The 56,284-nt window shown below is 60.3% G+C and carries 56 protein-coding genes and 2 tRNA genes (2 of these 58 running past the window's edge); 22 read left to right on the top strand and 36 right to left on the bottom strand.

Going from position 1 to position 56,284, the window contains the following annotated elements; all coding sequences use genetic code 11:
• Both ribB and LRK71_RS12515 read right to left on the bottom strand, forming a co-directional pair.
• Positions 1-653, bottom strand: partial view of a 3,4-dihydroxy-2-butanone-4-phosphate synthase gene (gene ribB / locus LRK71_RS12520; RefSeq protein ID WP_232404149.1) — the 5' portion only. 469 nt of this gene lie to the left of the window's left edge; only the first 653 of its 1,122 coding nucleotides appear in the window; it begins with the start codon at positions 651-653; its stop codon lies beyond the left edge, outside the window.
• Between the two features lie 279 nt (positions 654-932).
• On the bottom strand, positions 933-1,520 hold the full coding sequence (locus LRK71_RS12515; protein WP_232404147.1) for a riboflavin synthase: 588 nt from the start codon (positions 1,518-1,520) through the stop codon (positions 933-935).
• Positions 1,521-1,746: 226 nt separating this feature from the next.
• Between LRK71_RS12515 and LRK71_RS12510 the strand changes: the two genes are divergently transcribed.
• From LRK71_RS12510 to LRK71_RS12500, 3 genes are all read left to right on the top strand, one after another.
• On the top strand, positions 1,747-3,039 hold the full coding sequence (locus LRK71_RS12510) for a capsule polysaccharide biogenesis protein (protein ID WP_232404146.1): 1,293 nt from the start codon (positions 1,747-1,749) through the stop codon (positions 3,037-3,039).
• 94 nt (positions 3,040-3,133) lie between these two features.
• Positions 3,134-4,267: a polysaccharide biosynthesis/export family protein gene (locus LRK71_RS12505; protein WP_232404145.1), complete on the top strand. Its 1,134-nt coding sequence runs from the start codon at positions 3,134-3,136 to the stop codon at positions 4,265-4,267.
• A gap of 4 nt (positions 4,268-4,271) precedes the next feature.
• Complete coding sequence (locus tag LRK71_RS12500; RefSeq protein WP_232404144.1) at positions 4,272-6,317, top strand: capsule polysaccharide biogenesis protein; 2,046 nt, start codon at positions 4,272-4,274, stop codon at positions 6,315-6,317.
• 121 nt (positions 6,318-6,438) lie between these two features.
• Here LRK71_RS12500 and ribD read toward each other — a convergent pair whose 3' ends face one another.
• From ribD to LRK71_RS12420, 16 genes are all read right to left on the bottom strand, one after another.
• On the bottom strand, positions 6,439-7,536 hold the full coding sequence (ribD, locus tag LRK71_RS12495; protein WP_269751731.1) for a bifunctional diaminohydroxyphosphoribosylaminopyrimidine deaminase/5-amino-6-(5-phosphoribosylamino)uracil reductase RibD: 1,098 nt from the start codon (positions 7,534-7,536) through the stop codon (positions 6,439-6,441).
• A gap of 185 nt (positions 7,537-7,721) precedes the next feature.
• The gene (gene nrdR / locus LRK71_RS12490; protein WP_232404143.1) at positions 7,722-8,186 is read right to left on the bottom strand and encodes a transcriptional regulator NrdR; all 465 of its coding nucleotides are present in this window, start codon (positions 8,184-8,186) and stop codon (positions 7,722-7,724) included.
• A gap of 120 nt (positions 8,187-8,306) precedes the next feature.
• Positions 8,307-8,729 (bottom strand): secondary thiamine-phosphate synthase enzyme YjbQ, encoded by a 423-nt coding sequence (locus tag LRK71_RS12485; RefSeq protein ID WP_232404142.1) that lies wholly within the window; start codon positions 8,727-8,729, stop codon positions 8,307-8,309.
• A 26-nt stretch (positions 8,730-8,755) separates the two neighbouring features.
• Complete coding sequence (locus LRK71_RS12480; RefSeq protein ID WP_232404139.1) at positions 8,756-9,187, bottom strand: hypothetical protein; 432 nt, start codon at positions 9,185-9,187, stop codon at positions 8,756-8,758.
• Positions 9,188-9,299: 112 nt separating this feature from the next.
• Positions 9,300-9,749 carry a hypothetical protein gene (locus LRK71_RS12475; RefSeq protein ID WP_232404137.1) on the bottom strand — a complete coding sequence of 150 codons (450 nt, stop codon included), beginning with the start codon at positions 9,747-9,749 and terminating at the stop codon, positions 9,300-9,302.
• 98 nt (positions 9,750-9,847) lie between these two features.
• Positions 9,848-10,258, bottom strand: coding sequence for a hypothetical protein (locus LRK71_RS12470; protein WP_232404136.1), 411 nt, complete (start codon positions 10,256-10,258; stop codon positions 9,848-9,850).
• A 159-nt stretch (positions 10,259-10,417) separates the two neighbouring features.
• Positions 10,418-10,735: a hypothetical protein gene (locus LRK71_RS12465; protein ID WP_232404135.1), complete on the bottom strand. Its 318-nt coding sequence runs from the start codon at positions 10,733-10,735 to the stop codon at positions 10,418-10,420.
• Between the two features lie 94 nt (positions 10,736-10,829).
• On the bottom strand, positions 10,830-11,396 hold the full coding sequence (locus LRK71_RS12460) for a thiol-disulfide oxidoreductase DCC family protein (RefSeq protein WP_332460266.1): 567 nt from the start codon (positions 11,394-11,396) through the stop codon (positions 10,830-10,832).
• 92 nt (positions 11,397-11,488) lie between these two features.
• Positions 11,489-13,480 carry an RNA polymerase sigma factor RpoD gene (rpoD, locus tag LRK71_RS12455; RefSeq protein ID WP_232404134.1) on the bottom strand — a complete coding sequence of 664 codons (1,992 nt, stop codon included), beginning with the start codon at positions 13,478-13,480 and terminating at the stop codon, positions 11,489-11,491.
• 126 nt (positions 13,481-13,606) lie between these two features.
• Entirely contained in the window at positions 13,607-15,634 is a 2,028-nt protein-coding gene (gene dnaG / locus LRK71_RS12450) for a DNA primase (protein ID WP_232404132.1), read from the bottom strand.
• A gap of 145 nt (positions 15,635-15,779) precedes the next feature.
• Positions 15,780-16,118 carry a hypothetical protein gene (locus LRK71_RS12445; protein WP_232404131.1) on the bottom strand — a complete coding sequence of 113 codons (339 nt, stop codon included), beginning with the start codon at positions 16,116-16,118 and terminating at the stop codon, positions 15,780-15,782.
• A gap of 36 nt (positions 16,119-16,154) precedes the next feature.
• Positions 16,155-16,700: a sarcosine oxidase subunit gamma gene (locus LRK71_RS12440; RefSeq protein ID WP_232404130.1), complete on the bottom strand. Its 546-nt coding sequence runs from the start codon at positions 16,698-16,700 to the stop codon at positions 16,155-16,157.
• Positions 16,693-19,641, bottom strand: coding sequence for a sarcosine oxidase subunit alpha family protein (locus tag LRK71_RS12435; protein WP_232404129.1), 2,949 nt, complete (start codon positions 19,639-19,641; stop codon positions 16,693-16,695). The genes LRK71_RS12440 and LRK71_RS12435 overlap by 8 nt, the downstream gene beginning before the upstream one ends.
• Complete coding sequence (locus tag LRK71_RS12430) at positions 19,638-19,907, bottom strand: sarcosine oxidase subunit delta (protein ID WP_232404128.1); 270 nt, start codon at positions 19,905-19,907, stop codon at positions 19,638-19,640. Before LRK71_RS12430 ends, LRK71_RS12435 begins: the two co-directional genes overlap by 4 nt.
• A 69-nt stretch (positions 19,908-19,976) precedes the next feature.
• The gene (locus tag LRK71_RS12425) at positions 19,977-21,230 is read right to left on the bottom strand and encodes a sarcosine oxidase subunit beta family protein (RefSeq protein WP_232404126.1); all 1,254 of its coding nucleotides are present in this window, start codon (positions 21,228-21,230) and stop codon (positions 19,977-19,979) included.
• Positions 21,231-21,574: 344 nt separating this feature from the next.
• Positions 21,575-23,005 (bottom strand): Glu/Leu/Phe/Val family dehydrogenase, encoded by a 1,431-nt coding sequence (locus LRK71_RS12420; RefSeq protein WP_232404124.1) that lies wholly within the window; start codon positions 23,003-23,005, stop codon positions 21,575-21,577.
• A gap of 447 nt (positions 23,006-23,452) precedes the next feature.
• Between LRK71_RS12420 and LRK71_RS12415 the strand changes: the two genes are divergently transcribed.
• The 3 genes from LRK71_RS12415 to LRK71_RS12405 are packed head-to-tail and all read left to right on the top strand — an operon-like array spanning position 23,453 to position 26,142.
• Positions 23,453-25,000, top strand: a complete 1,548-nt coding sequence (locus LRK71_RS12415; protein WP_232404123.1) for a TadE/TadG family type IV pilus assembly protein — start codon at positions 23,453-23,455, stop codon at positions 24,998-25,000.
• A gap of 11 nt (positions 25,001-25,011) precedes the next feature.
• The gene (locus LRK71_RS12410) at positions 25,012-25,542 is read left to right on the top strand and encodes a TadE/TadG family type IV pilus assembly protein (protein ID WP_232404121.1); all 531 of its coding nucleotides are present in this window, start codon (positions 25,012-25,014) and stop codon (positions 25,540-25,542) included.
• 3 nt (positions 25,543-25,545) lie between these two features.
• Entirely contained in the window at positions 25,546-26,142 is a 597-nt protein-coding gene (locus tag LRK71_RS12405) for a TadE/TadG family type IV pilus assembly protein (RefSeq protein ID WP_232404120.1), read from the top strand.
• Positions 26,143-26,185: 43 nt separating this feature from the next.
• Here the strand turns inward: LRK71_RS12405 and LRK71_RS12400 are convergent, their stop codons facing one another.
• A complete protein-coding gene (locus tag LRK71_RS12400; protein WP_232404118.1) occupies positions 26,186-26,668 on the bottom strand; it encodes a hypothetical protein in 483 nt (160 codons plus the stop codon).
• Between the two features lie 236 nt (positions 26,669-26,904).
• Here LRK71_RS12400 and LRK71_RS12395 point away from each other — a divergent pair, with 236 nt between their 5' ends.
• Positions 26,905-27,831, top strand: coding sequence for a pirin family protein (locus tag LRK71_RS12395; RefSeq protein WP_232404117.1), 927 nt, complete (start codon positions 26,905-26,907; stop codon positions 27,829-27,831).
• 60 nt (positions 27,832-27,891) lie between these two features.
• On the opposite strand, the gene LRK71_RS12390 is transcribed toward LRK71_RS12395, so the two are convergent.
• Positions 27,892-28,479 (bottom strand): TetR/AcrR family transcriptional regulator, encoded by a 588-nt coding sequence (locus LRK71_RS12390; protein ID WP_232404116.1) that lies wholly within the window; start codon positions 28,477-28,479, stop codon positions 27,892-27,894.
• 216 nt (positions 28,480-28,695) lie between these two features.
• Here LRK71_RS12390 and LRK71_RS12385 point away from each other — a divergent pair, with 216 nt between their 5' ends.
• From LRK71_RS12385 to LRK71_RS12360, 6 genes are all read left to right on the top strand, one after another.
• Positions 28,696-28,959, top strand: a complete 264-nt coding sequence (locus tag LRK71_RS12385; RefSeq protein WP_232404115.1) for a hypothetical protein — start codon at positions 28,696-28,698, stop codon at positions 28,957-28,959.
• A gap of 183 nt (positions 28,960-29,142) precedes the next feature.
• Positions 29,143-30,429: a homoserine dehydrogenase gene (locus LRK71_RS12380; protein WP_232404114.1), complete on the top strand. Its 1,287-nt coding sequence runs from the start codon at positions 29,143-29,145 to the stop codon at positions 30,427-30,429.
• Positions 30,430-30,662: 233 nt separating this feature from the next.
• Positions 30,663-31,649, top strand: coding sequence for a class II fructose-bisphosphatase (glpX, locus tag LRK71_RS12375; protein WP_232404113.1), 987 nt, complete (start codon positions 30,663-30,665; stop codon positions 31,647-31,649).
• A 169-nt stretch (positions 31,650-31,818) separates the two neighbouring features.
• Complete coding sequence (gene recJ / locus LRK71_RS12370) at positions 31,819-33,564, top strand: single-stranded-DNA-specific exonuclease RecJ (RefSeq protein WP_232404111.1); 1,746 nt, start codon at positions 31,819-31,821, stop codon at positions 33,562-33,564.
• A gap of 120 nt (positions 33,565-33,684) precedes the next feature.
• Positions 33,685-33,759: transfer RNA gene (locus tag LRK71_RS12365), tRNA-Glu, on the top strand.
• A gap of 176 nt (positions 33,760-33,935) precedes the next feature.
• A tRNA-Glu gene (locus LRK71_RS12360) sits at positions 33,936-34,010 on the top strand.
• A 178-nt stretch (positions 34,011-34,188) separates the two neighbouring features.
• Here LRK71_RS12360 and LRK71_RS12355 read toward each other — a convergent pair.
• From LRK71_RS12355 to LRK71_RS12335, 5 genes are all read right to left on the bottom strand, one after another.
• The gene (locus LRK71_RS12355) at positions 34,189-35,211 is read right to left on the bottom strand and encodes a GGDEF domain-containing protein (protein WP_232404110.1); all 1,023 of its coding nucleotides are present in this window, start codon (positions 35,209-35,211) and stop codon (positions 34,189-34,191) included.
• A complete protein-coding gene (locus tag LRK71_RS12350) occupies positions 35,208-35,807 on the bottom strand; it encodes a heme NO-binding domain-containing protein (protein ID WP_232404108.1) in 600 nt (199 codons plus the stop codon). The genes LRK71_RS12355 and LRK71_RS12350 overlap by 4 nt, the downstream gene beginning before the upstream one ends.
• 384 nt (positions 35,808-36,191) lie before the next feature.
• Positions 36,192-37,829 carry a trimethylamine methyltransferase family protein gene (locus LRK71_RS12345; protein ID WP_232404107.1) on the bottom strand — a complete coding sequence of 546 codons (1,638 nt, stop codon included), beginning with the start codon at positions 37,827-37,829 and terminating at the stop codon, positions 36,192-36,194.
• A 251-nt stretch (positions 37,830-38,080) separates the two neighbouring features.
• Complete coding sequence (locus tag LRK71_RS12340) at positions 38,081-38,770, bottom strand: HAD family hydrolase (protein ID WP_232404105.1); 690 nt, start codon at positions 38,768-38,770, stop codon at positions 38,081-38,083.
• A 125-nt stretch (positions 38,771-38,895) separates the two neighbouring features.
• Positions 38,896-39,180 carry a DUF3572 domain-containing protein gene (locus LRK71_RS12335; RefSeq protein ID WP_232404103.1) on the bottom strand — a complete coding sequence of 95 codons (285 nt, stop codon included), beginning with the start codon at positions 39,178-39,180 and terminating at the stop codon, positions 38,896-38,898.
• Positions 39,181-39,295: 115 nt separating this feature from the next.
• Between LRK71_RS12335 and LRK71_RS12330 the strand changes: the two genes are divergently transcribed.
• Positions 39,296-40,717, top strand: coding sequence for a diguanylate cyclase (locus LRK71_RS12330; protein ID WP_232404102.1), 1,422 nt, complete (start codon positions 39,296-39,298; stop codon positions 40,715-40,717).
• 94 nt (positions 40,718-40,811) lie between these two features.
• On the opposite strand, the gene LRK71_RS12325 is transcribed toward LRK71_RS12330, so the two are convergent.
• The 4 genes from LRK71_RS12325 to LRK71_RS12310 form a co-directional block, all read right to left on the bottom strand.
• A complete protein-coding gene (locus tag LRK71_RS12325) occupies positions 40,812-41,276 on the bottom strand; it encodes a periplasmic heavy metal sensor (protein WP_232404099.1) in 465 nt (154 codons plus the stop codon).
• The gene (locus LRK71_RS12320; protein ID WP_232404098.1) at positions 41,273-41,683 is read right to left on the bottom strand and encodes a hypothetical protein; all 411 of its coding nucleotides are present in this window, start codon (positions 41,681-41,683) and stop codon (positions 41,273-41,275) included. Before LRK71_RS12320 ends, LRK71_RS12325 begins: the two co-directional genes overlap by 4 nt.
• Positions 41,676-42,287, bottom strand: a complete 612-nt coding sequence (locus tag LRK71_RS12315) for an RNA polymerase sigma factor (protein ID WP_232404174.1) — start codon at positions 42,285-42,287, stop codon at positions 41,676-41,678. Before LRK71_RS12315 ends, LRK71_RS12320 begins: the two co-directional genes overlap by 8 nt.
• Before the next feature lie 171 nt (positions 42,288-42,458).
• Positions 42,459-42,977 carry an EF-hand domain-containing protein gene (locus LRK71_RS12310; RefSeq protein WP_232404097.1) on the bottom strand — a complete coding sequence of 173 codons (519 nt, stop codon included), beginning with the start codon at positions 42,975-42,977 and terminating at the stop codon, positions 42,459-42,461.
• A gap of 220 nt (positions 42,978-43,197) precedes the next feature.
• Here LRK71_RS12310 and LRK71_RS12305 point away from each other — a divergent pair, with 220 nt between their 5' ends.
• Entirely contained in the window at positions 43,198-43,617 is a 420-nt protein-coding gene (locus tag LRK71_RS12305) for a DUF983 domain-containing protein (protein WP_232404096.1), read from the top strand.
• Positions 43,618-43,653: 36 nt separating this feature from the next.
• Positions 43,654-44,385, top strand: coding sequence for an NUDIX hydrolase (locus LRK71_RS12300; RefSeq protein WP_232404095.1), 732 nt, complete (start codon positions 43,654-43,656; stop codon positions 44,383-44,385).
• 25 nt (positions 44,386-44,410) lie between these two features.
• On the opposite strand, the gene LRK71_RS12295 is transcribed toward LRK71_RS12300, so the two are convergent.
• From LRK71_RS12295 to LRK71_RS12285, 3 genes are read right to left on the bottom strand one after another with little or no spacing between them, the layout of a single operon-like run.
• Positions 44,411-45,313, bottom strand: coding sequence for a DMT family transporter (locus LRK71_RS12295; RefSeq protein ID WP_232404094.1), 903 nt, complete (start codon positions 45,311-45,313; stop codon positions 44,411-44,413).
• Positions 45,314-45,331: 18 nt separating this feature from the next.
• Positions 45,332-46,276, bottom strand: coding sequence for a fatty acid desaturase (locus LRK71_RS12290; protein ID WP_232404093.1), 945 nt, complete (start codon positions 46,274-46,276; stop codon positions 45,332-45,334).
• Entirely contained in the window at positions 46,269-46,475 is a 207-nt protein-coding gene (locus LRK71_RS12285) for a DUF2061 domain-containing protein (RefSeq protein ID WP_232404092.1), read from the bottom strand. The genes LRK71_RS12290 and LRK71_RS12285 overlap by 8 nt, the downstream gene beginning before the upstream one ends.
• 110 nt (positions 46,476-46,585) lie before the next feature.
• Here LRK71_RS12285 and LRK71_RS12280 point away from each other — a divergent pair, with 110 nt between their 5' ends.
• Positions 46,586-47,449: a helix-turn-helix domain-containing protein gene (locus LRK71_RS12280; protein ID WP_232404091.1), complete on the top strand. Its 864-nt coding sequence runs from the start codon at positions 46,586-46,588 to the stop codon at positions 47,447-47,449.
• Between the two features lie 122 nt (positions 47,450-47,571).
• Here LRK71_RS12280 and LRK71_RS12275 read toward each other — a convergent pair whose 3' ends face one another.
• The 3 genes from LRK71_RS12275 to bcoG form a co-directional block, all read right to left on the bottom strand.
• The gene (locus LRK71_RS12275; RefSeq protein ID WP_232404090.1) at positions 47,572-48,342 is read right to left on the bottom strand and encodes an SDR family oxidoreductase; all 771 of its coding nucleotides are present in this window, start codon (positions 48,340-48,342) and stop codon (positions 47,572-47,574) included.
• On the bottom strand, positions 48,339-49,814 hold the full coding sequence (locus LRK71_RS12270; protein WP_232404173.1) for a carnitine 3-dehydrogenase: 1,476 nt from the start codon (positions 49,812-49,814) through the stop codon (positions 48,339-48,341). Before LRK71_RS12270 ends, LRK71_RS12275 begins: the two co-directional genes overlap by 4 nt.
• Positions 49,815-49,921: 107 nt before the next feature.
• The gene (bcoG, locus tag LRK71_RS12265; RefSeq protein WP_232404089.1) at positions 49,922-50,839 is read right to left on the bottom strand and encodes a 3-dehydrocarnitine:acetyl-CoA trimethylamine transferase BcoG; all 918 of its coding nucleotides are present in this window, start codon (positions 50,837-50,839) and stop codon (positions 49,922-49,924) included.
• Between the two features lie 133 nt (positions 50,840-50,972).
• Here bcoG and LRK71_RS12260 point away from each other — a divergent pair, with 133 nt between their 5' ends.
• Entirely contained in the window at positions 50,973-52,010 is a 1,038-nt protein-coding gene (locus tag LRK71_RS12260) for a GlxA family transcriptional regulator (protein ID WP_232404088.1), read from the top strand.
• Positions 52,011-52,301: 291 nt separating this feature from the next.
• Here LRK71_RS12260 and LRK71_RS12255 read toward each other — a convergent pair whose 3' ends face one another.
• Positions 52,302-53,345: an aldo/keto reductase gene (locus tag LRK71_RS12255; protein ID WP_232404087.1), complete on the bottom strand. Its 1,044-nt coding sequence runs from the start codon at positions 53,343-53,345 to the stop codon at positions 52,302-52,304.
• Between the two features lie 157 nt (positions 53,346-53,502).
• Here LRK71_RS12255 and LRK71_RS12250 point away from each other — a divergent pair, with 157 nt between their 5' ends.
• The 4 genes from LRK71_RS12250 to metG form a co-directional block, all read left to right on the top strand.
• Positions 53,503-53,904 (top strand): rhodanese-like domain-containing protein, encoded by a 402-nt coding sequence (locus LRK71_RS12250; protein ID WP_232404086.1) that lies wholly within the window; start codon positions 53,503-53,505, stop codon positions 53,902-53,904.
• Between the two features lie 266 nt (positions 53,905-54,170).
• A complete protein-coding gene (locus LRK71_RS12245) occupies positions 54,171-54,782 on the top strand; it encodes a YceI family protein (RefSeq protein ID WP_232404085.1) in 612 nt (203 codons plus the stop codon).
• An 83-nt stretch (positions 54,783-54,865) separates the two neighbouring features.
• Entirely contained in the window at positions 54,866-56,095 is a 1,230-nt protein-coding gene (locus LRK71_RS12240) for an MFS transporter (RefSeq protein ID WP_232404084.1), read from the top strand.
• A 138-nt stretch (positions 56,096-56,233) separates the two neighbouring features.
• A protein-coding gene (gene metG / locus LRK71_RS12235) for a methionine--tRNA ligase (protein WP_232404083.1) crosses the window boundary here: on the top strand, positions 56,234-56,284 show its 5' portion. Its footprint extends 1,668 nt past the window's final position; only the first 51 of its 1,719 coding nucleotides appear in the window; it begins with the start codon at positions 56,234-56,236; the stop codon falls past the right edge of the window.

The following is a 56,284-nucleotide window of genomic DNA, read 5'->3' as shown; positions in this document are numbered from 1 at the left end:
TTGTCATTGCGCGACCGATAGGTGATCAGGTCGGAGATGGTACCAATCTTCAGCCCGTGCTTTTCCGCATAATCCACCAGATCGGGCAGCCGCGCCATGGTGCCATCCTCGTTCATGATCTCGCAGATCACCGAGGCAGGGTAATGCCCGGCCAGACGCGCCACATCGCAGCCCGCTTCAGTATGGCCTGCCCGTTGCAACACGCCACCGCGCCGCGCGCGCAGCGGAAAGACATGACCCGGCGTGGCAATATCGGCAGCGGTTTTTTCAGGATCAATTGCGGTGGCCACGGTCAGCGCGCGATCCGCCGCAGAAATGCCGGTGGTCACGCCTTCGCGCGCCTCGATCGACACGGTAAAGGCGGTCTCATGGCGCGAAGAATTGTGCATCGCCATCATCGGCAGGCCCAGCGTCTCGATACGTTCGGCAGGCAAGGTCAGACAGATCAAGCCGCGCCCGTGGGTCGCCATGAAGTTGATGGCCTTTGCATCGGCTGCCTGCGCCGGGATCACCAGATCGCCTTCGTTCTCGCGGTCTTCGTGATCGACCAGAATGAACATCCGCCCCTCACGGGCCTCTGTGATGATCTCTTCAATCGGGCTGATCGCCGCGCGCAAACGGGCCTCGACCGGCCCCGGTGTTTCAAAGCTCATGTTCACAGCCTTTCACTACAGATGCCCGCAGAGCCCATCGCCCATCGGGGTACATAGGCGAAATAGCCCAGTCGTGATGCAAAGGCCAGCCCCACCAGCGGCGGTTTGGGGGCTGGATTTCCGGCCCGCCCCTACACGCTGGCCCCAAACGTTCCCTGCCCGCAGGGTTATCGAATTGGGGATATGTGGCAAGACGCAACCGCGCGCGCATAAAACAAAAGCCCGAACCGCTGCCCGGGCTCTTTATCTACGCATTGTTGGCACCCAGAGCAGCCGACGTCAGCCTGCCTCGTTCAGCCGTGCAACATAGCGCGCCAGCGTGTCGATTTCCAAATTCACCTGATCGCCCAGCGCCACATCACCCCATGTGGTAGCCTCTTTGGTGTGAGGGATGAAGTTGATGCCAAAATCGCAGCCTGTCACATCGTTCACCGTCAGCGAGGTGCCATTCAGCGCAACCGACCCCTTGGGGGCGATAAACCGCGCCAGCGCGGCCGGGGCGCGCAGGGTAACCCGGGTGCTGTCGCCTTCATCCAGCATCGCCACAACCTCGGCAACCCCATCGACATGACCCGATACGATATGCCCGCCCAGTTCATCGCCGACCTTGAGCGCGCGCTCCAGGTTCACCCGCTTACCAACCGTCCAGGCCCCAATATTGGTTTTGGACACGGTTTCAGCCGAGATCTGCACATCGTACCAATCAGAGCCCAGCTCGATCACCGTCAGGCAAACCCCATCCGACGCGATTGAGGCGCCCAGATCAATGCCTGCAGTGTCATAGCCGGTGGTGATCCGCGCGCGCAGATCGCCCTGCTGGTCAAGTTGGGCAATGGTTCCAATGTCAGTGATGATACCGGTGAACATCTGGCTGCTCTCCTATGGTTGCGGCAGGGATCCTGGCCCAGAGGTAGCGGAGCCGACACGCCGCGACAAGGCCCCTGCAAACGTGCGGCAGCCGACGCAATAGATTGCGATGGCCCGCGCAAGCCGCTATGGCACGGGGGCAGGCCGCAGCAGTTCCAGTCATAGTTTCGCCCCAGTGCCCTGCTAGGCAAACCAGATCCTAAACTCAGAATGTTTTCGTGCCCTGATGCAAGCCCATAGCCAAGATAAGCGCATTTTCCTGTTCCTGCAGGGGCCGCACGGACCGTTTTTCAACGCTTTGGGCAAGATGCTGCGCACCGCAGGCTGCGGCGTCTGGCGCATTGGCTTCAATGCCGGCGATCAGGCTTTCTGGCGCAACCGCGCGCAATACATTCCCTTTCGCGATACGCTGTCGAACTGGCAACCGTTTTTTGAACAGACCTGCCGCGACAAGGACATCACCGATATTGTGCTCTATGGCGATACGCGCCCGATCCACGCCCAGGCCATCGCAGTCGCCCGCACCTGCGGCCTGCGGGTACATGTGTTTGAAGAGGGCTACCTGCGCCCCTATTGGGTTACCTATGAGCGCGAGGGAACCAATGGGCATTCACGCCTGATGCAAACCGATGTGGCTGAAATGCAGACAGCATTGGCCCGTTCTGATCTCGAAGCGCCGCTGCCACCGGCCCATTGGGGGGACATGCGCCAGCATGTGTTCTACGGCGCGCTGTACCACTGGTTTGTGATGTTCTGGAACCGCAAGTACCGCAACTTTCAACCACATCGCGCGCTGCCCGTCACCCGCGAATTTCAGCTCTACCTCCAACGGTTAATCCTGATGCCTGCACAGGCACTGGAACGGCGGCTGGCCACGCGCCGCATCCGCAACGGTGGGTTTCCCTATCACCTGGCGCTGCTGCAACTGGCCCATGACAGCTCTTTCCAGATGCATTCCCCCTTTGACAGCATGACAGATTTCCTGACCGAGGTGATCATCGGCTTTGCAGCCGGGGCGCCACGTCACCACCATCTGGTGATCAAGGCCCACCCGCTAGAGGATGGCCGCAGCCCGATCCGACAGGAGCTGCGCCGCCTGGCCCGGATGCATGGGGTTCAAGACCGGATCCACTATGTGCGCGGCGGCAAGCTGGCCGCGCTGCTGAACGAGGCCCGCACCGCCGTCACGGTGAACTCCACCGCTGGTCAGCAGGTTCTGTGGCGCGGTATTCCGCTCAAGGTGTTTGGCGCGGCGGTTTACGACAAGACCGAATTCACCTCGGATCAGCCTCTGTCACAGTTCTTTGCGACCCCCGCCCGCCCCGACAACCGCGCCTATAAAGAATATCGCCGCTACCTGCTGGAAACCTCGCAGGTGCCGGGAGGGTATTATTCGCGCTCCGGGCGGCGGCAACTGCTGCGCCATGTGGTGGATATGATGCTGTCGCCGCATGATCCCTATGATGCACTGCGCCATGGCACAGCGGCCCCTCGGCAACAGTTGTCTGTGGTCAAATAAACGCCCCTACTGCAACACTGGATTTTATCAGAAAACTGCACTAGTCTTTCCAAAAAACTGAGGCAAAACAATAATAGGTCGAGGAGACCGAGCAGTGAAAAACGTCCCTCTTTCCTGGGTGCGGCCCGTGGCGATTCTCGCTGCACTGACGCTGGCGGCGTCTTGCGGTTTGCCAAAAGTCGGCCCCAGTAAACGCCAAATCTTTGCAGGATCGGTTCAGAAAGAAGGCGACGCCTTTATCGTATCCGTCAATGACCGTGTTACCCGTGCCACCGCCGTGGTTCCCGCCCTTGGATTTTCCGACAGCTTTGTCACTGCTGGTCAGCTCACGTCGGATACCATCCGCCCTGGCGATGTGCTGGGGCTGACCATCTGGGAAAACGTCGATGACGGATTACTCGCCAATGAGGCCACCAATGCCACCGTACTCGAAGAGGTGCAGGTGGATAGCGCCGGGTATATCTTTGTCCCCTATGCCGGGCGCCTGCGGGCCTCTGGCAACACCCCCGAACAACTGCGAGCGATCATCACCACGAAGCTCGAGGATCAGACACCGGACCCACAGGTTCAGGTGCGCCGCGTCGCGGGCGATGGCTCTACCGTCAGCCTGACCGGTGCCGTCGGTGGCCAGGGTGTCTATCCAATTGAACGCCCCACCCGCACCCTGTCGACCATGCTGGCGCGCGCCGGTGGCGTCGCAATCGAACCCGAAATTGCCCAGGTGACCGTGATCCGTGGAGAACAGCAGGGCAAAATCTGGTTCCAGGATCTGTTCAACCACCCCGAGTTGGACATCGCCCTGCGTGGCGGAGACCGCATTCTGGTGGAATCAGACAGCCGCTCTTTCACCGCCCTTGGGGCAACCAGCGCCCAGGCGCGGGTACCATTTGAAAGCCAGGATCTTTCGGCGCTTGAGGCGATTGCACAGGTGGGCGGGTTGATTTCAACCAGCTCTGATCCGACGGGGGTGTTTATCTTCCGCAACGAGCCAGCCGCCATTGCCAATCAGGTGCTGGGCCGGGACGATCTGATCGGCGCCCAGCGTATGGTCTATGTGCTGAACCTTACCCAACCAAATGGTTTGTTTATTGCGCGTGACTTTGTGGTCCGTGACGAAGACACCCTCTATGTCACCGAAGCGCCCTATGCGCAGTGGACCAAGACGATCTCGCTCTTGGCCAGCCCATTGACGCCGCTTGCCAGTGTGGAGACCTTGTTTGGCAGCTGAACACATGACCAGCCCGACAGACAGACCCCAAGCCGGGAGCCAAGGCTCCCGGCTTTTTGTTTACAATGGTGGCTTTATCACCCAGCCGCGAATTCGGCGCATTCTGGATCTGGCGGGCTATCACACCCGCCTGGGCCTGCCCCAGCAAGACGACCTGATCGGCATCTGGGGCAACTCTCCCACCGCCCATCGCGGCCGAGCCATCGCCGAGAAGCGCGGCGTCAGCCTGCTGCATGTCGAAGATGCCTTCCTGCGCTCGATCCACCCGGCCCGCGCCAGCAAAGAGCCCCCCCTGGGGCTGCTGTTGGATCGCAAGGGAGTGCATTTTGACCCAGCTCAGCCCTCTGACCTGGAAGATATCCTGGCCACGCACCCACTGGACGACAGCCAGATGATGCGCCGGGCCCGCAACGCCATTGGCCGCATAGAAGACGCCCACCTAAGCAAATACAACGCCTTTTCCGCCAATGCCCCGGTGCCGGATCCCGGATATGTTCTGGTGGTGGACCAGCTGCGCGGCGATGCATCCGTGACCGCCTCCAAGGCCAACCGTGCCCGTTTTTGCGAGATGCTGGTCTTTGCGCAGCAGGAACACCCCGGCGCGCGCATTCTGATCAAGACCCACCCGGAAACAGCTGCGGGCAAGAGACCGGGGCATTTCACCACCAAAGACACCCAGGGCCGGATAGAGATGTTCAGCGCACCAATCTCCCCCTGGCCGCTGCTGGAAGGGGCGATTGCAGTCTATACCGTTTCATCACAGCTGGGGTTTGAGGCCATCCTGGCCGGGCACAGGCCCCGCGTCTTTGGCCAGCCCTTCTATGCCGGCTGGGGTCTGACCGAAGACGAAGAGCCCCTGGCGCGCCGCCAACGCAGGCTGACGCGGGCGCAATTGTTTTCCGCAGCGATGTTTCTCTATCCAACCTGGTACGATCCCTTTACCGATCAGCTTTGCCAACTGGAGCGGGTGATCGACATGCTGGAGGCCCGCACCCGTGCCTGGCGTCAGGATCGCGTCGGCTGGAGCGCCTCGGGCATGCGGCTGTGGAAGCGCAAACCGCTGCAGGGCTTCTTTGGCCAGTACAAAAAGCTACATTTCACCGATGACTGCGAAACCGCGCGCAAGACCGGCCGCAACTGGATGGTCTGGGCCAGTAAGGCCGATGCCGAAATCCATGCCGGGGCAAGCCGGGTCGAGGATGGCTTTCTGCGCTCGCGCGGGTTGGGGGCGGATCTGGTGCCGCCGCTCTCGTTGGTCGTGGACCGGCAGGGTATCTACTACGATCCACAGCAGCCCTGTGATTTGGATGACCTGATCACGCAACGCGCCGATCTTGGCCCGGCGGAGGCCCTACGCGCCGAAGCCCTGATCCAGCAACTGATCCGCCACAGCCTGTCAAAATACAACCTGCCCGACATCCAGACCGACCTACCCGATCTGCCCGCCGGGCATCGCATTCTGGTGCCAGGTCAGGTGGAAGACGATGCTTCGATCACTGCCGGATGTAGCCGCATCAATACCAACCTGGCCCTGCTGCGCGCCACCCGTAAGGCCAACCCAAAGGCCGTCATCATCTACAAACCCCATCCCGATGTCGAAGCAGGCCTGCGCAACGGCGGCCTGATGGCACAAGGGATCCCCGAGGGGCTAGCCGATGTGGTAGCCAGCAACTGCGATGCCATGGCGCTGCTGGATGTGGTGCAGGAGGTCTGGACCATGACCTCTTTGCTAGGGTTTGAAGCGCTGCTGCGCGGCGTCAAGGTGACCACCCTGGGCCTGCCCTTTTATGCCGGCTGGGGGCTGACACACGACCACCGCCCCGCCCCGCCCTGGCGCCAGGCCCGCCCAGATCTGTTGGGGCTGGCACATGCGGTGCTGATTGATTATCCGCGCTATTTTGATCCAGTCACCCGTCAGCCCTGCCCCCCCGAAGTGGTGGTCGAGCGACTGATATCTGGCGCCCTGCCACAACCTGGACTGGGCAACCGGGGGCTGGCCAAACTGCAAGGGGCCTTTGCCACCTATGCGCATCTATGGCGACGCGGCTAAAGCTTGCCGCCTTCATTTGATTTCATATGTTTTGGATGGGCAAAACCGATCCCCTCTTTTGCCCGACATGCCCTAGCGGCTGTGATGCGGTAGCCGTCACCTCGGAGCAGGCGGGGCAGTGTCAGGTCGGGCGGCGCCAGCGATGTAGCACATCGCCCCCAACCGCCCGGGTCTCAATCAGATCAAACCGGCTTGCAGCCTCCAGACTGTGCAGCCCCAGCGCACCAATCGACGGCAGACCTTCTGCGCCAATACCCAGCCCAGCGGTAAAGCCGATCAGCTCATCCACCAGATCAAAAGCCAGGAGCGAGGCCGCAAGCGCGCTGCCACCTTCACAAAAGAGCCGCGTCAGACCGGCATAGCCCAGCTGCTGCAATAGATCCTGTGGATCCAGCTGAACACCACGGCTGGCACAGGGCAGCAGCCGCGCGCCAAGCCCCTCCCAGGCCTGCCTGCGTTCAACATCAGCGCCCGCCCCATGGCATAGCCACAGCGGCACCTCGGCGGCAGAGGTCGCCAATTGGCTGATCAGCGGCAGATCGAGGTTCCGTGACACCACCACCCGCACCGGCTGATGGGCAACCCCAAGATCGCGCACCGTCAGTGATGGATCATCCGCCCGCGCCGTACCAGCCCCTACCATGACCGCATCATGACGCGCCCGCATGGCATGGACTTCGCGGCGGGCCTCGGGACCGGTGATCCATTTGCTCTGGCCGGATCCTGTGGCGATACGGCCATCAAAACTGCTGGCCAGCTTCAGCGTCACCAGTGGGCGGCCCAGTTCCGTCTTGAAGAAAAACCCAGCATGATCGCGGGCGGCCTCCTCTGCCAGAACCCCGACAGTGACCTCGATCCCGGCCTGGCGCAGCCTTTCGAACCCCTGGCCTGAAACCCGTGGATCACTATCGCCAACTGCCGCGACCAGTCGCGAAATCCCCGCCTTGATCAACGCTTCGGCGCAGGGGGGTGATTTGCCCTGATGCGAACAGGGCTCCAGCGTGACATAGGCGGTGGCCCCTCGCGCTAGTTCTCCGGCCTGGATCAGTGCCTCGACCTCAGCATGGGGGCGACCTCCGGGCTGGGTCCAGCCGCGGCCGACAATCCATCCCTCGCGTACCAGCACACAGCCAACCGCCGGGTTGGGCCAGCAATTGCCCTGCCCCCGCCGCCCCAACGACAGCGCCAACGCCATATACCGTGTATCTGTATCTGCCATCTGATCACCGCCTATTTCTGATCTTGCCCCTACATAGCCCCACACCCCAGTGATGAGAAGTGCAGCACCCAGCAGTATTTCACCGCCCCTGCAACCGGATCATACGGGTAACAATAGCCCGCAGAAAAAACGCAGCAAGCCCTGGGCCTGCTGCGTGTCGTCGGCGTCAGCCGTCTTAGCCCCTATTAATCACCGGGGGCATCCGGGCGCAGTTCATGAACAAAATCTTCGAAATCATCCGCAGCCTGGAAATTCTTGTAAACGCTGGCAAAGCGCACATAGGCCACCGTATCAATCCGGGCCAAGGCTTCCATCACGATTTCACCAATCTTGCTGGAAGAGATATCCGTCTCGCCCATGCTTTCCAACCGCCGGACAATACCAGAGATCATCTGGTCGATCCGCTCTGGGTCGATGGGGCGTTTCTGCATTGAAATACGGATCGAGCGTTCAAGTTTGTCCCGGTCAAAATCTTCCCGCTTACCGTTGGTTTTCACCACGACCAAATCGCGCAACTGCACCCGTTCATAGGTCGTGAAGCGGCCGCCACAGGCCGGACAAAACCTGCGCCGACGGATCGAAACATGATCCTCGGCGGGACGCGAGTCCTTTACTTGAGTGTCGATATTCCCGCAAAACGGACAGCGCATTTGCCGATCCCCTTATCCCAATACCCGTTAATTGTGCTTAGTTGCGCACATTTATCCACAACTATAGGGCAGACGCTAGGAATTGGGTAGAGGGGAAATTCAACCGCTAAATCAGCCAAGTTACGCGCTGAGATGCGCCAGAATTTTGCGCTGGTGGGGCGCTTGGCGGTGTTCAAACAGATAGACGCCCTGCCAGGCGCCCAGGCCCAGGGTGCCGTCGCTGATCGGGATAGACAGGCTCACCGGCATCATCGCCGCCTTGATATGGGCGGGCATATCGTCGGGGCCTTCATAGGTATGGCGCAGATAGCCCATCGAGGGATGATCCGAGGGTGGCACAAGCCGGGTAAAAAAGGCCTGCAGATCTGTCTGCACCTCGGGGTCGGCGTTTTCTTGGATCAGAAGCGAACAGGAGGTATGGCGCACAAACAGGGTCAGCAGCCCCGAACTCAGCCCCCCAACACTGGCCAGCCAGCGCCGCAGATCAGCGGTGAGTTCATAGAGACCGGGCCCCTGGGTGCGGATTTCAAATTCATGCTGCATGCTACAGAACTGCCCCGGGCGCGCTGTCAGTTAATAGGGTAGAACAGATCTTCTAGCCGGTCGGTGCAATAGTTGCGCGCCGTCGCCGCATTCAGGTTGTCACCAACGGCCTTCACGCTCAGCGATAGGCGCGGCTGGGTGTCGCTGCCCGGTGGCGGCGTCAGCGAAAACTGAACCGATTTGCGCTTTGGTCGGGTCACCGAAGGCCCAATGCCTTGCCAGATGTAAATCCGCTGGGTTGCCTTGGTGCGCAGCTCGCGCAGGGCAAAATCACCGATACCACACCAATAATCCTGCGCCCCAGATCCAACCTGGCTGACAACCTCCCAGACACCATCAGAAACCGGAAAGACCTCATGTCGGTTCCAGGCCCACCAGGCCTGCGCCCCCATCGGAACCCCGGCCAGAAAAAGCAGGATAGCCGCTCGTGCTGTGCCTTTGCGCAGCCTAGTTCGCATGTTGTTTCTCACAGCTCCCCCTTGGCATCACGCCAGTTGGTGACAGATCGGTATCGGACCAGATCGCACATGCGCCCAACGCCCCCTGCCTCTTTGCCCATCATGCCAGCCATCAAAACCCAACCGGCAACTGATTGCAAAGGTCAAACGCATCGCGCACCGACATGGTATCCCCCCGCGCCAACCCATTGACGTTGCCATATGGGCGCGCATCTAAACCATTGACCAGCGCAGGCTGCAGGGTGAACTGCACCGCCGAGCGCCGGTTTGTTGTCTTGCTTGCAGCAAGTGCCCGGGAAATAGTCAGCGGTGCCTGCCAGGGGGCCTTTAGCGCGCGCCGGGCGTAATCTCCCGCCCCGCACCAATACAGCCGCCCTGGGCCGCCACTGCGCGGAATAACCTCAAAGATCGCCTCTGATACAGGGTTGACCCGGCTGCCGTCTCTGGAGGTAAAGGCCTCAGCCGGGGCAGCAAGGGTCAAGCCAACCGCGCAGCACAAGGCCATTTTAAAGCGAACTGACCGACGGCCTGAACCGACAGCCGTTGTTGTGGCACATTTCATGACAGCCCCCAAGTCACCCTCTGGGGCACGTTACTCCGCCCCCCTTGCAGCAGATCATTTAGGGCGGACGAAATCATTTCAACATCTTTTTGACCTGATCAGTTATATCGAACAGGGAACTGGTCACAATAGTTGCGGGCCTGTTGCACCGACATACGATCGCCCGGCTTGATCCCCAGGGCCAGCCATCCCTGTGGCGCCGGGGCGACATCTACCTTGTCGGGCGACAGGGTGAATTGCGCTGCAGAACGACGCCCCGTGGTGACACTCTGGCCGCGCCCGCGTACCACATAGACCAGATCACGCCAGCCCGCCCCCTTTACCCGGCGGGCATATTCCGATGCGCCACACCAGAAATCGCCAAAGCTGCCAGAGCTCTTTGGAATGACTTCAAAGACCACATCATCCACGGGGTTAACCCGCACGCCACGCGGTGTGGTAAAGGCATCAGCGCCGACCGGCACCAATAGGGCCGCCGTCATAGCGGTGGCAATAAGTTGCTTTTTCATCAATCAATTTCCCTTGCTTGCCTCCTACATAGGAAAACAGCCTGCGGGTTCCAAGGGGAACACCCCAAGGAACAACGCAGGACTGGGAAAATACGCATCGTAATGCGCCATCACGCCAAGAGGCATTGGGAGGGGGCGCCGTCGGGGGCAGCCCAGGCCCTAGTCCGCCTTACGCGCAGCCGGGCCGGGAAAGGGGATGATTTCGGCGCCCAACCCCTTGCCTAGGCTTTGCTCCAGGATACTCAGAACCGCCTCATCCGGGGCGCTGCCATGATCCTGGCCAAACCGTTCACGCGCCTGCGAGCGCAGCAAATCGCGCGCCGGTTCCGGCTCCATCGCCTTGAGGGCATCGCCCTGCTCTTTCAGCGCGGCAACCATGAATTCATTGGCATTGGTCAGAGTTTGCAGTGTTCTGAGCTGATCTTCCAGCGCTTCCAGCGCTTCCAGCGCCGTGGTCAGATTTTGATTTGCAGACATCGGTCCCCCAAAGGCGGTGCGTGTAAGACAACAGGTGCAAGAGGAGTGTAAACGCGCCAAAGGCCCCGCGACAAGGGGAAAGGTTAACGAATGGTTAACTCAGGGTGTCTCTGCCGTGCTCGGGCTTTGCCATCGGCACCGCCCCTGCCGGGGACCAATCGAGAAACCGTGCCTGTAAATCTGCATCCGGCACCAGACAGGCGCTGTTGCGGCCAAACAGGCGATACCGATTTCGGGCCACAGCATGATACAGCAAATCTTTAACGCAGGAGGGCAAGAAACGGCATATCCCCAGCACAGGCCAGCCCCCCGGCAAAGCCCGCATTGCGGCCGCAAAGGCATCCAGCCGCTGATAGGTCTGGCCACCCACAACCACCAGCATGGTGTCAAACCCATCCTGTGGCAGGCCAAGATCGCGGAAAAGTCTCTGGCCCAGTTCTGACTGCGCCGTGGCAAAGAAAAAGCGCTGCATCCTGTCATGGCGCAGCATGAAGCGAAAGAAATGCGAACACAGCACACATTCCCCATCAAAGACGATGAGGTCTATAGCCGGAAGCTCTGCTTCAGGTCTTGAGACGCCTATATGGGTATCAACCTCGTTCAGGCAGCTATCCCCAGATACGCCCGGCGGTGACGCAGGGCTGTTTTCTAACTCGGCCAAACACTTTCAATTGAGAAGCCTAATTCCAGCCTACTCGTTAGCGCTCGTATTCATAGAAAAAAGGCGCCCCCTAACGGGAACGCCTGCTGAATTTATTGATCAAGGAAGCTGCGCAGCTTGCGGCTTCGGCTGGGGTGCTTCAGTTTCCTGAGCGCCTTGGCCTCAATCTGGCGGATCCGTTCGCGGGTCACGCTGAACTGCTGGCCGACCTCTTCCAGCGTATGATCGGTGTTCATCCCGATGCCAAAGCGCATCCGCAGAACCCGTTCTTCGCGCGGGGTGAGCGAGGCCAGAACCCGTGTGGTCGTTTCCTTGAGGTTTTCCTGAATGGCGCTGTCCAGCGGCAGCACGGCATTCTTGTCCTCGATGAAATCGCCCAGCTGGCTGTCTTCCTCGTCGCCGATCGGGGTTTCGAGAGAGATCGGCTCCTTGGCGATCTTCATCACCTTGCGGACCTTCTCGAGCGGCATCTGCAGTTTTTCGGCCAGCTCTTCCGGGGTCGGCTCGCGGCCGATTTCATGCAACATCTGGCGACCGGTGCGGACCAGCTTATTGATGGTTTCGATCATATGCACCGGAATACGGATGGTGCGCGCCTGATCCGCGATCGAGCGAGTGATCGCCTGACGGATCCACCATGTGGCGTAGGTCGAGAACTTGTAACCGCGACGGTATTCGAACTTGTCGACCGCCTTCATCAGGCCGATGTTGCCTTCCTGAATGAGGTCGAGGAACTGCAGCCCGCGGTTGGTGTATTTCTTGGCGATGGAGATCACGAGGCGCAGGTTGGCCTCGACCATTTCCTTCTTGGCCTGACGGGCTTCTTTTTCGCCCTTCTGAACCTGTTGCACGATGCGGCGGAATTCCGAGATGTCGAGACCGACATACTGGCCCACCTGCGCCATGTCGGCGCGCAGCTCTTCGACCTTTTCGGTCGAACGCTCGATGAACATCTGCCAGCCACGGCCCGGCTTTTCGCCCATTTCCGCCAACCAGTTCGGATCAAGTTCGCGGCCGCGATAGGCCTCGACAAATTCACGACGGTTGATGCGGGCCTGGTCGGCCAGCTTTACCATGGCACTGTCAATCTGCATGACCCGGCGGTTGATGCCGTACAGCTGGTCGATCAGCGCATCAATCCGGTTGTTGTGCAGATGCAGCCCGTTCACCAGCTCAACAATTTCAGAGCGCAGGGACTGGTAGGTCGCCTCGTCGCCTTTGCTGAAAGAGCCGTCTTCATTCAGGGTGGCCGAAATCCGGCTGTCCTGCATTTCCGACAGCTGGGAGAAATCGGTGGAGATCCGCTCCAGTGTGGTAAGCACGCGGTCCTTCAGCGCCGCTTCCATCGCGGCCAGGGACATATTGGCCTGCTCGTCTTCGTCGTCCTCATCGTCATCGGCAATCGGATTGCCATCCGCGTCGAGTTCGGGTCCGGTATCCTTGGCAGGCTGGGCAGCCGGAGCAGCCCCTGGCGTTACCGGCACCACCGGTTCTGCCGCTTCGCCCTCTTCATCCAGCTGATTGCCAAAGGTCGCCTCAAGGTCGATCACATCGCGCAGCAAAATGTCTTCGGACAGAAGTTCGTCATGCCAGATAGTGATGGCCTGAAAGGTCAGCGGGCTTTCGCACAAGCCCGCAATCATGGTGTTGCGACCGGCCTCGATCCGCTTGGCGATGGCGATTTCGCCTTCGCGGCTTAGCAGTTCGACGGTGCCCATCTCGCGCAGGTACATGCGCACGGGGTCATCGGTACGGTCCAGTTTTTCCGAAGCGGTGCCAGCAACCGCAACCTCACGCGGGCTATCGGCAGAGACCAGTTCAGTTGACCCTTTCTGGTCGTCCTCGTCGACTTCTTCATCTTCGATAATATTGATGCCCATCTCGGACAGCATCGACATCACATCTTCGATCTGCTCCGAGCTGACCTGATCGGGCGGCAGCACCTGGTTCAGCTGATCATAGGTGATGTAGCCCTTTTCACGGGCTTCAGCGATCATCTTCTTGACCGCAGTCTGGCTCATATCCAGCGTGATTTCAGCGTCCTGATCGTCAGGCTTACGGTCGTCGTTATCTTTGGCGGCCATTCATTGCTCCCTAAGAGGCTGGGCGATTCGGATACCGAATCATTAGCGCGATCGTGTGATTCGTCACCCGGTTTAGCGAATTTTCTTTGGCTCTTCCTTAGCAAAACGACTCGCGGATGCCACGAATCACTTTTCAGAGAAACCAATCCTGTCCAAAAGGGCACCAAAAGCGTCAAGTTCCTCGCGGTCGAGGCGCGCGCCGTTTTCGCCCACATCAAAGTTGGCCTTGTCCTCATTTTCACTGCGTACGGCTCGGTTTCGCGCCTCTGCCGCCTGTTTCAGGCGCCAGGTCAAGGCCTCATCCGCCAAGCCAGTCAGGTCCTCTTCGGCCTCGGCAAGTTCAGCATCCAATCCCAGCACGGCCTCCAGTTTGGCGAATTCTTCGGCCAGGGTTTGGCGCGCAGCATCAAAATCACTGGGCCTGCGTAGGCAGGGGATGATAGCCACATGGCCAAGGGCCATCAGATTTTCAAGGGCCTGGGGGCCAAGGTTTTCCAGGATGCGCTGTTTCAGGGTCTGTGGTGCATCAATACCATAGCGCAAGACCTGATCGCGCAGCCGCCCCAGATCGGGATCCTGGCAGGGCATCCGCTCTAGGTTGCTTTCAAATTCCCCAATCACATCTGGCGTTGTAATGGCCACCGCCAGCACCACGGCTTCGCGCACCCGAACTAGGCCAGCGTCATCAGCCGCCACCACGACAGAGCTGCGGGTGCTGGCCATGGGTGCAGGTGTTGCCCCCTGCCCCTTCCAGGGTTTGCGCATGCCATCACCAAAGCCTCCCTTGCGGCCAAATTTGCCGCTGCCGCTCTTCCAGCTGTCACCGCCAGGCGGGTTAAGGAAATCACGATCCCCGCCTTCGGGGCGATTTCCGCGAAACAGATCCCAACGCAGATCACGGATATCATCGCCATAGTGTTTGCGGATCGAGGGGTCCCGGATCAGTTTGATCTTTTCACGCAGCGCCTTGTCCAGCGCCGCTTTGCGCTCGGGGCTGTCAAACACCTTGCCTTCGGTTTCGCGCTGCCACAGCAGCTTGACCATCGGCATCGCCTGATCCAGCACCGCCTGCACCGCCTCGGGGCCTTTGGCCTTGATCAAATCATCCGGATCCTGCCCATCCGGCATAATGGCAAAGCGCAGCGATTTGCCCGCCTGCAACAGCGGCAGCGCCAGGTCGATCACCCGCATCGCGGCGCGCAGCCCCGCAGTATCGCCATCCAGCGCGATGATCGGCTCATCCGCCATGCGCCATATCATCTGCAGCTGGTTTTCCGTCACCGCCGTGCCCAGCGGCGCCACCGAGGACTGAAAGCCCCCCTCGGACAGGGCAATGACATCCATGTAGCCCTCGGCAACAATCAGCGGCGTACCCCGCCCAGCGGCGGCGCGAGCGGGCGCGTGGTTATACAGGCTGCGCCCCTTGTCAAAGAGATCCGTTTCGGGGGAGTTCAGATATTTGGCATTATCATTGGGATCCATGGCGCGGCCACCAAAGGCAATGGCGCGGCCTCGGGCATCACGGATCGGAAACATGATCCGATTGCGGAAGGTATCATAGGGCTTGCCACCCTTGGTCGAGGCCTTGGCCAGGCCGGCGGCAAGGATCAGATCTTCGGGCACGTTCTTGCCGCGCAGGTGATCCCACAGGTTTTGCCAGCCGTCCGGCGCAAAACCAATTTCCCAGCGTTCCAGCGCCGGTGGCGTCAGCCCGCGCCGCTGCAGGTAGCTGCGCGCCATGCTGCCATTGCCGGTCTTCAGTTGCAGGCGGAAGAACTGCACTGCCTGTTCCATCACATCAATCAGCAGCGTGCGGCGGTCCTGTTTCTGCTGGGCCTTTGGATCGCGCGCCGGCAGTTCCATACCCGCCTCGCGCGCCAGAATTTCTACCGCCTCCATAAAGCCGACATTTTCGGTTTCCTGGATGAATTTCAGCGCGTCTCCCTTGGCCTGACAGCCAAAGCAATAATAGTACCCCTTGCGATCATCCACATGAAAAGAAGCGCTTTTTTCGTGATGAAAAGGACATGGAGCCCAAAGGTCCCCCTTGCCAACATTGGATTTGCGCTGATCCCACATGACTTTGCGCCCGACAACATCTGCAATGCTGACGCGGCTGCGCAATTCATCCATGAATCCAGGTGTCAAAGACATATCAGTTCGTTTTCAGCTGTGCCGACAGGGGCAGTACAGGGACCGTAGTGCCGGCGGATTAGGGGCGATTATGAGAAACCAACACCCCGGGGTTGGCAGTTTCAACCACGGTTGGCAGCCCGCTGTGAAAAACGGGCTCTGGGGATCAGTTCGTTTTGAGTTGTTGCTTCATCGCCTGAATCTGATCCCAGTTTTCCAGGCACTGCTGCTCCATCAGGGGGCCAAACTCGGTTGCCTTCAGATCGCGGCGCTTCATGGCATAGATATGCCCAGTGAGCTGCGGGATCGCCTTGGAATACTGCTCGGGCCACTCTGGGTTGCTGTCCAGGATAACCTGCTCCACATCTGCCTGGGAAACCCTATCCAGACGCGCGGCCTGAACTGCGGCCATGACTTGGCCTTGGTACTTGCAGCTATCTTCTTTATTTTCAGCAGCATAGGCAGGCGCTGCCAAAAGAGCAACGGCAAGGGTGATGCGGATCATGGATCGCTCCCGGAATCAGTTGATGATTGAGGCAGATTACCCGCGCGCCGCCCGCGCTTCCATCGCTGTTTTGAGATCATGGTACATTGTCCGCGCCATAGAGCGGAACACCATGATCTGAAAGCAATCTTCCTCTAGTCGACAAATTGACGCCTGCATATGCTTTGCCTCGGTGCGCAGGGCCGCCCCGACACCAAAGGCCGAAAGCCGCAGATCCACCGGACAGAGCCGCGCCAGCACCTCTTCGGCGCCCAGACCCGCTAGCTGCATCACGGCCCAGCCCTGGCTTTGGTCTGTCAGGGCGGCGTATTGCGCCAGTGTCGCCTCCGGCTCGACTCCCATAAGCAGCCCCAGATCCCGGCCGAACCAAAGCGCGCGCGCCTCCTCACGTTGACAAGAGCCACCGATGGGCGGAAATCCCAGCCCATGTGCCGCCTGCAACGCGGCATCCAACGCCACCTGCTGGCCGCGAAAGGGCGCCAGGGTCGTCATGGGAACAGCCCGCCCCTCTCGCAGGGAGACAGTGCCAATGTTCAACGACGCCAGGCCGTCGCAAGCGGTTTTTGCAAGCAGATCAACCACGCATCCGTTCTCCTTCTGGGTCAAAAAACACCGGTTCCACCACCTGACACAGGGCATCAATTCCGCGCATATGATCCACCAGCCGGATCTCATCCCCGATACGCGCCGCGCCCTGTTTCAGAAAGCCCAAAGCAATCATATGCCCCAACAGCGGCGAAAACCCTACCGAGGTGACATAGCCCTGATCCTGGATCCGCTCTACCGGGGCCTCCGGGTCAAACAGGTGGGCACCCGCGCTCAGCTCCTGGACCGCACCGATCGGCTTCAGTCCCACCAGCTGCATCCGATCTGGTGCCATCAGACCGGGACGCTGTGCCATGGCCTTGCCGATGAAGTCCTTTTTCTGTGACATCATCCCCTGCATGCCAAGATCCTGCGCCGTCACCGTACCGTTGATTTCGGCATGCGTGACAAAGCCCTTCTCGATCCGCAGCACATTCAACGCCTCCATCCCGTAGGCGCCGCCGCCCAGCGCCTCGGCGCGCTCCAGCAGGGTGCGAAACAGGCTGTCGCCATAACAGGCCGGCAGGGCAAGCTCATAGGCCTCTTCTCCCGAGAAAGAGATCCGGAACAGCCGCCCCTTGATGCCGCCGAGCGTAACCGCGCCACAGGCCATAAAGGGCCAGTCCCCAGGCGTCAGCGGCTGATCCAGCAGATCGTTCAGCAGGGCCCGCGATTTTGGCCCGGCAATGGCAAACTGCGCCCAGTGTTCGGTCACCGAGGTAAGGCGCAGATCCCACTCCGGGTGCAGCACCTGGGTGATAAATTCCAGATGCGCCATCACCTCACCCGCCGCTGCCGTCGTGGTGGTCATCACATAATGCGTATCCCCCAGCCGCGCACAGGTGCCATCATCCATGACAAACCCGTCTTCGCGCAGCATCAGCCCATAGCGCACGCGGCCCTGCCTGAGAGTGCTAAATGTGTTGGTATAGACAAAATCCAGCAGCTTGGCCGCATCCGGTCCCTGGATATCAATCTTGCCCAGGGTGGACACATCACAGACCCCCACCGACTGGCGCACCGACATGATTTCTCGATCACAGGCCTGACGCCAGTTGGTTTCACCGGGTTTGGGAAAATAGGCCGCCCGGTACCAAAGCCCCACCTCCACCTGGCTGGCGCCACGCTCCTCGGCAACCACATGCGAGGGTACAAAGCGCTGCGGTTTGAACCCCTGATCCGCCGCCCCGGCCCCCATGGCGCCGATGGCCACCGGCACAAAAGGCGGACGAAAGGTCGTTGTGCCGGTCTCGGGGATGGAACGTCCGGTGACATCTGCCAGCACCGCCAGGGCGGCCACGTTGGAATTCTTGCCCTGATCGGTTGCCATGCCTTGGGTGGTGTAGCGCTTCATATGCTCGACAGAACGAAAGTTCTCATCCGCCGCCTGGGTGACATCCTTGACAGTGACGTCATTCTGAAAATCAAGCCAGGCCCGCCCCTTGCCCGGCACCGCCCAAAGCGGCGCAATGCGATAGGGCTGATCTTCGGCCTCTGGCAGATGCACCGCCGCAATCGCCCCCAGCCCAAGCTCTGCCAGTACAGCAACCGCCGCAGCCGCCCCCTCGCTCAGCGCTGCATGGGTGGAAAAACTGCCATTGCAAGCACCAACCGCCCGCATCCCCGGCACCGCGCCGGTCTGCGGCACAAAGGCCAGCAGCTCACGCCGCCAACTGGGCCGCGCATTCAAATGGCAGGTCAAATGCAGCGAAGGATTCCACCCACCCGACATGGCAAGGCAATCACTCTGGATCCGCTCTTCCCCCCGCACAGAACGCACGGTGATGCTCTCCAACCGCTTGGAACCACTGGTATTGCAGACCTGCGCCCCCTTCATCACCGGATAGAGGTCACTGTCGGGAGCATCATGGCGGCTGTCGATGACTGCGGCCAGATGCACCCCGGCAGCGACCAGATCGCGGGCCGTGCGATGGGCATCATCATTGTTGGCAAACAGCGTCACCCGCTCTCCCGGTGTGACACCCCACCGGTTGAGATAGGCGCGTACCGCCCCCGCCATCATGATGCCGGGCCGGTCATTGTTGCGAAAGGCCACCGGGCGCTCGATCGCACCCGCAGCCAGAATGCAGTGCTTGGCTACGATACGCCAGAAACACTCCCGCGGGCGCTGGCTGCCCTTCAGCGAATGCTGTCGTGGCAGATGATGCCCAACCCGCTCCAGCGCGCCATAAGTGCCGTGATCATAGACCCCTGTCACCGCTGTGCGCCGCATGATCCGGACATTGTCCAGCTGCTGCAGCTCAACCTCTGCCTCCTGCAGCCAGATCTGCGCCGGCTTGCCGTCAATCTCTTCCTCTTCCGCCAAAAGACGCCCACCCAGGCGGATGTCTTCCTCCAGAAGCAAGACATCCGCACCCGCGCGTCCCGCCGTCAAAGCTGCCATCACCCCCGCAGGCCCGGCACCAACCACCAGCAGATCACAAAACCCATAGGCCTTTTCATAGCGATCCGTATCCGCAAGCCCCGACAAGGCCCCAAGCCCCGCCGCGCGACGGATCATCGGCTCATAAAGCTTCTCCCAAAAGGCTGCGGGCCACATGAAGGTCTTGTAGTAAAATCCAGCGCCCAAAAATGGCGCAGCCAGATTATTGACCGCCATCACGTCATGCTCGACCGAGGGCCAGCAATTTTGACTGCGCGCCTCCAGCCCCTCATAGAGCTCCTGCGTGGTCGCCCGCTGGTTGGGGTCCTGCACCGGACCCGCGCCCAGCGTGACCAGCGCATTCGGCTCCTCGCTGCCCGCCGTCAGAATGCCGCGCGGGCGATGATACTTGAATGACCGGGCCACCAGATGAATATCATTGGCCAGCAAAGCCGCCGCCAGCGTCTCCCCGGCGCGCCCCATCAGATGCCGCCCATTAAAGGTGAAGTTCACCGGCTTGGCCCCCGCGCCCTGCCCCTTGCCAGCAATCCTCATGCGCCCGCCCCCAGTGCTGTATCCCGGGCCAGAACCACCTCTAAAACCGAATGGTTCACGGTATCGCGGGTCACCTGCAGCCAGCTGCCACAGCCCATCTCGTGATACCAAAGCTCCGCCAAAGGCCCCGCAGGATTTTCCCGCAGGTTCACATAGGCATGCCAGGCCTCCGGCTCAGCCGCCGCAAGCGGTCGTACCAGCGCGGCCCCCTTGTAAGAAAACTCTCGGCGATCGCGCGCGCCGCATAACGGACAGTGGATCCTCATGTCAGACGCTCCTGCTTCATCTTACCCAAGATACCTCCGCCGGAGGCATCCAGCCAAAGCCCCAAATACCTAGTGGAGATTGTGTTGCGCACCGGTCCCCTCCTCGTCCATCAATCCATGGCCTGTGCTGAAACGATCCAACCGGAACTTTGCCGCCGGCCCATGTGGCCGGTCTGTTGCGATAAGATGGGCATAGGCATTGCCCGATCCCGGCGTCGCCTTGAACCCGCCGTAACACCAACCACAGTTGAGATAGAGCCCCGCAATCGGAGAGTGATCTATGATCGGGGATCCATCCGGCGTCATGTCCATGATCCCGCCCCAGCTGCGCAGCAACCGCGCCTTGCTGATGGCGGGCACCATGGCCAGGCAGGTTTCCATCGTGTGTTCCACCATCGGCAGATTGCCACGGGCCGCGTAAGAGCTGTAAAAGTCCAGATAGCTGCCAAAGACCAAGCCGCCCTTGTCGGACTGACTAATATAGAGATGCCCCTCGGCAAAGGTGACCACGTGATCCACCAGCGGCTTGATCCCTTCGGTGACAAAGGCCTGCAGGACATGGCTTTCGATTGGTAAGGTCAGCCCCGCCAGGGCCGCGACCTGAGAGCTGCGCCCGGCCGCCGCCAGCGCCACTTTTTTGGCGCGGATCGGGCCACGCGCAGTCTGCACCCCGGTGACCCTGCCACCTTCGACGTCGATGCCGGTGACTTCACAGTTCTGTATCAGATCGACGCCGCGCATATCGGCGCCACGGGCAAAGCCCCAGGCCACCGCATCATGGCGAGCGGTCCCAGCGCGGCGCTGCAACAGCCCGCCCATGATCGGGAAACGGTTGTTGTCAAAATTCAGATAGGGCACCAGCCTGCGCACCGCATCTCGGTCCAGCAGCTCGGCGTCGTCTCCCTGATTGATGATGGCATTGCCACGGCGCACGATGGCATCGCGCTGGCCATCGTTGTGAAACAGATTGATCATGCCGCGCTGCGACATCATCGCATTATAGTTCAGCTCTTGTTCCAATCCTTCCCATAACCGCAGCGAATGCGAATAGAATTCGGAATTTCCCGGCAGATAATAATTGGCCCGCACGATGGTGGTATTGCGCCCGACATTGCCACCGCCGAGATAGCCCTTTTCCAGCACCGCAATATTGGTGATCCCGTGTTCCGCGGCCAGGTAATAGGCCGTGGCCAGACCATGGCCACCGCCACCGATGATCACCACATCATATTCGCGCTTAGGCTCCGGGTCGCGCCACTGCGGGCCCCAGCCCCTGTTGCCGGTCAGCCCCTCTTTGAGCACCCGCCATCCCGAAAACCGCATCACATATCCCCCCCCTGGCTATCGCCCCTTTGCCCAGTGCCCCCCCGGGCTGCCTGCCATTGGTCGGCCCTGGGTAAGCCTGTGATATTGCTAGCCCCAATACCGCAGAAGGCCTAGCCCCCGATTGAAAGAATACGGCAACCGGCAAGCTCCTGCCTGCACTTGACCCCATAATAGGCAGTTATGTCTAGTACGGATTACCCATCAGGTGAAACAAGCAGAACAGGCCGAAACCGCAGACAGATGGCGCAGCGCAGCGCGCAAGGCCAGGACAAAAAAGCGGCGCACCATTGGCGCGCCGCTTCTTGTCATGACGGTTTCGAGCTAGACCAGATCGCCTGAACTCAAAGCCCTTTGGCCCGGTAGCTGGCGGCAACCTTGGTGATCGAGACCAGATAGGCAGCGGTGCGCAAATCCGTCACATCGTCGCGGTCATGCCAGACCTCGCGCATTGACTGATAGGCAATCCGCATGGTGTCATCGAGCCCCGAGCGTACCAGCTCCAGCTCATCGGCGCCGCGCAGGTACTTTTGCTTGAAGTTGTCGCTCAGGCTCCAGGTTTTGCCCATGCTGTCCGAAATGGCCTCCAACTCATCCACCACAAGCTGGTGACGCGCCTCTTCCTGGCGACGCTGCATACGGCCAAAGCGGATATGGCTCAGGTTCTTGACCCACTCAAAGTAGGAGACCGTCACACCGCCGGCATTGGCATACATGTCCGGAATAATCACCGTCCCCTTTTCGCGCAGGATCTCGTCAGCACCCGCAGTCACCGGGCCGTTGGCAGCCTCGATGATCAGGGGGGCCTGCACCCGATTGGCGTTGGTCAGGTTGATTACCCCTTCCAGGGCCGCCGGGATCAGGATGTCGCACTCATGCTCCAAAAGCTCAGCCCCATTCTCTGACAGCTTGGCGTCCGGGTAGCCGGAAATACCACCGTGTTTGGCGATCCAGTGATGCACCGCCTCGACATCAAGACCTTCGGCACGATACAGGCTGCCATCACGCTCGATGATTCCAGTAATCAGCGCGCCATCTTCTTCGCTAAGGAACTTGGCGGCGTGGTAGCCCACATTGCCAAGCCCCTGCACGATGATGCGCTTACCCTTCAGCTTGCCCTCGAGACCCGCCTTGGCGATATCTTCGGGGTGGCGGAAGAATTCACGCAGAGCATATTGCACGCCGCGTCCTGTTGCCTCTATCCGGCCGGCGATGCCGCCCGCGTTCAACGGTTTACCAGTGACACAGGCGCGGGCGTTGATATCGGTGGTGTTCATGCGCGCATACTGGTCCGCAATCCAGGCCATTTCACGCTCGCCCGTGCCCATATCGGGCGCAGGCACGTTCTGGCTGGGGTGGATCAGGTCGCGCTTGGCCAGCTCATAGGCAAAACGGCGGGTGATCCGCTCCAGCTCATGCTCTTCGTATTTGCGTGGATCAATGCACAGGCCGCCCTTGGAGCCCCCAAAAGGCGCTTCGACCAGGGCACATTTATAGGTCATCAGCGCCGCCAGCGCCTCGACCTCGTCCTGATGCACATTGATAGCGTAACGGATACCGCCTTTGACCGGCTCCATATGTTCGGAATGCACCGAGCGATAGCCGGTGAAGGTATGCATTTCGCCGCGCAGACGCACCCCGAATCGCACCGTATAGGTCGCATTGCAGACCCGAATCTTCTCCTCCAAGCCTGGCGGCAAGTCCATCAGGGCAACGGCCCGATTGAACATGAGGTCAACACTCTCACGGAAACTTGGTTCTTGCAGGTTGCTCATTAGCGGTTCTCCGTACTCTTCCAACGACTCATTCCCATCGTTAGGGCAACTCTACGCATGGATGTTTAAAGAGTGCGACCTTTTTGACCATTTCATTCTAAAAATTATTCAATATTCGAGGGTTGCGCGATTCTATTTTGGCAAATCCAGAGCCATGCCGATTCGAACCAAACCGCCCGGTGAGGCTGTCATCAGGTCGCAAGCCAGCCCCTACATTAAGTAAATTGAAACCAAATTGACTTGGACACGCCCAATTTCCGCCATCTTCCCAAACCAAATATGAACGTGACCTAAACATGTTCCACTTTTTTGCCCCGCCGTTTCGGGGATCCCAAGAGGCTGTTGTCTATGAGTACGCGCCAGAAAACTGCTACCACCTTACCCCATTACGTCTCGCAAAAAGGCATGAGGCGACTGCGCTCGTTCCGGCGCGAGACATCTGGCAGCATGACCTATCCGACCATCGCCTTTTTCCTGATGATGCTGGGGATCGGCGGTATCGGGGTTGATCTAATGCGCATGGAGCGAGACCGAACACATCTGCAAGCCACCCTGGACCGTGCAGTGCTGGCCGCGGCGGATCTCGATCAGCAACAGGATGCCACACTGGTGGTGCAAGACTATCTAAGCAAGGCTGGACTGGGTGAGCTTTATGCCGCAGAGAATATCGTCACCGAGGAAGTGCTTGGCTACAAAAGGGTCTCGGCCAAGATTGAATCGACGTTCGAGGCGCATCTGCTGCGGTTCTCCAATGGGGGCGACATGCCAATTTACGCCGCCTCTGCAGCGGAAGAAAGCATCGGCAGCGTCGAGATCTCGCTGGTTTTGGATATCTCTGGCTCGATGCGGTCTAATAACCGTCTGAATAATCTAAAACTGGCGGCGCATAGCTTCATCGACCAGATCACCCAGGGCACCAGGTCCGAGGCCCTGTCAGTTTCGATCATTCCCTACGCCACCCAGGTCAACGCTGGCGAGGCGCTCCTGAGCAATTTCAACGCCGATTTCGACGGTCTCAGCGCGGCACAGTGGAATTATTCTCACTGCGTCAATTTCGTCAAAGATCAATTCGCCAAGACCACCCTCAGCCAGACCGAGGATATGGAGCGCACCGCGCATTTTGATCCTTTCACCTATTCCGAGCCCGGGATCGCCAGTCCAGTTTGCCCAACCCGTGACGGTTCGGAGATTCTGCCCCTCACAAATGACCCGGCCATCCTGCACGACTATATCGACCGGCTGCAGGCTGGGGGGAACACTTCGATTGATATCGGTGTGAAATGGGGCTCGGCCTTGCTGGATCCCTCCACCCGACCGGTGGTCAACGCGATGATCGAAACTGGGGACATCAACGCGAACTTTGCCGGCCGCCCGGCGGATTACAACAATGGGGACAACCTGAAGATCATCATCGTGATGTCGGATGGGCAAAACACCAACCAGTACATGCTGAACCCCTCGCGCCGTACCGGACCGTCAGAGGTTTGGTACAATCCTGCAACCGGCGATTATTCAGTCTATAAATCCAATCGAGAACTGAACTACTACTGGCCCGCTTCGGATGACTGGCACGATCACCCCTATGGCAATGGCACCTCGTTGGTCTGTGGCAGTTGGTCTTGTAGCTACCAGGAAGAGCCAGGCGAAGCCATACAACTGACCTACCCGCAGCTGTTCGCGCAGGTGTCCCTGGCCTGGAATGCCCGGTTTAATTACAGCTTTTCTTCCAGCGCCTGGTCTGACTGGTACCAAGCCGGCACCTATACCCACAACCGGACTGCCAAGGACCAGCACACAAAGAACATCTGCGACCGTACCAAGGATCAGGGAGTGGTTATCTACTCAATCGGCTTCGAAGCCCCCCTAAACGGGGTCCGCGTCCTGCAGGACTGTGCCAGTTCGGACGCGCATTATTTCGACGTAGACGGCCTAGAGATCAGCGATGCCTTTGCCTCCATCGCGACCTCTATCCGCAAGCTGAGGCTAACCCAATGATACGCGCTACCATGCTCCAACTCCTGCGCCGGTTTCGACGCGACAGTGCTGCCACCGTCACCATCGAATTCGTCCTGCTCATCCCGCTGTATTTTGCTATACTGGTCTCAACGGTGGAGCTCGGCCTGGTGAATCTGCGCCACACCCAACTGGAACGCGCGCTGGATATCGCGGTGCGCGAAATCCGACTGAACACCGGCGCTGTGGCCGATCACGACACCATGCGTGACATGATCTGCGATCTGTCCGGGTTGATCAAAGACTGCGAAAGCTCGCTGCGGCTTGAAATGGTCCAGCTTGATCCCTTTGCCTGGGTCCCGGTCGACCCGACCCCCGACTGCATCAGTGACCCCAAGGAAATCAATCCGCCCCGCGGGTTCAACCAGGCCGGAGCCTCCAATGATCTTATGCTCATCCGCGCCTGCATGCGTTTCAAGCCAATCTTTTCCAACTGGGGTCTGGGCGAGGATCTCGCCGATGCGGACGCCGTAGGACTGGTCAGCCTGATAGCGACATCTGCCTTTGTTCAGGAGCCAAGCTAAGCCATGTTAAATGCACTCATCGCCCAGCTGCGCCGCTTCCGACACAGCACCAACGGCGCCCTAACCGTCGAATTTGTGATTTATGCGCCGCTGCTGCTGTGGCTCTTTGCGGCGATCTACACCTACTTTGACGCCTTTCGTCAGGATGCGGTCAATCTCAAGGCCGCCTATACGATCTCGGATTTGGTTTCCCGCGAAACTGCAGAACTGAACGAGACCTATATCGACAGCATGCACGAGATGAGCAAACTGCTGATCCGCGCGGATTCAAGCAGCTCGCTACGGATTACCGTTGTACGCTGGGATGAAGCCGACAATCGCTATTATGTCGATTGGTCCAAGGTGCGTGGCACTGCGTTCATCGAGTGGACAGACGCCACCATCAGCTCCGTCAATGAAAACCTGCCCACTGTGCCGGATCAGGAACGCGTTATTCTGGTAGAGACCCGCAACGAAGTGGACCCCGCTTTCAATGTTGGACTGCCGTCGATGAACCTAAACAACTTTGTTTTCACCCGACCGCGCTTTGCCCCACAAGTCCTCTTTGCCGATGGCAAAGGAAACTCGAACAGCCATAACGACGGCTCAATGAAGCTGTAGCTCGGACCGCCAGACCCCAAGGCGTCGCGGTGCAGCCGCGGCCCTACAGCGGTCCCATGCTGCGCTTGGCGATCATCGCCGCCAGAATTTCCGACATGGTCTTGGTCTGCGACCCTGGCGTCACCCCGCCAATGCCAATCCGCCGCCCGGCGCGCCACCAGAGCCCCGGCAGCCAGATCCGCGCACCTGGCGTGCTGCTACGGATCAAAAATCCGTTTGATGGCTTAAAGGCAAAAAAGCCGCGATCAATCGTTTCGATATCGGCAACCTGCGCGATCACGGTGCCATCGGTGCAGCGCAGCACCTCTTCGGTCAGTTCGATCTGGTAGGCCGTCGCCTGCCACATCCGCACCGACAACCAAAGCGCCGCCAGCCCGACCAACAGCAGAAACACCAGCCAGGCCAGCGACGGCGGTGTTGCAACCGCCACATACAGCAGGGTCACACCAATCACCGCCAGCATGGCCACCCCCATGATCCGGCGCAGCCCCGAGGCCTCTACCGTTACCAAGACTTCATCCGTCATTTATCGCTCTCCTGCCATCGTCCGGGTCCGGCCCGGACCTTTGGTTGCGCTGGACATAGCCTGCTTTTGCCACCACGAACAGCCCCGCCGACAGTCAGGCACGGAGGGACCCTTGCTCTCTGTGCATTCCCGCACAGCAACGGTGGCCTCTTGGGTGTTTTGCAACAAAGGTTCGCGGCCTAGATGTAGTCCAGCCCTGCCCCAGAAACTGCAGTGCCCCGTACAGGAGAAACCCCATGTCGCTTCGCCCCACATCCCCCAGGCCCATTCTGGAAACCCGTCAGGCCCAGCCCACACTCGAAGGGGCAGGCGTGAAACTGCACCGCGCCTTTGGCTTTCAGGACCCAAGCGAGTTGGACCCGTTTTTGCTGTTTGACGATTTCCGCAACGAAGACCCCGCAGACTATCAGCAGGGCTTTCCCTGGCACCCTCATCGCGGCATTGAAACCATCACCTATGTGCTGTCCGGCGAAGTCTCTCATAGTGACTCTCTCGGCAATGCCGGCAGCCTGGGCGCGGGCGATGTGCAGTGGATGACTGCCGGGTCGGGCATCCTGCATCAGGAAATGCCACGCGGCAACAAGCAGGGGCAGATGCATGGCTTCCAACTCTGGGGCAATCTGCCCTCTGATCAGAAGATGTGCGCCCCCCGCTATCAGGATGTCGCCGCCCGCGAGATCCCCGAAATCACCGATGACGACGGCACCCATGTGCGGGTGATCACCGGCGAGTTCTGGGGCAAACGCGGCCCGGTCGATGGCATCGCTGCGGACCCGCAATATCTGGATATTTCGGTGCCTGCTGGGGTGACCAAGACCTTTAAGATCGACACCTACCGGCGCGCCTTTGCCTATGTCTTCGAAGGTGCCGGGGTCTTTGTCGATGCGGCAACCCCGCAGGGCGTGCTGCTGGAAAAAGAGGTTGCCGGCCAAGAGGTAAATATTCGGGATATGTCTGGCAACCGGACCCTGGTGCGATTTGGCACTGGCGATGAGGTTACTGTGCAGGCCGGCCCGGAAGGCCTGCGCTTTTTGCTGATTTCAGGTGCCCCGATCCAAGAGCCGGTGGCCTGGCATGGGCCAATCGTGATGAACACCCGCGCCGAACTGCAGCAAGCTTTCAAGGATCTGCGCAACGGCACCTTCATCGCCCCCGCACATTGACTTGAACACCAGCAGCGGCAAGATCAGCGGTCTTGCCGCTTCCCCCCGCCATGTGCCGGTTCAGGCGGTGACCGATTTGCGCACCATATCCCAATAAACGCTTTCTACCTCTTCCAACGACAGACGGCCGCCGCTGCGATACCAGGTCATCACCCCGTTCAGCATGGCAATCACCGCCAAGGTCGCGATCTTGGTATCGGGAATGGTGAACTGACCAGTGGCAATCCCCTGCTTCAGCACTGTCTCCAGAGCGTATTCATAGGCGCGCCGCAGGGTTTCAATGGCAGCGAAGTTTTCTTCCGTCAGATTGCGCAGTTCCATATAGGCAATAAAAACCGCATCCGGGCGCTGCATGTGAAAGCGGATGTGGAAACGGACAAAGCGCTCAAGCTGGCTCAGCGCGTCACCATCGCCCGCCTCGATCTGCCAGGCCGCCAGCAGCTCCCGCATGTGCCGATCCATCAGTGAATGCAGCAGGCTTTGCTTGTCGGGGGTGTAATTATACAAGGCCCCGGCCTGTACACCGACCTCTTTGGCGATCTGGCGCATCGACACCGCCGCATAGCCATGCTGCGCGAACAGCCGTAGCGCCGCGCTGCGAATGCGCGGGCCTGTGATATCAGAATGAGAACCCTGCGTACGTGCCATGCCTCAAGATAACTGAACATTTGTTCAGAAAAAAGACCCTGCTGCATTCTGGCGCAAAAGACATACAATCAGGCCCGATATTCAGGCAGGTTCAAAACTCAGGCAAGCCCAATGGACCAGCAGACTGCATCTTACTGCAGCAGCGGATAAATCACGCTGCCAGCTTGTACCTTATCTGTTGATTGTGCATCAAGAGACAAGCAATAGGAAAATGTCATGCACCGCCCCCTGCCCATAATCCTGCTCGGCGCCAGTCTCGGACTTGCAACTCTTACCGGGTGCAGCAACGAGCCCGAGCTGAACAATCGCCTGACGCCAGAGCTGCGCGCCGCAGCCTATCCGCCCCTGCGGCCGATAGATGACCTGATCGCGCCCCAGGCCGCCCCCGAAGACGCGGCAGAGCAGCTGCAAAAGACGCTCAAGGCGCGCAGCGCCCGCCTGGACCGCCGCGCCGAGGCCCTGCGCCGCGCCTCACAGTAACCAAGCCGTTAAGGAACAGCGAACATCTGGCCGCATAAGCCTGCCGCTTTGCGCCCCTATTTGCGCCGTCTATACACCGCTTGAGACCTGATTTCCCCAGCTATCCCGCCAGTGCCGTTGCACCCCCTCCCTGAACCCGCTAATGCGGGTCAACACAGATGGATACGAAAAGGATCTCCGGCTATGACAAAACCGCTTCGTCTTGGGATTGCAGGTTTGGGCACGGTTGGCGTGGGGGTGGTGAAAATCGTCCGCCGTCAGGCTGAAATGCTGGAGATGCGCACCGGTCGCCCTGTGGTGATCACAGCGGTTTCGGCCCGCGACGCCAACAAGGACCGCGGTGTTGCCCTGACCGGCTATGCTTGGGAGAGCGACCCCGTCGCCCTGGCCAAGCGTGACGATATTGACGTTTTTGTCGAACTGATGGGCGGCGACGACGGCCCCGCCAAAGATGCCACCGAGGCCGCGCTGGCCTCTGGCAAGGATGTGGTTACCGCCAACAAGGCCTTGCTGGCCATCCACGGCCAGGCGCTGGCAGAACAGGCCGAGGCAGCCGGCCAGGTGATCCGCTTTGAGGCCGCCGTTGCCGGTGGCATCCCGGTTGTCAAAACGCTCACCGAGGCGCTGGCCGGCAATCAGTTCACCCGGATCATGGGGGTGATGAACGGCACCTGCAACTATATCCTGACCCGGATGGAGGCCACCGGCCAGGGCTACAACACCCTGTTCGACGAATGCGGTCGCCTGGGCTATCTGGAAGCCGACCCCAACCTGGATGTTGGCGGCATTGATGCCGGACACAAGCTGGCCCTGCTCTCCTCTATCGCCTTTGGCAGCAAGCCTGCCTTTGAGGATGTGCAACTGCAGGGCATTCAGCGCATCGCCATCGACGATATTCGCCATGCCGCCGACATGGGCTATCGGATCAAACTGCTGGGCGTTGCACAGCGCAGCCCCCGTGGGCTGGAACAGCGCATGACCCCCTGCCTGGTACCCGCCGACTCGCCGCTGGGGCAGTTGGAAGGCGGCACCAATATGGTGGTCATCGAAGGCGACGCGATCGAACAGGTGGTGCTGCAGGGCCCCGGTGCCGGCGAAGGCCCCACCGCCAGCGCTGTGCTTGGCGACATCTGCGATCTGGCGCGCGGGCTACGCATCGCCACCTTTGGCCAGCCTGCCAGCTCTTTGCAGGAAATCCCAGCGGCCCAGACCGGCCTTCCCGCCCCCTATTACCTGCGGCTGGCGCTGCAGGACAAACCCGGCGCCCTGGCGAAAGTGGCCGCAGCGCTTGGCAATGCGGGGATTTCCATCGACCGGATGCGCCAATATGGCCACGCGGACACCACTGCACCGGTGCTGATCGTGACCCACAAGACCACCTCTGCCACGCTGGACGTCGCAATCGAAACCCTTGCCCAGACCGGCGTTGTCGACGGCGAGCCTGTCGCCCTGCGTGTCGAAGAACTCTGACCGGGCCTGCTGCTCGCGCGTTTGGTTGAAAAAGCCTGGATCCAAAACGAGGTCATAAAACATTCAATTGGGCCGCAAACCGGCCCATCCCTTAGTAAAGGCGCGCAAAAATACTCTATTCAGGGCACAACGCGCGCCTTCCCGCCCTAGCTATCGCTATCATCTCTTGCCCGCCGCCCCCGCAAAAGGGTATTCGACAGGCAACCCGCCCGGATTGTAACAGGATATTGAGTATGACCTCGACCACCACAGACGCCCCATTTCATGATCGCATGCTGTCGCTCGGCCTTGCCCGAGTGGCAGAACAGGCCGCGCTGGCCTCGGCTTCGCTTATTGGGCGCGGCGACGAAAAGGCGGCCGATCAAGCCGCTGTCAACGCCATGCGCGAACAGCTGAACCTGCTGGACATCAAAGGTGTCGTGGTTATCGGCGAAGGCGAACGCGACGAAGCCCCGATGCTGTATATCGGCGAAGAAGTTGGCTCTGGCACCGGCCCGGGCGTTGATATCGCGCTGGATCCGCTGGAAGGCACCACGCTGACCGCCAAGGACATGCCCAACGCGCTGACCGTCATCGCCATGGGCCCGCGCGGCTCTATGCTGCACGCGCCCGATACCTATATGGACAAGCTGGCCATTGGCCCAGGCTACCCCGAAGGCGTTGTCTCGCTGGATATGTCCCCGCGTGAGCGTGTCGAAGCGCTGGCCGCTGCCAAGGGCTGCGCCCCTGCCGATATCACCGTCTGCATTCTGGAACGCCCGCGCCACGAGGCGATGATCGCGGAAGTGCGTGAAACCGGCGCGGCGATCCGGCTGATCACCGATGGCGATGTTGCCGGCGTGATGCACTGCGCCGAATCGGAAACCACGGGCATCGACATGTATATGGGCCAGGGCGGCGCCCCAGAGGGTGTTTTGGCTGCCGCGGCGCTGAAATGCATGGGCGGGCAGATGTTTGGCCGCCTGCTGTTCCGCAACGATGACGAAAAGGGCCGCGCCGCCAAGGCCGGCATCACCGATCTCGACCGGATCTATACCCGTGACGAAATGGTGACCCAGGATGTGATCTTTGCCGCGACTGGCGTGACCGGTGGATCCCTGTTGCCGGAAATCAAGCGCCAGCCCGGTTGGGTGGAAACCACCACCCTGCTGATGCGGTCAAAAACCGGATCGGTACGGCGCATGTCCTACCGCACGCCAGTAGACGCGCTGGAAACCTGATAGGACGGCCCCGTCACCACAGCCTGTTTGGCCGGTCTGTTCAGAGTAGCCGTTGCCAACAAAGAAGTGGCTTGCGCCACGGCCTCCGGCGGGGATATTTTTAGCCAAATGAAGGGCTGGATCCAGGCGGGTCCGGCCCTTTTTCATAGACGAGGATGAGGAGCCATCCATGAGTTTTCTTGGGGTAGAGGCATCGCTGACCGGGCGTCGCTGGCTGGGGCTGGGCATTGATCTGGAGCGCGCGGCAGAACATATGGTACAGCAGACCGGCCTGCCGACGCCGCTGTGTCAAGTTCTGGCCCGGCGCGGCGTGCCCGCTCACGAGGCGGTCGGCTTCCTGACGCCGCAGCTGAAAGAGTTGCTGCCCGATCCGCGCCACATGAAGGACATGGAACTGGCAGCCACCCGTTTTCTGCAGGCTGTCGAAACGCGACAGCGCATCGCCATTTTTGCCGATTATGACGTCGATGGCGGCAGTTCTGCTGCGCTCTTGTTGGTCTGGCTGCGCGCCATGGGGTTGCAGGCCACGCTCTATATTCCTGATCGCATCGACGAGGGCTATGGGCCCAATGATGAGGCCATGTCTGGCCTGGCGCGGGACCATGATCTGATCGTCTGCGTCGACTGCGGCACCCTTTCGCATGGGCCGATTGCCGCCGCTAGGGGTGCGGATGTCATCGTGCTGGACCATCACCTTGGTGGTGAGACGCTGCCCGACTGCGTTGCGGTGGTAAATCCGAACCGGCAGGATGAAACGGGTGATCTGGGGTATTTCTGCGCTGCTGGCGTGGTCTTCCTGATGCTGGTCGAGGTGCGCCGCCAGGCCCGCGAAAAGGGACTTGGGGCTGGGCCGGACCTGCTGAGCCTGCTGGATCTGGTGGCACTGGCCACGGTGGCGGATGTGGCGCCGCTGATTGGTGCCAACCGGGCGCTGGTACGTCAGGGGCTGAAAGTGCTGGGGGCCAGGCAGCGCCCAGGCCTGGTGGCGCTAGCGGATGTCTCGCGGATGGATGCGGCACCGTCGACCTATCATCTGGGTTTTTTGCTCGGGCCGCGTGTCAATGCCGGAGGTCGCATCGGCAAGGCGGACCTTGGGGCGCGGCTTTTGTCGACGGACAACCCGCATGAGGCCGCCGCCCTGGCCGAGCAGCTGGATCAGCTCAACACTGAACGGCGAGATATTGAAAACGCGGTGCGTGCCTCTGCCATGGAACAGGCCGAGGCACGCGGCTTTGACGCGCCGCTGGTCTGGGCGGCCGGCGAAGGCTGGCATCCCGGTGTTGTTGGTATCGTTGCATCACGCCTGAAAGAGGCCGCAGGCCGTCCCGCCGTGGTCATTGGCCTGAACAATGGCGAGGGCAAGGGCTCTGGCCGGTCGGTCAGCGGCATAGACCTTGGCGCCGCAATCCAACGCACCGCAGCCGAAGGGCTGCTGCTGAAGGGGGGCGGCCACAAGATGGCGGCGGGCCTTACCCTTGCGCAAGACAAGCTGGAGGCGGCGATGGCGCGGCTAAGTGATCTTTTGGCGAAACAGGGCGCGGATCAGCTTGGGCCGTCGGATCTAAAGCTGGATGGCATGTTGATGCCCGGCGCCGCCACGATTGATCTGATCGAGCAGATCGAGCAGGCCGGCCCATTTGGTGCGGGTGCCGCGGCGCCGCGCTACGGCTTTCCCGATCTGGCAATTCGCTTTGCCAAACGCATCGGCGAGACCCACCTGAAGCTTTCTCTGACGGATGGGGTTGGCGGCACTTTGGATGCGATCTGCTTTGGTGCCTTTGACACCGCCCTTGGCCAGCGCCTGCTGGACCATGGGGGGGCGCGATTCCATTTTGCCGGTCGGCTTGAAATCAATTCCTGGGGCGGACGCCAAAGCCCGCAGCTGCGCCTAGAAGACGCCGCCGAAACCCAGTAATCCCGCATCAAAGGGGTCTAATCAGACAGAAATCTACCCGCCCCAAAAAAACTTACTTTTGATGCCTTTTTTAGCTTGCGGCTTTGGCATAGAGAAACTAAACACCGCTCCACAGCAAGTGGCCCGTTCGTCTATCGGTTAGGACGTCAGGTTTTCAACCTGAAAAGAGGGGTTCGACTCCCCTACGGGCTGCCACTACCCCCCCTTGAAGCAGAATACCACCCTGGCGTACCCGGCAAGATATTTGCCATGCGTCTTGGATATATGACTTCTATTCAGACACTTACCGCGCTGCAGAAAAATCGCCAATTAGCCAAAATTGCCCCTTGCGCCGCCGCCTGTGACTAAGTAATACAGCCACACGAAACAGTGGCCCGTTCGTCTATCGGTTAGGACGTCAGGTTTTCAACCTGAAAAGAGGGGTTCGACTCCCCTACGGGCTGCCACTTCCCTGATCAGTATGAGAAATGAACGCGCGACAACAGGGCGCATGACCTCTGCCTCTGCCTAGAGGCCTGCGCTGCGCACCATAGCAGGGCAGCGACAATGCACAGCAAAACCTGGTAAAACCTGTCGGATTGAAACCCGCCGCAGCTGACGCCCCGCCTGGGCATCGCTTCACCTTTAGTGAACGCCGTTCTCTGCCGTTTCGGGCTCGTCTTTTTGCATGCCCTCTTCATAAAAGAGGTGCTGCGACCGCCCCGCCCGCTTGGCCGCATAGAGCGCCAGATCGGCCTGATGCAACATGGCTGCAGCGTCTACTGTGCCAGAGTTCCATGTCGACAAAGTGGTGCCAGCGCTGGCTGAAACCTTGCACATCTTGCCGCCATAGGGCACTGGCTCCTCCAGTAGACGGATCAGTCTCTTGGCCAGGCCTGCAAGAACCCTTGTTTCATTAACACGTTCAAATATAATGACAAATTCATCACCACCGACACGGGCAACCGTATCGGATTGGCGGGTGCACTCTACCATGACCCTGGCGACGCTCTGCAAGACTGCATCCCCGGCCGCATGGCCCAAGGTATCGTTGACCTCTTTGAAGAAGTCGAGATCCACATGCATCAAGGCAAAATCCGTGCCCGATCCAATCAGCCGCTCGAGGATGTGATCCATGGCTCGGCGGTTCTTCAGCCCGGTAAGGGTATCGGTAAAGGCCTGTTCCTCGGCAGCAATTTTTGCCCCCTGCAAGCGCAGGTTCAACTGACGAGACGCCTCCATCGCAGCAGATTTGGCTTCAACCAGATAGAGCATTTCGATGGTCAGATCCGTGGGTGAGAAGTCCGCGCTGGTCAGATCGTAGTCGCGTACCGCCTCAAGCACCGAAATCCCAAAGGACAGATTTATCAGCGCGCCCTGCCCATCCGGCAGCGGGATCAACATGCCTTTCAGGCCAGTCTGGGGGCTGTCACGAAACTGGAGATGCAGTTTGGTGCCGGCAGTCTTGACCAGATCATCCATCGAACGCACCCGGCGCGGTCGTGTCATGTCGAAGATACGGAAGAACCGCTTGCCTGCCCACTCTAGATCGGGGCGCAGTTTCTTTAACGTGGGGCCAACGGAAACTAAGCGCCCAGCAGCATCGACGACTGCATGCATCGGGCACAGGAGATCCATGATCTTCAGAAGGTCAGCGTCATTCATCATAGGCTATGTGCCCCCAGATCAAAGGTCCGCCCTTCGGCAAAATCGGTTTCCACCAGGGTGATTGAAATCACCTCTGCGCTCTGGTCAGTGCCGTCCTGCGTGCCACGATAATCAAGGATCACCAGATCCCCGTAGTCATCTGCCATCGCCCGCAATACGCCCATCAGCACAAAGGCAAATCCAGGCAAGCCAGGCTGGCATATCAAGTCAAACTGCCCCGGAGAGATTTCTACCAGTTCAAGCGCGGGCAGATGCAGATCCGCCACTGCCAATCGCGCCCGATCAGGCAGATCATCCAGGGAATGCAGGAATTCGACGTAGTTTACCCCGCCAAACCGAAGCAAACGGCGCAGGGCTTCAACCTGCGGGTTGGACACCAAGAAGGTGCCGGTATCTTCCAGAATTTCAGACAGAGCCCGCTCCTGCGAGCGCTCCAGCGCTCTGAGCATCTTGGTGGATTGCGCATCCGTATAGAACAGCATGGCCTCAAACTCTGAAAAGCCAAGGTCAGCGGACTCCATAATATTAGCCCACCGGTCTTCCCCGTAGGTACTGACGACAAACGCCTGAATAGCTCTGTTGATCAGACCATGCATAAATTGGCCCCTTGTTACACCACGCCCATAAATGGCGCTGTATCGTTAATATACACCCAACAAATACAGTTTTACCGATTTTCAGGGGGAAATCCTGTAAGAACATCCAGTCGACGCACGCATTTGTGTGCCCTTATCCTGGCGTTCTATTGGCCCCGAAAATTGCTCATCCTGAAATTGCAAATACTTATCCGGGCTCCCCCTGCTGCCACAAGCCTAAGCCTGGCAAACAGAACAGACCGCCCCGTCGACTGGACTGCGTCATACCGCGATAAATTGGTTTGAGAAAGAAAAACAATCACCCGCTCCCAAAGAAGTGACAAGACGCTCTCTTTGATACAAGAACGGATCAGCCACCCGCACAGGGCGGGGCTGTCTGGGTACCTAAAAATCGGTAGGTGCGCCGCCTTCCGATTTACGCCGGGCGACAAAATCCTGCAGCGCCTCTCGGATGGCGACTTCCATGTCGGGTGGCTCGAACTCGGCCAGGATGTCTTTATAGATCCTGTTGGCACGCTCTGGCGTCCAGATCGATCCGGCGGCCTCCCAGGCCTCATAGTTGCGCCAGTCACTCAGGTAGGGTTGATAAAAGGCACTCGCATAGCGATCCTGGGTGTGCTGGATGCCAAAGAAATGCCCCTCGTTGCCCACCTCTCTGATTGCATCCAGAGCGATGTCTTCCTCTGCGGTGGCGCATATCTCTGGCTGCATATAGCGCTGAATCTGCTGCAAGACTTCGCAATCCATGATGAATTTTTCCGGGCTGGCGATCAACCCGCCCTCGAGCCAACCCGCCGCGTGATAAACCATATTGGTGCCCGATTGCACCGCTGCCCAGAGCGAATTGGAGGTCTCCCACATCGCCTGCCCGTCCGGTACATTGGCTGCACAGACCCCGGAAGAACGCATCGGCAGCCCATAGTAGCGCGCCATTTGCCCGGTCATCTGGGTCGCGCGCATATATTCCGGTGTACCAAAGGCGGGTGCGCCTGATTTCATATCTACATTCGAGGTAAAGGTGCCAATGGCGCAGGGGGTGCCGGGGCGCACATATTGAAACAGCGCAATCGCGCAGAGAGATTCAGCCAGAGACTGCGTCACAGCCCCTGCCATCGTCACCGGTGCCATCGCCCCGGCCAGGGTAAAGGGCGTCACCACAACCGCCTGCCCCCGCCGCACCAATCGCAGACAGCCATCAATCATCGGATAGTCATGCTTCAGCGGCGAGGTGGAATTGATATTGGTGTACATCCGCGGCTTGGCCTCGAATTCCGCATCGCTGAGCCCCCCAGCAATGCGCACCATCTCCATCACGTCTTCCACCCGTTCTTTGCCCAGCGAATAGGCATGCATCGCCTTGTCGGTCAGCGTCAACTTATCATAAAGAACGTCCAGGTGCCGCACCGAGGCATGGATATCCACCGGCTCTACCGGGTAGCCACCGGCAAAGTGGATACAGTTGAAATACTGGGTCAATTTCAACAAGTTCTGGCACTGCTCGCGAGAGCCGGCAACCTTCTTGCCAAGATCCAGATCCCAGTAGTTGGGCGGCGAAGACACATTGCCAAACAGCAGGTTCTTGCCGCCAATTGGAATGCTGCGCGCCGGGTTGCGCGGGGTGATGGTGAACTCGGGCGGCGCATGCGCCAGCATCTCCATCACAAAGCCCCGATCCATGCGCACCAAGTCACCTTCAACCTGACAGCCAGCCTGTTTGAAGAGCGCCAGCGCCTCTGGGTTGAGGAAAACAACGCCAATCTCTTCGAGAATGCGCATGGCCCCGTCGTGAATGGCCGCAACCCCCTCGGGCGGGAGCGGCTCAATAGGGGGATCAATGTTTTGCGGAATGGACCAGGGCATCTGCTGCAGCGCTGCCTGCCCCCGCCGCGCCGCCGCGCCTGCGCGCCCGCCGCCGCGTCGACTGCTGCGCTTTCCAACGGCACGCGCGACCAGTTTATCGCTAGATCCCGCTGCCGCAGCGCCCCCGGAACGGCCACCTGATGGATCTGTTTCGCGGGTCATGAAAGCCTCCTGCTAAAGCGCCAGCGCTGGGGGCGGCCACTGAACGCTGCGCCCCCGCTGTAACTTTAGCAGGCCCAATCTCGCCCCGGCGAACCTGTCCATTCACGACAGGTCATGTCGTTTTTGAGCCATATCAGCGCGGAGGATCCCTTTTCTGTACAGATGTGCCTAGTTCCACACAGATCGCGCTCTCCCCCAGGCCAAGGGAAAGACCCCGCCGATATGTTGCTCAGGTCATCTGCAGGCAGGCCCTACCGGTCGAGCCAAGCCGGGATTCCCCCAATATGTGGCAAGACCACATCTGCATGCGGTGCCAATTCGTTGCGTTCCGCCATGCCGGTCAGCACCCCAATGCAGGTCATCCCTGCAGCGGCCCCCGCCACTAGATCATGCAGACTGTCGCCCACCATGGCAGTGCGCCCCGGCGCCACACCAGTCGCTGCGCAAAACGCCAACAGAGGGTCCGCATCCGGCTTTGCCCCATGGCCACTGTCAAACCCCGCGACAAAGGAAAAACGGTCCAACACCCCGGCGCGCTCCAGCTGATTGATGGCCGAGGTCTCCGCGTCATTGGTCATGACTCCCAACACCTTGCCCCGCGCAAGCAAGTCATCCAGGAACGCCGCCAGAGGCACGGCTTCGCACAGCGCCGCCGATCCCGCGCTTTTGGCCAGAAAGCGCTCCAACTCGGGCTCGCTCATCTGCGGGACAAAGGGTGCCAGCACCGCCGCCACCTCGCCATTGGTGCCGGCAATCACCAGACTATCGGCATGAAAGCCGCCAGCGGCGCGGTCAAAACGGATCACTTGGGCCATAGCCTCGGCGCGGGCCTCATCCCCCTGGCTAAGCTGACCAAGCATATCTGCCGCCCAGGCATTCCAGGTGGCCTTGAATTCAAACAGCGTCCCGTCCTTGTCAAAGAGAAAGGCATCTACCGGCATCATTTATCCTTGTGCATTGTGATTTGACGCGAACCGTATCGGCAAACGCCCCTGGTGCAAGCCCTTAGTCGCGACCTTTTGGAAATTTGCCCAGGTTGGAAATTTGCCCAGGATCGGCGGTGTTCTCAGGTCCAGTGCACCTGCGCCCCCCCCGGCAGCGCCATCCGCGCGCGCATCGGCGTTTCATATGATAAATGGGCCTGATCGCAGAACTGCACCACCCAGGCATCGTCCATGGTTAAGAAATCGAGCACCGAACCGAGGAACTCAGGATCGCCGGCATGCGCCTTCAAATCCGCCTCTGCAGCGCCGGTTGCCCCCATAAACACCGGAAACAATTCATCATTTGCCATCAGCCAGGCCAAAACCTGTAGTCCGATGACTTCAGCCTGATCAGCGGAGATCTGCATAATGGTCCTATTCCTGACATGGTATCGTCAAATTAGTAAAAATCCGAAACAGTTTATTAACCTGTCTAGCGGAAACTTCCAGTGTAGCGAGTACAAGGCTTGAAAGGCGACCCGCGTGCAAGGAACGATCCTAGTCATAGATGGTATCTCTACCAACCGTATTATGCTGAAGGTTCAGCTGACGGAAGCCTGCTATGGTGTGGAACAGGCCGACTGCGTTGCCGATGTCCTTGAGGCGGCGCGCCACAGCCGCCCTGATCTGGTGCTGACCGCCATGACTCTGCCCGACGGGACCGCCGCAGATGTCAAGAATGCACTGCGTCAGGATGACATGCTTGCCGATATTCCCGTCATTGCCATCACCCAGTCCAATGCGGTTGAACGACGCCTGAATGCGCTATCATCCGGGATTGACGATGTGCTGCCGCAGCCCGTCGATGATGTCATCCTGCAGGCCCGCATTCGCAGTCTGCTACGCGCCCGCAGCACCAACGAAGAACTGCACATGCAGCGCGATGCCTCACATGGGTTTGTGCTGCCGCTGTCAGATCGCGCAGGCCATGCACAGTCCAGCACGGCAAATGTAGCCCTGGTGGCTCAGGATGCCCAAACTGCGCAGGCCTGGGCCGAACGGCTGGGGGATCAACTGCCCTATACGCTGCAGTGCCACCAATTGAACGATATCAAACTGATGATGAGCGCGCCGGTCGCGGATGTCTTTATCATCGAGCTGAACGAAACCTCTGCTGGCCCCGGCCTGCGGCTGCTCGCCGACCTGCGCGCCCGCGCCTCTACCCGGCAATCGGTGGTCATCGCGGTGCCCAACCCGGCGGATCCGGTCATCGCCGCCGAAGCGCTGGACCGTGGTGCCCATGATGTATTGCAGGCGGGGTTTGATGTTGACGAACTGGCGCTGCGCTTGACCACGCAGCTACAGTATAAATCCCGTAATGATCAGCTACGCGACAGCGTTCGCAACGGGCTACGGGCTGCTGTGCAGGACCCGATGACCGGGCTGTATAATCGCCGCTATGCCAAACCCTTTCTGGATCGCACCGCCAAACGCGCCAGCGAAAGCGATGGCAGCTTTGCCCTGATGCTGGCAGATCTGGATCACTTCAAGCGGATCAATGACCAATATGGCCACCCCGCTGGAGACGCCGTCCTGATCGAAGCTGCCCGGCGGCTGCAGGCCCAGATGCGCCCCGTCGATCTGGTCGCCCGTGTCGGCGGCGAAGAGTTCATGATTGTGCTGCCCGGCGCCGATGAAATCACTGCGGGCATGGCGGCTGTGGCACTGTGCAATGCCATCAATAGCCAGCCTTTTCATGTGCCCGGTCTTGCCACCCCGATCAACGTCACCATCAGCATTGGCGCAGTGATTGGCCGCGATGCCTGCAGCGTCCCCGCCACCAAGGACCGTAGCTCAATCAGCGTCACCGATATGATTTCACAGGCAGACCGGGCCCTATATGATGCCAAGAATGCTGGGCGCAATCAGGTCACCCTGAGCAAAACATCCCCAGTGGCGGCCTGACGGCGGGCAGCAGAAAAACCTAGAATCGCAGAACTAATTATACTGGGCTCGGATCTGGCGATATCACGCCATGCGCTTTGCAGAGAGCTGGTGGTCAGCGCTCCAACTGATGTTGCATCCGCTCGGCAAGCCTGCGCCGTTCTTTCAGGCTCAGACCCTCCAGGCGTTGCCCCCAGACATCGACAACGAAGCGCAAGAATTGATGGGTCTCGACGATATGGGCCTCGAGCACCGTCGCAACGGCCGTCCGGTCCAGCCTTTCGGCCTGGAGCAGCGCAACCATCTGGTCCATCTCGGCGCGGCGCCGATCTGCGACGCTCTGGCTGTCACCCTCATGCTGTTTCAGCAGCCGGAGCATCTCTTGGCGGCCAATGTCCTTGAAGATAAAGCGCCCCAGCATCGGTGGCTTGTCGCGGCGATGCGACGAACCATGCGGCGTATCATGGTACCGCCAGGCCATCCCCGCCCCCAGCCCGATCACCGCCAGGTTCAACGCCAGCGACAGCGCCAACACGATTTTCAGCCAGGGGCGCAGGCCGGGTTTTGGTGTCTGGCTCATTCGAATACCTCATCGCTCATCAGAAAGCTCACGTCATAATCCAGATCCGCAAGCAGCTGCGGCGCACTGGAGGCAGCAGCCAGGCCCGCCACCGGATCGGGTAAAAACACAGGCGGTACCAGCCCAAGCCAGAGCCCCACGAGGCTCGCCGCTGCCAGTCCACCCAGCGCGGGCCAGCCACCAATCGCCGCAGTGAATTGCCGCCACAGGCGCTGCGGTCTTGTACTGGGATCGGTCGCGCTGCCCGTGCCGGGCGTGACCATGCTCTGGTCGCGCTGCATCATATGTGCATCAGCCAGGATGGTTGCCTGCAGATCGGACGGCAAGGCGGGCCGTGCCTGACGGGCGCAGGCAAAGAGATCCTCCAGATCCGCCATCTCACTCAGAGTTTTATCACCTTCAGACATCGCGATACCCCAATTCCTCTTGGCGGTTGGCAAGAATCTTTGCCAGCGCCCGTTTGCCGCGCGCCGTCAGGCTCTCGACCGCTTCGACGCTAATCTCCATGATCCCGGAAATCTCCGGGTTGGTCAGTTCTTCGATGTGGCGAAGGACCACGGCCTGGCGCTGGCGCTCTGGCAGTTGCATCAGTGCCTGTTGCAGGGCGTCCTGGCGGGCGTTTTCCTGCAATTGATCCGGCGCAGAGCGGGCCGGATCCACCGGATCCGGAATAGCATCCAGATCCACATGTCCGCCGCGCTGGCGCCGCTTCAGATCAATGCACAGGTTCATCACCACCCGATAGAGCCAGGTCGAAACCCGCGCCTGCCCCGGCTGCCAGTCCGGCGCCATGCGCCACAGACGCATCATTGCCTCCTGGGTGATATCCTCGGCCTCGGCCCGGTTACCCAGAACCCGCTGCGCCACACCAAAGGCACGCGGCCCCAGCCTTGCCAGCAGATCGGCTGCGGCCTGGGAATCGCCATTGGCATAGAGCACCAGCAACGCGTCATCCGTTGCAGGTGCCCCTGTTGTCGTCCCCGTCGTCGCGGCTGGCCGTGCCGCAGCCATCGCATCTGACGGGGCAGAGTCCAAAACCGGGGCGGCAACGGCGCGCGACGCGGGGCCTGTCGCAGGCCCGCTCACTGCGCCCCCCTTTGCAGAGCGGAACCCAAGCTGGCCCCGCCCCGCAAGAGGGACCAACCAAGAACTATCGGGGGAAAGTGCAACACCCTGTTTCAATCAATCCTGATTTTTCTCACCTGCTCTGTGTTCAGAACAATCTTCATCGCCACTACCATGTCCACCCCCATGCTTGCCACCGCGATGATGGCGCATTTTGCCAAACTCGTCTTGCGAGATGCTACCATTGTCGTCGCGGTCCATCCGCGCAAACATGTCACCATGGTGGCCGCGTTTGCTCATTTCCGCCTGGCTCAGCTGACCGTCGTCATCCTGATCCATATGGCGGATCATCGCCGCAACACGTTTCGCCAGCCGCTCTTCGCCCCTGGCCTGCAACTCCTCTGCAGAAAGCTTGCCGTCACCATTGCTGTCAGCTGCACCAAAGTCTGCGGCCTTGTGCGCCTCCATCTCTGCCTTGGTGATCTCGCCATTGCCGTCGCTATCCAGCTCTTCGAACTGAACCTTTGGCCCCATCGGACCAAAACCTGGCTTGGCCATGGCGGTTGTCGCCGCAAGCATCGCTGCTGTGGCCAGGATGGCGACAATAGGTTTGGTCTGAATCTTGATCCGTGACATGTTTCTGATCTCCTATTTGGCCTGAGGCAGCCCTGTGCCGCCCAAGACCCAGACTAAACGCGCCATGCGGCGCTTTCCGTCGCGCCCGGCGAAAAATAGTGCAGACTGGCGGCACGCATGCTCCCCTGCTTGCGCCGCGGCATCAGGCCGCAGCGATTTGCACGGGCTTTCCATCCTCCGGCAGACAGGCGATGATTGCGCCACAAGAACAGGATTACCCATGACCGAGTCTCAGGCCTCCCCCGCTGCTATATCTGCTGCTGCACCCGACCGCCCCGACCGCGCCACCTGGCCCGCCCTGGCCAAGGGCTGGCGGCGCAGCTGCCCCGATTGCGGCAAGGGCGCGGTGTTGCATTCCTATCTGAAAATGAATGATCGTTGCGATCATTGCGGGTTGGATCTGTCCCAGGCACGGGCTGATGACGGACCGGCCTATCTGACCATTTTGCTGGTGGGTCATATCATGGCCCCGCTGTTGCATGTGGTCTATTTCACCTGGCGTCCCGAACCTCTCGTAACGTTTTCCGTATTCTCCATTGGCTGCATTGTCTCTTCTCTCTATCTTTTACCCAGACTAAAAGGGGTGGTGGTTGCCTATCAATGGGCCCGCCGGATGTATGGCTTTGATACCAAGGACTAACATCCCCCAGGACACACAAGAGGGAGAAACCGGCCGATGAGCGAGACTGCACTGCAGGGCGTGACATCCGAAGACCGCAGCGCGATCCGCAATGCGGCGACAATCATCGCGTTGCGCGACCGGATGGGCGAGAATCCAAAGGTTCTGATGGGGCAGCGCGGCTCCAAAGCCGTGTTCATGCCCAACAAATTTGTCTTTCCCGGCGGTGCTGTCGATCTGGCCGATGCCACGGTGCCGCTTGCCCAGCCGCTGCCCGCGATCTGCCGCGATCGGCTGGCCGATCAGGCCAGCACCGGACTGGATCACGCCCTGGCCATTGCTGCCATCCGCGAGCTTTGGGAAGAAACCGGGCTGGTTCTGGGCCATCCCGGTACCTGGCAGGACACGATCGCCGAGGATTGGCGCGGCTTTGCCGCCACTGGCCATCTGCCCTCGGCTCGGGCGCTGCAGTTTGTCTTTCGCGCGCTCACCCCGCCCGGCCGCCCCCGGCGGTTTGATGCCCGGTTTTTCCTGGTTGATGCAGATGAGATCAGCGGCGATCTGGATGATTTCTCGCGCGCGTCGGATGAGCTGTCGCATCTGCAATGGATACCGCTGAACAAGGTGCGCAGCTTTGATCTGCCCTTCATCACCGAGGTGGTTCTGGCCGAAGTCACTGGCCGGTTGAAGGACCGCAGCCCACCGCGCAGTGTGCCCTATTTCTGCAACAACGACGAAGAAAGCCTGTTTCTGCGTCTCAAGGGCAGACCAATGCCCAACCAAGAATAACCCAGGCCGACTGGCCGGGGCAGGATTACAGGGCCAGCCCCAATGCCAGAATGGACAGGATCAACAGCGCCATGCCGGTAATTTCACGGTGACTGATCTTTTCTTTGAAAAACAGAATTGACGCCAGCACTGACAACAGAAGCTCTACCTGCCCCAGCGCCTTGACATAAGCGGCGTTCTGCAGGGCGAAGGCCCAGAACCAGCAGAACGAACCGCCCAGGCTGGTCAGCCCCACCCAGATGGCCACCCGCCGCGCCCGCCAGACGCGGGTGATTTCTCCCTGTTCGCGCCAGGCCAGCCAGACCACCATCAGCAGGGTTTGCAGGCTCACCACTGATGCCAGCGTTACCGCCGCGCGAAACACAGCCGGCAGATCCCCCAACTGCAGCGCCGCGCCGCGATAGCTGACGGCGGAAAAGGCAAACAGCACCCCCGCCCCCAGCCCCAACCGAGAGGCCAGATTGGTCAGATGTCGCCACCAGGCCCCGGTGGCATCCGGCGGCCGGGACAGCACCAGAACCGCCCCCAACCCCAGCAGAATTGCAACCCAGCCCCAGGCACTGATCCCATCGCCAAGAACCACCAACCCCAGCAGGGCGGTCTGAATGACTTCGGTTTTTTTGAAGGTAATGCCAACGGCAAAATTGCGCTGTTTGAACAGGGCCACAACGCAGATCGTCGCCAGGATCTGTGACAGGCCGCCCACCAGGGCAAAGCCCCAGAACACCCCCCCCAGATGCGGCAGGCTTTTTCCGCTGGCAAACAGATAGGCCGCAAGCCCTGCGATGATAAAGGGCGCCGAATAGGCAAATCTGGCAAAGGTAGCGCCACCCGGAGACAGGGTGACCGTGCTCAGCACCTTTTGCAGCATAAAGCGAAAGGTCTGAAAGGTGGCGGCGGCAATTGTTACGGGGATCCAGGTCAGCATGGCTGCCGTTATGATCCGCTAGTCTTCTGATGACCAGAGCGGATGTGGCACTGGATCCTTACTGCGTAGCAGATACCGCAAAAAAACCTGACCATAGCTTTTATAGTGATAGCCCTGGTTCATTGACAAAAACAGATCTCGGTTCTCCCGGTAAAGCCGCGGCAGCGCATGCCAGGGCACGCCCGGGTGCATGTGGTGGACGATGTGCAGATTGTTGTGCAGGAACAGCCAGGCCAGCGGGCCGCGATCCTCTACCACCACGGTGCGACTGTGGCATTCGGCATGGGCGCGATGTTCCAGAAATGTGCGGATCTTGAGCAAGGCCAGCCCGATATAACCGCCCAGGAAAAGCACCCAGAGCGGCGTCGGGCTTGCCAGGGTGATGGTGATGACCACCCCCAGGCCCAATCCATGCAGGCCCCAATCGCGCAGCACAGCCTGGCGTTCAACGTCGCGGCCCTGCCCCCGCATCAGGCGCCAATCCCCGATCATAAAGCAGATCTGCCCCACAAGCGGCCCCAACAGCACCCGCCCCAGCAGGGTATTGTTCGTCCGCAGCAGCAGTCGGCGCCAGCCCGGCATCCGGGCCCAGACCTCGGGATCCTGAAAATTGCTTTCGGGATCGTCATAGGGATCGGTCAGGCGATCATCCCGGTGATGCGCCAGATGGGTGTCGCGAAAACGGCCATAGGGGATGAACAGGGACAGCGGTAAAAACAACAGCGCCTCGTTCCAACCGGGGCGGCGAAACGGGTGCCCATGCAGCGCCTCATGGCTCAGCGAGGAATGCAACGCCGCAAGCCCCCCAAGGCAGAGTACGCTCAGCCCCAAGCCCAGCCCCGGCAGCAGGAACAACACCAGCAGCCACAGCCCATAGCAGGCCAATATCAGGACAAGGGTGCCCCATTCCACCCCGCGTGGTAGGGCTGTGGCACAATCGACGCTTTGGCGCAGATCAGACATTTACCCGCCCCCAGGTGATCCGGGTCCAGACCCGCTCGTAGATCACATAACAGGTAAACCCCAGCGCGGTATTGGCCAGCGCCATGACCCCGCCAAGACTGGCAGATCCAGTGACCACCACCCCGACAGCCGTCATGGTCGCAAATCCGATTGCGTTCCAGACCAAGGCCTTAACCAGTGATCTCCTGCGGGTTTCCATGTTGTTCTTTCTGCTGCTGATGCCATGCCAGCAGTCGTAGCGCCCCTAACCACGGTGTAGAATTCCGAATATGGTTAACTTTTCTCATCAATAGTGATAATTATCTGCACATGCCGAAGAAAATCGACAAACGCCTTCGCGCCGAACAGTTTCGCCTCCGCCTCAACCGGGCCCTGGGCGAAAGCGGGCTGAGCCAAAGCGCCCTGGCGCGCGACACCGGAGTGGATCGCTCCACCATTTCTCAACTGCTCAAGAATGACGGGGCCCGGCTGCCCAATGCCCACGTGGTCGGCGCCTGCGCTGCTGTGCTGGGGGTTTCTGCCGACTGGCTGCTGTCTCTATCAGACCGCCCCGAAAGCGCCGCAGAGTTAATGGCCGCCAGCATGTCGCTAAGCGAAGCGCCCCGCGCCCTGGTGGATCAGCGGATCTTTGACTGGCACGTTGAGGCAGCCGGCTATAAAATCCGCTATGTGCCTGCGGCACTACCCGATATGCTCAAGACCCGGGCCCTGCTGGAATGGGAATATGCGCCGCATCTGGGGCGGACCGCAGATCAGGCGATTGGCGCCTCAGAGGATCGTCTGGCCTGGATGCGCCAGGCGCAATCGGATTATGAAATCGCTATGCCACTGTACGAGCTGGACAGCTTTGCCCAGGCCACCGGCTATTATGCGGGTCTGCCGCTGGAAATCCGTTTGGAACAGCTGGAACAGTTTGAACGCCTCACCACCCAGCTCTATCCGCGCCTGCGGATATACCTCTTTGATGCCAAGCGGCTGTTTTCCGCGCCGCTCACCATCTTTGGCCCGCTGCTCTGCGTCTTTTATGGCGGCAGTCACTATATGGCCTTTCGAGACCGCGAGCGGGTCGAGACCTTCACCCATCACTTTGATCAACTGATCCGCGAAGCCGATATTACCGCCCGACAGCTCCCCGGTCGCATTCGCGCCCTGAAGGCAGCCTTGAACGCCTAGAGCATGTTACGCAACATGCTCTGACCTCGCCCCCTGCGTCAGGCGCGCGTAAGCGCGCCGCTCAGGCTCAAATCGCGGCAGCGGTTTGAGCCTGCCTCTCGCCAAGAGAGCCCAGTTACAGATCAGACTTTTGGATCCGGGTTTTCAGTATGGCCATCCACTGCGATCACCTGCCCCGAGACCAGCCGCGCGGCATCAGAGCCGAGGAAGACCGCCATATTGGCGATGTCTGCAGCCTCTACGAAAGAGCGCATAGAGGTGCCGGACGCATAACCCTGATAGACCTGATCGCGGGTCATGCCTTTGGTGGCAGCCTCACGCGCCAAGACACCCTCCATCCGTGGCCCTTCCACTGCGCCGGGGCAGATCGCATTGGCGCGAATACCGTGGGGGCCTAGCTCCATCGCCAGGGTTTTGGTCAGGCCGATCATGGCCCATTTGGCCGCCGCATAGGGTGCCCGATTGGGATAGCCGTATTGCCCTGCTGTCGACGAGGTCACGATGATCGCGCCTGCCTTGGCCGCCTTCATCATCGGGGTGGCGTATTTTGCCGCCAAAAAGGCCCCCTCCAGATTGACGCTGACGCAAGCGCGCCAATCCGCCAGCTCCACATCCTCAACCAGTGCCGTCGGGCCAGCGATACCCGCATTGGCACAGAGCACCTCCAAACCACCCCAGACCTCTACGATCTGCGCAAACAAGGCGCTGACCGCGCCCTCATCTGCGGCGTTGGCAACCGTGCCGCGCCAGCCCTCGGGCAGGTTTGCAACGGTCTCGGGATTGAGATCGGTGATCCAGATCTCAAATCCGGCCGCCGCAAACCCTTCGGCAATGGCGCGGCCAATCCCGGCCCCGCCAGCTGTAATCAAAACGCGCTGACGCGGCGCTGTCATCGCGGCGCGCCGATGGCACGGCCCAGCCCCTCTGGTGTCGGCAGATCCGCATGGGCCTCGGCCAGTTTGGCCAGATTGGCTTCGATATGGGCCGCAGGCGGCGCCGAGCGGCGGGTTTTCAGATCCACATGCAGCAGCATATGTTCGCCGGTGGCCAGCAGTCGATCGCCCTCGTACATTTCGTGCCAGAGGTGCATCTTCTTGCCCGCCCCCATGATGACACGGGTCTTGACCTGGATCGGGTGGCCTGCGTGCACTTCGTCGATGTGGCGGATATGGGTCTCGGCGGTAAAATAGCTGCCACCATTGGCGATATATTCGGCATCACAGCCAATCAGGATCATCAATCGATCGGTGGATTGGGCAAAGGCATCCAGATAGCGGCTTTCGGTCATGTGGCCGTTATAGTCGGTCCAGTCCAGTGGCACGATACGGCTCTGGGTCAGCAGCGGCTGGCTGAGATCCGCAAGATCCTCAAGCGTGCTGACCAGCCCGGCTGCGGTCTCCAGGCTCTTGTCATGGGCGTTTTGCAGCGCGCCCGTGCCCCAGTCATTGGCGCCCAACGCCCGCATCATGCCCACAAGGTTGTCGTCGCGAATACGCTCCATCTCGCGGATCGGCAAATGGCCGGACTGTGCATCCGACTGACCGGCGATCAGGTCGACCAGCTCTTCGGTGAACTCTGGCACATCCATCAGCTTGGTCCAGGGAGAGGTCAGGCAGGGGCCAAACTGCGCCATGAAATGCTTCATGCCCGCTTCGCCACCGGCAACGCGATACGTGTCAAACAACCCCATCTGCGCCCAGCGAATACCAAAGCCGTAGCGGATGGCGTTGTCGATCTCTTCCGTGGTGGCGATGCCATCCTTGACCAGCCAGAGCGCCTCGCGCCAGACCGCCTCGAGGAAGCGGTCCGCCACATGGGCGTCGATCTCTTTCTTCAGGTGCAGGGGATACATGCCAATGCCCGACAGGATCTCCTTGGTCCGCCCTGCCACCTGCTCCGAATTGGCGGGGGTTGTCACGACTTCGACCAGGGGCAGCAGATAGACCGGGTTGAATGGATGCGCCACAACGATCTGGCCTGCATTGCCACGCCCCTCTTGCAACTCGGAAGGTTTGAACCCGGAGGTGGAAGAGCCAATCACCGCATCACCGTCGCAGTGTTTTTCCAGATCGGCATAGACCTTTTGCTTTAGGTCCAGCCGCTCGGGTACGCTTTCCTGGATCCAGTCAGCCCCGGCGACAGCCTCGGCAATTGTCCCATGAAAGCTAAGCCGCCCTTCGGCGGGCAACGCCACATTGCCCAGACCAGGCAATGAGCGGCGCGCATTGTCCAGCACCTCGCTGATTTTGCGTTCGGCTTCCGGGTCGGGGTCAAAGACCCGCACTTCCCAGCCATTAAGCAAGAACCGCGCGGCCCAGCCGCCGCCAATGACACCACCACCGATGATTGCTGCTGTTTTCATGATCTATCCTCTTAAGACGGTAACTGCGCCATGCGTCAGTACGGGCAGCGCCTGACCCTCCCGATGGGAGGGGGCTTTCGCCCCCCCACGGGCCCAGGCCTTTGTTTTGTTTACTTTGTTACCGGTGCGCGTTTCGTCAGCCCAAGCTGCGCCCGTACATCGTTCGGTCCCATCAGCTTGCCGCCCATGTTCTCGATGATCGTGCCTGCCCGTTCCACAAGCTGATAGTTTTCCGCAAGCACGCCCTTTTCAAGCCAGAGGTTGTCTTCAAGCCCGACGCGCACATTGCCGCCCGCCAGCATCGAGGCTGCCACATAGGCCATCTGATCGCGCCCCAATGAGAAGGCCGACCAGTTCCAGCTCTCAGGTACATTGTTGACCATCGCCATGAATGTGTTCAGGTCATTGGGCGCCCCCCAAGGAACCCCCATGCAAAGCTGTACCAGCGCAGGGCTTTGCAGAATGCCTTCTTTCTCCAGCTCTTTGGCGAACCAAAGATGGCCGGTGTCAAAGGCCTCAATCTCTGGCTTCACGCCAAGATCGGCCATCATCTGCCCCATGGCACGCAGCATGCCGGGGGTGTTGGTCATGACATAGTCGGCTTCGGCAAAGTTCATGGTGCCGCAGTCCAGCGTGCAGATCTCTGGCAGGCATTCAGCAATATGCGCCATCCGGGCGGTTGCGCCGATCATGTCGGTTCCGGCCTCATTTACCGGCAGCGGGTTTTCAACATCGCCAAAGACCATATCGCCACCCATGCCGGCGGTCAGGTTCAGCACCACATCGGTGTCGCTGTCGCGGATCCGATCGGTCACTTCGCGGTAGAGGCCCAGATCGCGTGAGGGCACACCGGTCTCGGGATCGCGCACATGGCAATGCACTACAGCCGCCCCGGCCTTGGCTGCGGCGATGGCGCTCTCGGCGATTTGCTGCGGCGAACGCGGCACATGTGGGCTGCGGTCCTGGCTGCTGCCAGAGCCGGTCACGGCGCAGGTGATAAAGACATTTTTGTTCATATTCAGAGGCATTTTGGTTTTCCCCGCAATGTACAGGGTTGTGCCTAGAGTTATCCCCAAGCTCTTCCCCAGATTCCTATTTGCTTCACCGCCTAGTCTGCCTCAGCCTTTGTACAGACAGTTTACACTAAGCGAATCGAAGTTGATGAAATCCGCAAAAAATATCCTGCAGCCCGAACATCGCCCGCTGAAAACAGCAGTGCTGGTGCTTGATGAATGCAACACGCTCTCTTTTGCGGCCGCCGTCGATCCGATGCGCGCCGCCAATCGCCTTGCCGGGCGCTGCGTCTTTGACTGGGACTATGTGAGTGCCACAGAAGAGCAGCCGATGCTGACCAGTGGCCTGCATGTGCCAGGCTTTCCCCTGGCCCGGCTGGAAGACTGCGAGCTGCTGATTGTGGTGGCCGGCTTCCAGCTGGCCCAGCAAGCCACGCCCAGCCTGCTGGCGGGGCTACGTCGCCTGGCAGCCAGGGGCACCACCATTGCCGGCATCGACGGCGGCCCCTGGCTGATGGCAGAGGCCGGGCTGCTTGAAGGGCACCCCGCTACCACCCATTGGGAAGATCTGGAAAACTTTGCCAACCGCTTTGCTGGGGTGGATTGCCGCAATGACCGCTTCACCGTCTCCGAGGGACGCCTGACCTCTGGCGGCGCAACCCCGGCGATCGAAATGATGCTGCATATCATCAGCGCCCGCCATGGGGCCGGCTTTGCTGCCCGGGTGGCCGGTCTGTTCCTCTATGATGGCCCCGCTGCACCAACACGCGCCCAAAGCCGCCTGGGTAGCCACAAGCACAACGCGCTGACCGCCAAGGCCAATGCCCTGATGGAGGCCGCTCTGGACGAACCCCTGACCCTGACCACAATCGCCGAGCGGCTCGGCACCAGTCCGCGCAGCCTGCAGCAGCAGTTCCGCCTGCGGCTGAACACAACCCCACAGGACCACTACCTGCACCTGCGTCTGGCCGAGGCCCGCCGCCTGGTCAGCGATACGGATCTGTCCCTGATGGAGGTGGCCCTGGCCACTGGCTTCACCTCACCCTCGAGCTTTGCCCGCGCCTTTCGGGTCGCCCATGGCACCTCTGCCCGCGAGTTGCGCCAAAACCGCAGCAGCATGAGTAGCGCCAGCTTTGGCGCCTCGGGGTCCTCCCGCCCGGAAACGCCACGCCCGACAACCCACTAACCCAACACGGCACGCAGGCCCCTTCCCCCTTCTCCCCTGCGCCGCAGGCAATGGGTCAAAGGGCACACCAGCGGCGGCCTGCGTAGCTCCGCTGGCTTGAGGCACAGAGGACAGTGGCATGGGCGGCTCAAGGGGGAGATTTGTGTTCTTGAGCCCCGTCTCAGTCACGTCTCTGTCACGTCTCAGCCCCATCTCAGTCGCGTGCCAACGCCGCGCGGCGCGCGGCGCCGGGCCCAACGGCAAAGGGGCCTGCAAGGCACCTGGCGCAGGCGGAAGCCCCCCGCCCTTTGTTTAATAGGGCATCGGATGGGCGCGATGCGCCTGGTCGATCTCTTCCAGAACCTCCGCCGACAGGTCCAGCTCTACAGATTTCAGCGCGTGCTCCAGTTGCGCCTGTGTGGTGGCGCCAAAAATGGCAGAGCACATGAAGACCCGCGTCCGGCACCAGGCCAGTGCCATATGCACCGGGTCCAACCCGTGGCGTGCCGCGATCTCCAGATAGGCCGCAACCGCGCCATAAACCCGTGGTGCATGACGTCCGCCCAGTTCCGGCACGATCGACTTGCGCGAACCTTCCGGTACTGCGCCCTCTTGGTACTTGCCGGTCAACAGCCCCGTGCCCAGTGGCGAAAAGGCCAAAAGCCCGACGTCTTCGTTGACGCTCAGCTCTGCCAGGTCGGTGTCATACATCCGGCACAGCAGCGAATACTCGTTCTGGATAGAGGCCACCCGCGGCCCCCGCCCTTCCTCGGCCAGCCGCAGCCACTGCGCCGTGCCCCAGGCGCTTTCATTGCTTAGCCCAAAGGCACGGATATTGCCCTTGTCGACCTGGGCCTGCAGCGCCTCCAGGCAGTCGCGCATATTGTCCAGCGTTTCTTCCCGGTTCTGGCCCGAGGGATCATAGCTCCAGTTCTTGCGAAACATATAGCTGCCGCGATTGGGCCAGTGAAACTGGTAGAGATCAATATAGTCGCACTGCAGCCGTTTCAGCGATGCCTCAACCGTCGCGGCAATGGTCTGCGAACTGATCGGCGCGCCGTCACGCACTGCCTGCATGCCTTCACCAGAGTGTTTGGTCGCCAGGATGTAATCGCCCCGCCGCCCGGTTTTCGCGTGCCAGGTGCCTAGGATCTCTTCACTACGGCCGATGGTTTCGGGGCGGATCGGGTTCACCGGATACATTTCTGCCGTATCAATAAAATTGATCCCGGCTGCCAGCGCCGTGTCGATCTGCACATGCGCCTCGGCCTCTGATGTCTGGGTGCCATAGGTCATGGTTCCAAGGCAGAGTTCCGAAACCTCCATTCCGGTCCGACCAAGGGGAGTCTTCTTCATTGCGCGTTCCTTCACTGCTTGGAGGCCAACAGGCCAGACATTTTGGCCCGCGACCTTAGCGCCCCGCCCCGCGAGCGCAAGCCAACAGCCGCCTTGTGCTTTGCGACAAAATACAACAGCCTGCCCGCGTCCGCAGTTCAGTCAGGAGAGCCAAAAAATGGCGCAGAACATTACCAAGGGCGTAAAGGCCCTGCTTGCCGAGGCCAATGCCAAGGTCGCCACCTTGTCGGTAGAGGAGGCCAAGGAAAAGGCACTGGATCCCGACTATGTCTTCGTCGATCTGCGCGATATCCGCGAGGTGCAGCGCAGTGGCCTGATTCCCGGCGCCTTCTCCTGCCCGCGTGGCATGTTGGAATTCTGGATCGACCCAGACAGTCCCTATCACAAGCCCGTCTTCAACCAGGATAAAACCTATGTCTTTTATTGCGCCAGCGCCTGGCGTTCGGCGCTTAGCGCGAGCATCGCGATGGAGATGGGGCTGGCCCCGGTGATGCATCTTGAAGGTGGCTTTACCGCATGGGAAAAAGCGGGCGGGGCTATTGTTCCGCAGACAGCCTGATACTGTAATTGCGCCCCGCTTTTTTCAATCAAAAGCGGGGCGTTGCGCGCCAATCGCGCATACCTTGTTTCCAACCGCATGTCGCCGCAGCTTCCCGTTTGCCGGCCCCATAGGCCGCGTGCCCGGCAAACGGATCCAGCCAGAACCGCAGGGCCAAACAAGAAAGGCCACAAGCCCTCCTGTGCGCGCCTTATTTGTGCTAGCATTGTAGCTGGAGACCAGAGTGACCCCTTCACGATGGGCCAAGCAACAGCAGGATCCTTCCCATGCCGTCACGACGCCGGATGCTTCTGGGTCTGCTGGGCCATGTCGGCTACGTCGGCCTGGCCACAACACCCGCGCGCCTTTGGGCTGGCAACAGTGACTACAGGCTGGATCTGGATGCGACCACCGTCCAGTTCAGGTTTCAACTCAATGGCACATGGCAAAGCGGCACCATGCCCATCACCAGCTCTGCGATTGAATTGAACCCAAGCCGATTGGCCGCCACCAGGGTTTCTGTAGTGCTGGATGCAACTGCGGCCAAAACCGGGTTCATCATTGCCACCCAGGCCATGACCAGCGCCGAAGTTCTGGATGTCGCGCAATATCCCACCATCCGCTTTACATCCCGCAAGATCCACCTGGGCGCGGAGGGGCGCCTGTCAGAAGGGGCTGAAATCACTGGAGATCTTACGCTGCGCGGCATTACACGACCGATCACCCTGCAGGCGGCACTGTACCGGCGCGCGGGCAGCGCGGTGGATGATCTTAGCCAGCTGGAGTTCAGCCTGACCGGCATCCTCAGCCGGGCCGCCTATGGTGCCTCGGGCTACGCCGCACTCGTCGGGGACAGGGTGCAGCTAGCCATCCACGCCCGCATTCTTCGTAATCAGTAAAACGCTGCTGCCACCGCGAATGCGACATTTGCGTCGGAAAACCACTTGCCTTATCCGCCAGTCGCGGCGTTGATGGCCACATCATGCGTATGATCATTTCTTTTGCCGCCCTCTTTCTGTCCGTCGTGCTGTTGCAATTTGCCACTGGCGGCGTTGGTCCGCTGGATGCGCTATCCGGCTTTGCCCTTGGCTTTGACAAAGAGCAGATTGGCCTGTTGGGTTCGGCGCATTTCCTGGGATTTTTCATTGGCTGCTGGTGGGCACCACGACTGCTGGGAACCATTGGGCATTCGCGCACCTTTGCCGTTTGTACGGCGCTGGGGGCTATGGGGCTACTGGCGCATACGCTGACAAATGATCCCTACGCCTGGGCCGCAATGCGCATTGCCTCCGGGCTCTGTGTGGCGGGCTGCTACACGGTGATCGAAGCCTGGCTGAACGCCAAGGTCACCAATGAGACTCGCGGCCGTGCCATGGGCACCTATCGGCTGGTGGATATGGGCGGCTCACTTGGGGCGCAGCTGTTTATCGCGGTACTGCCGCCGGCCTATTACCTATCTTATAACCTGCTGGCGCTGCTGTGCTGTGCGGCGCTTCTACCGCTGACCCTGACCCGCGCCAGCCAGCCGACAACACCGGGCGCACCACGCCTGCGGCCCAAGCTGGCCTGGCACTGCTCGCCTCTTGCCGTGGCTGGGGTGACGGTTGCCGCGCTCAGCTCTGCCTCCTTTCGCATGGTGGGGCCGGTCTATGGTCAGGAGGTCGGGCTGGAGGTCGACCAGATTGCCTTTTTCCTCGCCTCTTTTGTGCTGGGCGGTGCCCTGGCGCAGTACCCGATGGGCTGGCTGGCGGACAAATATGACCGGCGCTGGGTGCTGATCTGGCTCTCGGTGGCGGCGGTGGCCAGCTGCCTGATCACCATGGCGGCCAGTCAGACCGGCACGCTTGGGGTGATGCTGGCAGCGGGGTTCTTTGGTTTGACAACCTTTCCGATTTTCTCGCTCTCCTCGGCCCATGCCAATGATTTTGCCACTTCTGAACAGCGAGTCGAGCTGGCCGCAGCCTTGATGTTCTTTTTTGCCCTGGGGGCGATTGCCGCGCCGCTGGTGGCCTCAAGCCTGATAAGCCAGTTTGGCCCATCGGCGCTGTTTGCCTTTGTCGCCCTGGGCCATGCGCTGCTGATCGCCTTTGGCCTGACCCGGATGCATGCCCGCGCCACCCCCGACCCAGAAGAGCGCACCCGTTATGTCTATGCACCGCGTACCTCTTTCACCATTGGCCGCCTGATGAAACGTGCGCGGGAGCGCAGGTAACCAGGCCCTACCCCCCTATCGGGACACATCCTTCGCGCCGCTATGGCACCAAAATTTCCCGCCAATGGCTCAGCCGGGGTTTTCGCGCCGCGCTGCATGGGGTAGACGCAGCTTTGACTTTACACATGGGTAGATGGCATGGCACGCGTTCTGATTACTTCAGCAATTCCCTATATCAATGGGATCAAG

This window comes from Pseudophaeobacter flagellatus, from assembly GCF_021228235.1.
Classification (GTDB): domain Bacteria; phylum Pseudomonadota; class Alphaproteobacteria; order Rhodobacterales; family Rhodobacteraceae; genus Pseudophaeobacter; species Pseudophaeobacter flagellatus.
This window is presented reverse-complemented; position numbering and strand designations above follow the sequence as displayed.

Bases quoted from the DNA above. Each gene is read 5' to 3' on its own strand.
- LRK71_RS12515 (WP_232404147.1), bottom strand. From the start codon at position 1,520: ATGTTCACCGGTATCATCACTGACATTGGAACCATTGCCCAACTTGAC.
- LRK71_RS12510 (WP_232404146.1), top strand. From the start codon at position 1,747: ATGCAAGCCCATAGCCAAGATAAGCGCATTTTCCTGTTCCTGCAGGGG.
- LRK71_RS12500 (WP_232404144.1), top strand. From the start codon at position 4,272: ATGACCAGCCCGACAGACAGACCCCAAGCCGGGAGCCAAGGCTCCCGG.
- ribD (WP_269751731.1), bottom strand. From the start codon at position 7,536: ATGGCAGATACAGATACACGGTATATGGCGTTGGCGCTGTCGTTGGGG.
- nrdR (WP_232404143.1), bottom strand. From the start codon at position 8,186: ATGCGCTGTCCGTTTTGCGGGAATATCGACACTCAAGTAAAGGACTCG.
- LRK71_RS12485 (WP_232404142.1), bottom strand. From the start codon at position 8,729: ATGCAGCATGAATTTGAAATCCGCACCCAGGGGCCCGGTCTCTATGAA.
- LRK71_RS12480 (WP_232404139.1), bottom strand. From the start codon at position 9,187: ATGCGAACTAGGCTGCGCAAAGGCACAGCACGAGCGGCTATCCTGCTT.
- LRK71_RS12475 (WP_232404137.1), bottom strand. From the start codon at position 9,749: ATGAAATGTGCCACAACAACGGCTGTCGGTTCAGGCCGTCGGTCAGTT.
- LRK71_RS12470 (WP_232404136.1), bottom strand. From the start codon at position 10,258: ATGAAAAAGCAACTTATTGCCACCGCTATGACGGCGGCCCTATTGGTG.
- LRK71_RS12465 (WP_232404135.1), bottom strand. From the start codon at position 10,735: ATGTCTGCAAATCAAAATCTGACCACGGCGCTGGAAGCGCTGGAAGCG.
- rpoD (WP_232404134.1), bottom strand. From the start codon at position 13,480: ATGGCCGCCAAAGATAACGACGACCGTAAGCCTGACGATCAGGACGCT.
- dnaG (WP_232404132.1), bottom strand. From the start codon at position 15,634: ATGTCTTTGACACCTGGATTCATGGATGAATTGCGCAGCCGCGTCAGC.
- LRK71_RS12445 (WP_232404131.1), bottom strand. From the start codon at position 16,118: ATGATCCGCATCACCCTTGCCGTTGCTCTTTTGGCAGCGCCTGCCTAT.
- LRK71_RS12435 (WP_232404129.1), bottom strand. From the start codon at position 19,641: ATGAGGATTGCTGGCAAGGGGCAGGGCGCGGGGGCCAAGCCGGTGAAC.
- LRK71_RS12430 (WP_232404128.1), bottom strand. From the start codon at position 19,907: ATGAGGATCCACTGTCCGTTATGCGGCGCGCGCGATCGCCGAGAGTTT.
- LRK71_RS12425 (WP_232404126.1), bottom strand. From the start codon at position 21,230: ATGCGGTTTTCGGGATGGCGGGTGCTCAAAGAGGGGCTGACCGGCAAC.
- LRK71_RS12420 (WP_232404124.1), bottom strand. From the start codon at position 23,005: ATGAGCAACCTGCAAGAACCAAGTTTCCGTGAGAGTGTTGACCTCATG.
- LRK71_RS12415 (WP_232404123.1), top strand. From the start codon at position 23,453: ATGACCTATCCGACCATCGCCTTTTTCCTGATGATGCTGGGGATCGGC.
- LRK71_RS12410 (WP_232404121.1), top strand. From the start codon at position 25,012: ATGCTCCAACTCCTGCGCCGGTTTCGACGCGACAGTGCTGCCACCGTC.
- LRK71_RS12405 (WP_232404120.1), top strand. From the start codon at position 25,546: ATGTTAAATGCACTCATCGCCCAGCTGCGCCGCTTCCGACACAGCACC.
- LRK71_RS12400 (WP_232404118.1), bottom strand. From the start codon at position 26,668: ATGACGGATGAAGTCTTGGTAACGGTAGAGGCCTCGGGGCTGCGCCGG.
- LRK71_RS12395 (WP_232404117.1), top strand. From the start codon at position 26,905: ATGTCGCTTCGCCCCACATCCCCCAGGCCCATTCTGGAAACCCGTCAG.
- LRK71_RS12390 (WP_232404116.1), bottom strand. From the start codon at position 28,479: ATGGCACGTACGCAGGGTTCTCATTCTGATATCACAGGCCCGCGCATT.
- LRK71_RS12385 (WP_232404115.1), top strand. From the start codon at position 28,696: ATGCACCGCCCCCTGCCCATAATCCTGCTCGGCGCCAGTCTCGGACTT.
- LRK71_RS12380 (WP_232404114.1), top strand. From the start codon at position 29,143: ATGACAAAACCGCTTCGTCTTGGGATTGCAGGTTTGGGCACGGTTGGC.
- glpX (WP_232404113.1), top strand. From the start codon at position 30,663: ATGACCTCGACCACCACAGACGCCCCATTTCATGATCGCATGCTGTCG.
- recJ (WP_232404111.1), top strand. From the start codon at position 31,819: ATGAGTTTTCTTGGGGTAGAGGCATCGCTGACCGGGCGTCGCTGGCTG.
- LRK71_RS12355 (WP_232404110.1), bottom strand. From the start codon at position 35,211: ATGATGAATGACGCTGACCTTCTGAAGATCATGGATCTCCTGTGCCCG.
- LRK71_RS12350 (WP_232404108.1), bottom strand. From the start codon at position 35,807: ATGCATGGTCTGATCAACAGAGCTATTCAGGCGTTTGTCGTCAGTACC.
- LRK71_RS12345 (WP_232404107.1), bottom strand. From the start codon at position 37,829: ATGACCCGCGAAACAGATCCATCAGGTGGCCGTTCCGGGGGCGCTGCG.
- LRK71_RS12340 (WP_232404105.1), bottom strand. From the start codon at position 38,770: ATGCCGGTAGATGCCTTTCTCTTTGACAAGGACGGGACGCTGTTTGAA.
- LRK71_RS12335 (WP_232404103.1), bottom strand. From the start codon at position 39,180: ATGCAGATCTCCGCTGATCAGGCTGAAGTCATCGGACTACAGGTTTTG.
- LRK71_RS12325 (WP_232404099.1), bottom strand. From the start codon at position 41,276: ATGAGCCAGACACCAAAACCCGGCCTGCGCCCCTGGCTGAAAATCGTG.
- LRK71_RS12320 (WP_232404098.1), bottom strand. From the start codon at position 41,683: ATGTCTGAAGGTGATAAAACTCTGAGTGAGATGGCGGATCTGGAGGAT.
- LRK71_RS12315 (WP_232404174.1), bottom strand. From the start codon at position 42,287: ATGGCTGCGGCACGGCCAGCCGCGACGACGGGGACGACAACAGGGGCA.
- LRK71_RS12310 (WP_232404097.1), bottom strand. From the start codon at position 42,977: ATGTCACGGATCAAGATTCAGACCAAACCTATTGTCGCCATCCTGGCC.
- LRK71_RS12305 (WP_232404096.1), top strand. From the start codon at position 43,198: ATGACCGAGTCTCAGGCCTCCCCCGCTGCTATATCTGCTGCTGCACCC.
- LRK71_RS12300 (WP_232404095.1), top strand. From the start codon at position 43,654: ATGAGCGAGACTGCACTGCAGGGCGTGACATCCGAAGACCGCAGCGCG.
- LRK71_RS12295 (WP_232404094.1), bottom strand. From the start codon at position 45,313: ATGCTGACCTGGATCCCCGTAACAATTGCCGCCGCCACCTTTCAGACC.
- LRK71_RS12290 (WP_232404093.1), bottom strand. From the start codon at position 46,276: ATGTCTGATCTGCGCCAAAGCGTCGATTGTGCCACAGCCCTACCACGC.
- LRK71_RS12285 (WP_232404092.1), bottom strand. From the start codon at position 46,475: ATGGAAACCCGCAGGAGATCACTGGTTAAGGCCTTGGTCTGGAACGCA.
- LRK71_RS12280 (WP_232404091.1), top strand. From the start codon at position 46,586: ATGCCGAAGAAAATCGACAAACGCCTTCGCGCCGAACAGTTTCGCCTC.
- LRK71_RS12275 (WP_232404090.1), bottom strand. From the start codon at position 48,342: ATGACAGCGCCGCGTCAGCGCGTTTTGATTACAGCTGGCGGGGCCGGG.
- bcoG (WP_232404089.1), bottom strand. From the start codon at position 50,839: ATGCCTCTGAATATGAACAAAAATGTCTTTATCACCTGCGCCGTGACC.
- LRK71_RS12260 (WP_232404088.1), top strand. From the start codon at position 50,973: ATGAAATCCGCAAAAAATATCCTGCAGCCCGAACATCGCCCGCTGAAA.
- LRK71_RS12255 (WP_232404087.1), bottom strand. From the start codon at position 53,345: ATGAAGAAGACTCCCCTTGGTCGGACCGGAATGGAGGTTTCGGAACTC.
- LRK71_RS12250 (WP_232404086.1), top strand. From the start codon at position 53,503: ATGGCGCAGAACATTACCAAGGGCGTAAAGGCCCTGCTTGCCGAGGCC.
- LRK71_RS12245 (WP_232404085.1), top strand. From the start codon at position 54,171: ATGCCGTCACGACGCCGGATGCTTCTGGGTCTGCTGGGCCATGTCGGC.
- LRK71_RS12240 (WP_232404084.1), top strand. From the start codon at position 54,866: ATGCGTATGATCATTTCTTTTGCCGCCCTCTTTCTGTCCGTCGTGCTG.